72 protein-coding genes and 3 tRNA genes (2 of these 75 only partly in view) are annotated in these 54610 nt (G+C 32.2%); 63 read left to right on the forward strand and 12 right to left on the reverse strand.

The window, feature by feature from the left end; all coding sequences use genetic code 11:
• Window positions 1-1017: the 3' portion of an ATP-binding protein gene (locus PF021_RS00610; RefSeq protein ID WP_271020470.1), read on the forward strand. It extends 633 nt beyond the left edge of the window; the window shows 1017 of its 1650 coding nt (coding positions 634-1650); its start codon lies beyond the left edge, outside the window; the stop codon is at window positions 1015-1017.
• Here the strand turns inward: PF021_RS00610 and PF021_RS00615 are convergent.
• The 4 genes from PF021_RS00615 to PF021_RS00630 form a co-directional block, all read right to left on the reverse strand.
• Window positions 1014-1553 carry a YqiA/YcfP family alpha/beta fold hydrolase gene (locus tag PF021_RS00615; RefSeq protein ID WP_271020471.1) on the reverse strand — a complete coding sequence of 180 codons (540 nt, stop codon included), beginning with the start codon at window positions 1551-1553 and terminating at the stop codon, window positions 1014-1016. The genes PF021_RS00610 and PF021_RS00615 overlap by 4 nt on opposite strands.
• Window positions 1553-2047: a thiol peroxidase gene (gene tpx, locus PF021_RS00620; RefSeq protein ID WP_271020472.1), complete on the reverse strand. Its 495-nt coding sequence runs from the start codon at window positions 2045-2047 to the stop codon at window positions 1553-1555. Before tpx ends, PF021_RS00615 begins: the two co-directional genes overlap by 1 nt.
• A gap of 68 nt (window positions 2048-2115) precedes the next feature.
• Complete coding sequence (gene tsaD, locus PF021_RS00625) at window positions 2116-3111, reverse strand: tRNA (adenosine(37)-N6)-threonylcarbamoyltransferase complex transferase subunit TsaD (RefSeq protein ID WP_271020473.1); 996 nt, start codon at window positions 3109-3111, stop codon at window positions 2116-2118.
• Window positions 3111-3701: a hydrogenase-4 component G gene (locus PF021_RS00630; RefSeq protein ID WP_271020474.1), complete on the reverse strand. Its 591-nt coding sequence runs from the start codon at window positions 3699-3701 to the stop codon at window positions 3111-3113. The genes tsaD and PF021_RS00630 overlap by 1 nt, the downstream gene beginning before the upstream one ends.
• A gap of 62 nt (window positions 3702-3763) precedes the next feature.
• Between PF021_RS00630 and PF021_RS00635 the strand changes: the two genes are divergently transcribed.
• From PF021_RS00635 to PF021_RS00650, 4 genes are all read left to right on the forward strand, one after another.
• Window positions 3764-4834 carry an agmatine deiminase family protein gene (locus tag PF021_RS00635; protein ID WP_271020475.1) on the forward strand — a complete coding sequence of 357 codons (1071 nt, stop codon included), beginning with the start codon at window positions 3764-3766 and terminating at the stop codon, window positions 4832-4834.
• Between the two features lie 63 nt (window positions 4835-4897).
• Window positions 4898-4982 (forward strand) — tRNA-Leu (locus tag PF021_RS00640).
• A gap of 88 nt (window positions 4983-5070) precedes the next feature.
• Window positions 5071-7122, forward strand: coding sequence for a hypothetical protein (locus PF021_RS00645; RefSeq protein ID WP_271020476.1), 2052 nt, complete (start codon window positions 5071-5073; stop codon window positions 7120-7122).
• An 84-nt stretch (window positions 7123-7206) separates the two neighbouring features.
• Window positions 7207-8628 (forward strand): major outer membrane protein, encoded by a 1422-nt coding sequence (locus PF021_RS00650; RefSeq protein WP_271020477.1) that lies wholly within the window; start codon window positions 7207-7209, stop codon window positions 8626-8628.
• Window positions 8629-8653: 25 nt separating this feature from the next.
• Here PF021_RS00650 and PF021_RS00655 read toward each other — a convergent pair whose 3' ends face one another.
• On the reverse strand, window positions 8654-9382 hold the full coding sequence (locus tag PF021_RS00655) for a tRNA (5-methylaminomethyl-2-thiouridine)(34)-methyltransferase MnmD (protein WP_271020478.1): 729 nt from the start codon (window positions 9380-9382) through the stop codon (window positions 8654-8656).
• Window positions 9383-9477: 95 nt separating this feature from the next.
• On the opposite strand from PF021_RS00655, the gene accD reads away from it, so the two are divergent.
• From accD to fumC, 5 genes are read left to right on the forward strand one after another with little or no spacing between them, the layout of a single operon-like run.
• Window positions 9478-10326: an acetyl-CoA carboxylase, carboxyltransferase subunit beta gene (accD, locus tag PF021_RS00660; RefSeq protein WP_271020479.1), complete on the forward strand. Its 849-nt coding sequence runs from the start codon at window positions 9478-9480 to the stop codon at window positions 10324-10326.
• Window positions 10327-10329: 3 nt separating this feature from the next.
• Window positions 10330-10797, forward strand: a complete 468-nt coding sequence (locus PF021_RS00665; RefSeq protein WP_271020480.1) for a 23S rRNA (pseudouridine(1915)-N(3))-methyltransferase RlmH — start codon at window positions 10330-10332, stop codon at window positions 10795-10797.
• 10 nt (window positions 10798-10807) lie between these two features.
• Window positions 10808-11167 carry an RNA polymerase-binding protein DksA gene (gene dksA / locus PF021_RS00670; RefSeq protein WP_271020481.1) on the forward strand — a complete coding sequence of 120 codons (360 nt, stop codon included), beginning with the start codon at window positions 10808-10810 and terminating at the stop codon, window positions 11165-11167.
• A complete protein-coding gene (locus tag PF021_RS00675; RefSeq protein ID WP_271020482.1) occupies window positions 11164-12180 on the forward strand; it encodes a hypothetical protein in 1017 nt (338 codons plus the stop codon). The genes dksA and PF021_RS00675 overlap by 4 nt, the downstream gene beginning before the upstream one ends.
• A 60-nt stretch (window positions 12181-12240) precedes the next feature.
• A complete protein-coding gene (fumC, locus tag PF021_RS00680; RefSeq protein ID WP_271020483.1) occupies window positions 12241-13623 on the forward strand; it encodes a class II fumarate hydratase in 1383 nt (460 codons plus the stop codon).
• An 11-nt stretch (window positions 13624-13634) separates the two neighbouring features.
• Here fumC and PF021_RS00685 read toward each other — a convergent pair whose 3' ends face one another.
• Both PF021_RS00685 and hypB read right to left on the reverse strand, forming a co-directional pair.
• Complete coding sequence (locus PF021_RS00685; RefSeq protein WP_271020484.1) at window positions 13635-13898, reverse strand: HypC/HybG/HupF family hydrogenase formation chaperone; 264 nt, start codon at window positions 13896-13898, stop codon at window positions 13635-13637.
• On the reverse strand, window positions 13876-14556 hold the full coding sequence (gene hypB / locus PF021_RS00690; protein ID WP_271020485.1) for a hydrogenase nickel incorporation protein HypB: 681 nt from the start codon (window positions 14554-14556) through the stop codon (window positions 13876-13878). Before hypB ends, PF021_RS00685 begins: the two co-directional genes overlap by 23 nt.
• An 83-nt stretch (window positions 14557-14639) precedes the next feature.
• On the opposite strand from hypB, the gene ribA reads away from it, so the two are divergent.
• The 3 genes from ribA to PF021_RS00705 are packed head-to-tail and all read left to right on the forward strand — an operon-like array spanning window position 14640 to window position 17621.
• Complete coding sequence (gene ribA / locus PF021_RS00695) at window positions 14640-15221, forward strand: GTP cyclohydrolase II (RefSeq protein ID WP_271020486.1); 582 nt, start codon at window positions 14640-14642, stop codon at window positions 15219-15221.
• Window positions 15218-16438, forward strand: coding sequence for a molybdopterin molybdotransferase MoeA (locus PF021_RS00700; protein WP_271020487.1), 1221 nt, complete (start codon window positions 15218-15220; stop codon window positions 16436-16438). The genes ribA and PF021_RS00700 overlap by 4 nt, the downstream gene beginning before the upstream one ends.
• Window positions 16431-17621: a glycosyltransferase family 8 protein gene (locus tag PF021_RS00705; protein WP_271020488.1), complete on the forward strand. Its 1191-nt coding sequence runs from the start codon at window positions 16431-16433 to the stop codon at window positions 17619-17621. Before PF021_RS00700 ends, PF021_RS00705 begins: the two co-directional genes overlap by 8 nt.
• Before the next feature lie 33 nt (window positions 17622-17654).
• Here the strand turns inward: PF021_RS00705 and PF021_RS00710 are convergent, their stop codons facing one another.
• Window positions 17655-18728, reverse strand: a complete 1074-nt coding sequence (locus PF021_RS00710; protein WP_271020489.1) for an ATP-binding protein — start codon at window positions 18726-18728, stop codon at window positions 17655-17657.
• A gap of 157 nt (window positions 18729-18885) precedes the next feature.
• Here PF021_RS00710 and rpsJ point away from each other — a divergent pair, with 157 nt between their 5' ends.
• The 32 genes from rpsJ to PF021_RS00870 all read left to right on the forward strand — a co-directional run bounded on the left by rpsJ (window position 18886) and on the right by PF021_RS00870 (window position 35157).
• A complete protein-coding gene (gene rpsJ / locus PF021_RS00715; protein WP_271020490.1) occupies window positions 18886-19197 on the forward strand; it encodes a 30S ribosomal protein S10 in 312 nt (103 codons plus the stop codon).
• Between the two features lie 9 nt (window positions 19198-19206).
• The gene (rplC, locus tag PF021_RS00720) at window positions 19207-19785 is read left to right on the forward strand and encodes a 50S ribosomal protein L3 (protein ID WP_271020491.1); all 579 of its coding nucleotides are present in this window, start codon (window positions 19207-19209) and stop codon (window positions 19783-19785) included.
• On the forward strand, window positions 19782-20396 hold the full coding sequence (gene rplD, locus PF021_RS00725) for a 50S ribosomal protein L4 (RefSeq protein ID WP_271020492.1): 615 nt from the start codon (window positions 19782-19784) through the stop codon (window positions 20394-20396). Before rplC ends, rplD begins: the two co-directional genes overlap by 4 nt.
• 2 nt (window positions 20397-20398) lie before the next feature.
• Window positions 20399-20680: a 50S ribosomal protein L23 gene (locus PF021_RS00730; RefSeq protein ID WP_271020493.1), complete on the forward strand. Its 282-nt coding sequence runs from the start codon at window positions 20399-20401 to the stop codon at window positions 20678-20680.
• Between the two features lie 10 nt (window positions 20681-20690).
• The gene (gene rplB / locus PF021_RS00735) at window positions 20691-21518 is read left to right on the forward strand and encodes a 50S ribosomal protein L2 (protein WP_271020494.1); all 828 of its coding nucleotides are present in this window, start codon (window positions 20691-20693) and stop codon (window positions 21516-21518) included.
• 9 nt (window positions 21519-21527) lie between these two features.
• The gene (gene rpsS, locus PF021_RS00740) at window positions 21528-21809 is read left to right on the forward strand and encodes a 30S ribosomal protein S19 (RefSeq protein ID WP_271020495.1); all 282 of its coding nucleotides are present in this window, start codon (window positions 21528-21530) and stop codon (window positions 21807-21809) included.
• 9 nt (window positions 21810-21818) lie between these two features.
• Window positions 21819-22139, forward strand: coding sequence for a 50S ribosomal protein L22 (rplV, locus tag PF021_RS00745; RefSeq protein WP_271020496.1), 321 nt, complete (start codon window positions 21819-21821; stop codon window positions 22137-22139).
• Window positions 22140-22148: 9 nt separating this feature from the next.
• On the forward strand, window positions 22149-22853 hold the full coding sequence (gene rpsC / locus PF021_RS00750) for a 30S ribosomal protein S3 (protein ID WP_271020497.1): 705 nt from the start codon (window positions 22149-22151) through the stop codon (window positions 22851-22853).
• 2 nt (window positions 22854-22855) lie between these two features.
• Window positions 22856-23281 (forward strand): 50S ribosomal protein L16, encoded by a 426-nt coding sequence (rplP, locus tag PF021_RS00755; RefSeq protein WP_271020498.1) that lies wholly within the window; start codon window positions 22856-22858, stop codon window positions 23279-23281.
• Window positions 23268-23459, forward strand: a complete 192-nt coding sequence (gene rpmC / locus PF021_RS00760; RefSeq protein WP_271020499.1) for a 50S ribosomal protein L29 — start codon at window positions 23268-23270, stop codon at window positions 23457-23459. Before rplP ends, rpmC begins: the two co-directional genes overlap by 14 nt.
• Window positions 23459-23728 (forward strand): 30S ribosomal protein S17, encoded by a 270-nt coding sequence (rpsQ, locus tag PF021_RS00765; RefSeq protein WP_271020500.1) that lies wholly within the window; start codon window positions 23459-23461, stop codon window positions 23726-23728. Before rpmC ends, rpsQ begins: the two co-directional genes overlap by 1 nt.
• A complete protein-coding gene (gene rplN, locus PF021_RS00770) occupies window positions 23725-24093 on the forward strand; it encodes a 50S ribosomal protein L14 (RefSeq protein ID WP_271020501.1) in 369 nt (122 codons plus the stop codon). The genes rpsQ and rplN overlap by 4 nt, the downstream gene beginning before the upstream one ends.
• A complete protein-coding gene (rplX, locus tag PF021_RS00775) occupies window positions 24093-24323 on the forward strand; it encodes a 50S ribosomal protein L24 (protein WP_271020502.1) in 231 nt (76 codons plus the stop codon). The genes rplN and rplX overlap by 1 nt, the downstream gene beginning before the upstream one ends.
• A gap of 3 nt (window positions 24324-24326) precedes the next feature.
• The gene (gene rplE, locus PF021_RS00780; RefSeq protein ID WP_271020503.1) at window positions 24327-24881 is read left to right on the forward strand and encodes a 50S ribosomal protein L5; all 555 of its coding nucleotides are present in this window, start codon (window positions 24327-24329) and stop codon (window positions 24879-24881) included.
• Window positions 24874-25059, forward strand: a complete 186-nt coding sequence (locus PF021_RS00785; protein WP_026943278.1) for a type Z 30S ribosomal protein S14 — start codon at window positions 24874-24876, stop codon at window positions 25057-25059. The genes rplE and PF021_RS00785 overlap by 8 nt, the downstream gene beginning before the upstream one ends.
• A gap of 9 nt (window positions 25060-25068) precedes the next feature.
• Window positions 25069-25464, forward strand: coding sequence for a 30S ribosomal protein S8 (gene rpsH, locus PF021_RS00790; protein ID WP_271020504.1), 396 nt, complete (start codon window positions 25069-25071; stop codon window positions 25462-25464).
• Between the two features lie 9 nt (window positions 25465-25473).
• Window positions 25474-26010, forward strand: a complete 537-nt coding sequence (rplF, locus tag PF021_RS00795) for a 50S ribosomal protein L6 (RefSeq protein WP_271020505.1) — start codon at window positions 25474-25476, stop codon at window positions 26008-26010.
• 9 nt (window positions 26011-26019) lie between these two features.
• Window positions 26020-26376 carry a 50S ribosomal protein L18 gene (gene rplR / locus PF021_RS00800; RefSeq protein WP_271020506.1) on the forward strand — a complete coding sequence of 119 codons (357 nt, stop codon included), beginning with the start codon at window positions 26020-26022 and terminating at the stop codon, window positions 26374-26376.
• 8 nt (window positions 26377-26384) lie between these two features.
• The gene (gene rpsE, locus PF021_RS00805) at window positions 26385-26825 is read left to right on the forward strand and encodes a 30S ribosomal protein S5 (RefSeq protein ID WP_271020507.1); all 441 of its coding nucleotides are present in this window, start codon (window positions 26385-26387) and stop codon (window positions 26823-26825) included.
• A gap of 9 nt (window positions 26826-26834) precedes the next feature.
• Window positions 26835-27236, forward strand: coding sequence for a 50S ribosomal protein L15 (gene rplO / locus PF021_RS00810; RefSeq protein ID WP_271020508.1), 402 nt, complete (start codon window positions 26835-26837; stop codon window positions 27234-27236).
• Window positions 27236-28495: a preprotein translocase subunit SecY gene (secY, locus tag PF021_RS00815; RefSeq protein ID WP_271020509.1), complete on the forward strand. Its 1260-nt coding sequence runs from the start codon at window positions 27236-27238 to the stop codon at window positions 28493-28495. The genes rplO and secY overlap by 1 nt, the downstream gene beginning before the upstream one ends.
• 1 nt (window position 28496) lies before the next feature.
• Window positions 28497-29255 (forward strand): type I methionyl aminopeptidase, encoded by a 759-nt coding sequence (gene map, locus PF021_RS00820; protein WP_271020510.1) that lies wholly within the window; start codon window positions 28497-28499, stop codon window positions 29253-29255.
• Between the two features lie 2 nt (window positions 29256-29257).
• A complete protein-coding gene (gene infA / locus PF021_RS00825) occupies window positions 29258-29476 on the forward strand; it encodes a translation initiation factor IF-1 (RefSeq protein WP_006801843.1) in 219 nt (72 codons plus the stop codon).
• Window positions 29477-29627: 151 nt separating this feature from the next.
• Window positions 29628-29741 carry a 50S ribosomal protein L36 gene (gene rpmJ / locus PF021_RS00830; protein WP_005022299.1) on the forward strand — a complete coding sequence of 38 codons (114 nt, stop codon included), beginning with the start codon at window positions 29628-29630 and terminating at the stop codon, window positions 29739-29741.
• Between the two features lie 12 nt (window positions 29742-29753).
• The gene (gene rpsM, locus PF021_RS00835; RefSeq protein ID WP_271020511.1) at window positions 29754-30122 is read left to right on the forward strand and encodes a 30S ribosomal protein S13; all 369 of its coding nucleotides are present in this window, start codon (window positions 29754-29756) and stop codon (window positions 30120-30122) included.
• 9 nt (window positions 30123-30131) lie between these two features.
• On the forward strand, window positions 30132-30524 hold the full coding sequence (gene rpsK / locus PF021_RS00840; RefSeq protein ID WP_271020512.1) for a 30S ribosomal protein S11: 393 nt from the start codon (window positions 30132-30134) through the stop codon (window positions 30522-30524).
• Between the two features lie 9 nt (window positions 30525-30533).
• A complete protein-coding gene (rpsD, locus tag PF021_RS00845) occupies window positions 30534-31160 on the forward strand; it encodes a 30S ribosomal protein S4 (RefSeq protein WP_271020513.1) in 627 nt (208 codons plus the stop codon).
• Between the two features lie 20 nt (window positions 31161-31180).
• Window positions 31181-32170 (forward strand): DNA-directed RNA polymerase subunit alpha, encoded by a 990-nt coding sequence (locus PF021_RS00850; protein WP_271020514.1) that lies wholly within the window; start codon window positions 31181-31183, stop codon window positions 32168-32170.
• A gap of 12 nt (window positions 32171-32182) precedes the next feature.
• On the forward strand, window positions 32183-32533 hold the full coding sequence (gene rplQ, locus PF021_RS00855) for a 50S ribosomal protein L17 (RefSeq protein WP_271020515.1): 351 nt from the start codon (window positions 32183-32185) through the stop codon (window positions 32531-32533).
• Between the two features lie 22 nt (window positions 32534-32555).
• Window positions 32556-33062, forward strand: coding sequence for a ubiquinol-cytochrome c reductase iron-sulfur subunit (gene petA / locus PF021_RS00860; RefSeq protein WP_271020516.1), 507 nt, complete (start codon window positions 32556-32558; stop codon window positions 33060-33062).
• Window positions 33063-33072: 10 nt separating this feature from the next.
• On the forward strand, window positions 33073-34305 hold the full coding sequence (locus PF021_RS00865) for a cytochrome b (RefSeq protein ID WP_271020517.1): 1233 nt from the start codon (window positions 33073-33075) through the stop codon (window positions 34303-34305).
• A gap of 9 nt (window positions 34306-34314) precedes the next feature.
• Entirely contained in the window at window positions 34315-35157 is an 843-nt protein-coding gene (locus tag PF021_RS00870) for a c-type cytochrome (RefSeq protein ID WP_271020518.1), read from the forward strand.
• 20 nt (window positions 35158-35177) lie between these two features.
• Here PF021_RS00870 and hypF read toward each other — a convergent pair whose 3' ends face one another.
• Window positions 35178-37460, reverse strand: a complete 2283-nt coding sequence (gene hypF / locus PF021_RS00875) for a carbamoyltransferase HypF (RefSeq protein ID WP_271020519.1) — start codon at window positions 37458-37460, stop codon at window positions 35178-35180.
• Window positions 37461-37487: 27 nt separating this feature from the next.
• Here hypF and PF021_RS00880 point away from each other — a divergent pair, with 27 nt between their 5' ends.
• From PF021_RS00880 to PF021_RS00890, 3 genes are read left to right on the forward strand one after another with little or no spacing between them, the layout of a single operon-like run.
• Window positions 37488-38111, forward strand: a complete 624-nt coding sequence (locus PF021_RS00880) for a thiamine phosphate synthase (RefSeq protein WP_271020520.1) — start codon at window positions 37488-37490, stop codon at window positions 38109-38111.
• 55 nt (window positions 38112-38166) lie between these two features.
• The gene (locus PF021_RS00885; protein ID WP_271020521.1) at window positions 38167-39672 is read left to right on the forward strand and encodes a Na+/H+ antiporter NhaC family protein; all 1506 of its coding nucleotides are present in this window, start codon (window positions 38167-38169) and stop codon (window positions 39670-39672) included.
• Window positions 39669-39962, forward strand: a complete 294-nt coding sequence (locus PF021_RS00890) for a YciI family protein (RefSeq protein WP_271020522.1) — start codon at window positions 39669-39671, stop codon at window positions 39960-39962. The genes PF021_RS00885 and PF021_RS00890 overlap by 4 nt, the downstream gene beginning before the upstream one ends.
• Here the strand turns inward: PF021_RS00890 and PF021_RS00895 are convergent.
• Window positions 39959-40246 (reverse strand): hypothetical protein, encoded by a 288-nt coding sequence (locus PF021_RS00895; RefSeq protein WP_271020523.1) that lies wholly within the window; start codon window positions 40244-40246, stop codon window positions 39959-39961. The two genes, PF021_RS00890 and PF021_RS00895, sit on opposite strands and share 4 nt — an antisense overlap.
• Window positions 40247-40362: 116 nt before the next feature.
• Here PF021_RS00895 and tatB point away from each other — a divergent pair, with 116 nt between their 5' ends.
• From tatB to PF021_RS00925, 6 genes are read left to right on the forward strand one after another with little or no spacing between them, the layout of a single operon-like run.
• Window positions 40363-40779, forward strand: a complete 417-nt coding sequence (tatB, locus tag PF021_RS00900) for a Sec-independent protein translocase protein TatB (RefSeq protein WP_407081398.1) — start codon at window positions 40363-40365, stop codon at window positions 40777-40779.
• Entirely contained in the window at window positions 40772-41512 is a 741-nt protein-coding gene (tatC, locus tag PF021_RS00905) for a twin-arginine translocase subunit TatC (RefSeq protein WP_271020525.1), read from the forward strand. The genes tatB and tatC overlap by 8 nt, the downstream gene beginning before the upstream one ends.
• The gene (gene queA, locus PF021_RS00910; protein WP_271020526.1) at window positions 41505-42545 is read left to right on the forward strand and encodes a tRNA preQ1(34) S-adenosylmethionine ribosyltransferase-isomerase QueA; all 1041 of its coding nucleotides are present in this window, start codon (window positions 41505-41507) and stop codon (window positions 42543-42545) included. The genes tatC and queA overlap by 8 nt, the downstream gene beginning before the upstream one ends.
• Complete coding sequence (gene rsmG / locus PF021_RS00915) at window positions 42542-43114, forward strand: 16S rRNA (guanine(527)-N(7))-methyltransferase RsmG (protein WP_271020527.1); 573 nt, start codon at window positions 42542-42544, stop codon at window positions 43112-43114. Before queA ends, rsmG begins: the two co-directional genes overlap by 4 nt.
• The gene (locus PF021_RS00920; protein ID WP_271020528.1) at window positions 43099-43320 is read left to right on the forward strand and encodes a PP0621 family protein; all 222 of its coding nucleotides are present in this window, start codon (window positions 43099-43101) and stop codon (window positions 43318-43320) included. Before rsmG ends, PF021_RS00920 begins: the two co-directional genes overlap by 16 nt.
• Before the next feature lie 9 nt (window positions 43321-43329).
• A complete protein-coding gene (locus PF021_RS00925; protein ID WP_271020529.1) occupies window positions 43330-43689 on the forward strand; it encodes a hypothetical protein in 360 nt (119 codons plus the stop codon).
• A gap of 6 nt (window positions 43690-43695) precedes the next feature.
• On the opposite strand, the gene PF021_RS00930 is transcribed toward PF021_RS00925, so the two are convergent.
• Window positions 43696-44076 carry a histidine triad nucleotide-binding protein gene (locus PF021_RS00930; protein WP_271020530.1) on the reverse strand — a complete coding sequence of 127 codons (381 nt, stop codon included), beginning with the start codon at window positions 44074-44076 and terminating at the stop codon, window positions 43696-43698.
• 110 nt (window positions 44077-44186) lie between these two features.
• Here PF021_RS00930 and pheS point away from each other — a divergent pair, with 110 nt between their 5' ends.
• The 8 genes from pheS to PF021_RS00970 all read left to right on the forward strand — a co-directional run bounded on the left by pheS (window position 44187) and on the right by PF021_RS00970 (window position 53605).
• On the forward strand, window positions 44187-45182 hold the full coding sequence (gene pheS, locus PF021_RS00935; protein ID WP_271020531.1) for a phenylalanine--tRNA ligase subunit alpha: 996 nt from the start codon (window positions 44187-44189) through the stop codon (window positions 45180-45182).
• The gene (gene pheT / locus PF021_RS00940) at window positions 45179-47548 is read left to right on the forward strand and encodes a phenylalanine--tRNA ligase subunit beta (protein ID WP_271020532.1); all 2370 of its coding nucleotides are present in this window, start codon (window positions 45179-45181) and stop codon (window positions 47546-47548) included. The genes pheS and pheT overlap by 4 nt, the downstream gene beginning before the upstream one ends.
• Window positions 47545-48834 (forward strand): 3-phosphoshikimate 1-carboxyvinyltransferase, encoded by a 1290-nt coding sequence (gene aroA / locus PF021_RS00945; RefSeq protein WP_271020533.1) that lies wholly within the window; start codon window positions 47545-47547, stop codon window positions 48832-48834. Before pheT ends, aroA begins: the two co-directional genes overlap by 4 nt.
• The gene (locus PF021_RS00950) at window positions 48824-49648 is read left to right on the forward strand and encodes a 4-hydroxy-3-methylbut-2-enyl diphosphate reductase (protein ID WP_271020534.1); all 825 of its coding nucleotides are present in this window, start codon (window positions 48824-48826) and stop codon (window positions 49646-49648) included. The genes aroA and PF021_RS00950 overlap by 11 nt, the downstream gene beginning before the upstream one ends.
• A 67-nt stretch (window positions 49649-49715) precedes the next feature.
• A complete protein-coding gene (locus PF021_RS00955; protein ID WP_271020535.1) occupies window positions 49716-51380 on the forward strand; it encodes a 30S ribosomal protein S1 in 1665 nt (554 codons plus the stop codon).
• Window positions 51381-51388: 8 nt separating this feature from the next.
• A complete protein-coding gene (locus PF021_RS00960; protein WP_271020536.1) occupies window positions 51389-51874 on the forward strand; it encodes a hypothetical protein in 486 nt (161 codons plus the stop codon).
• Between the two features lie 10 nt (window positions 51875-51884).
• Window positions 51885-53468: a phosphoglycerate dehydrogenase gene (gene serA, locus PF021_RS00965; protein ID WP_271020537.1), complete on the forward strand. Its 1584-nt coding sequence runs from the start codon at window positions 51885-51887 to the stop codon at window positions 53466-53468.
• A 50-nt stretch (window positions 53469-53518) separates the two neighbouring features.
• Window positions 53519-53605, forward strand: a tRNA-Leu gene (locus PF021_RS00970).
• A gap of 232 nt (window positions 53606-53837) precedes the next feature.
• On the opposite strand, the gene PF021_RS00975 is transcribed toward PF021_RS00970, so the two are convergent.
• A tRNA-Arg gene (locus tag PF021_RS00975) sits at window positions 53838-53914 on the reverse strand.
• Window positions 53915-53968: 54 nt separating this feature from the next.
• Between PF021_RS00975 and PF021_RS00980 the strand changes: the two genes are divergently transcribed.
• Window positions 53969-54610, forward strand: the 5' portion of a protein-coding gene (locus PF021_RS00980) for a metal ABC transporter solute-binding protein, Zn/Mn family (RefSeq protein ID WP_271020538.1). It continues 174 nt past the right edge of the window; 642 of the gene's 816 nt are visible here — the first part of the coding sequence; the start codon lies at window positions 53969-53971; its stop codon lies beyond the right edge, outside the window.

Consider the following 54610-nt stretch of genomic DNA (forward strand, 5'->3'; position numbering starts at 1 on the left):
AAAGAAATATTGCTATTAATAGAAAATATGAGCGATGGCATTATATGGCTAAATAGACATGGAAATATCCTAAGCGTCAATAAAAGTGTATCTTTATATTTTAGTGATATAGAATCTACTCTTAGTATATATCAGTTATCTGATTGCACATTTTTAAAAATAGCATTAGAAGCATTAGAGGAATTCAAAAAAAACAAACAACAAGAAAATAAAATTTTGCAATTAAAAATTGCACATTATGAATGTGAAGTAGTCTTATCATCGATTATTTCAAAGAATAAGTTTAAAGGAATGGTGATTGTAATACGCAATATAACAGAAAAAAAGATAGCCCAAAAACTTCAAAGAGAATTTAGTGCAAATGTAACACATGAGCTAAAAACTCCCCTTACTTCGATTCTTGCAAGTAGTGAGATGATAAGAAATAAGTTAGTAGCAAAAGAGGATTTAGATAGTTTTGTAGATAGGATTTATTGTGAATCTAGACGACTTTTGTCCATGATTGATGAAATCCTTAAAATATCATTCTTTGATGAAGGGAAGGAAGATAGATTAAAGAAGATTCGTATAAATTTAAAAAATATAGTTGAGAGAGTGAGTGAGAGATTGAGCTTGATTGCAGAAGGTGCCCTAGTGACAATTAAGCTTGATGTTTGTGATTGCCATATTTTTGGCGTTGAAGATTTAATAGAAGATAGTATTTTCAATATATGTCATAACGCAATAAGATATAACAAACCAAATGGAGAAGTGCTAATTACATTGCATAAAGAAAATGACGCAATAAAACTATCCATAAAAGATACAGGAATAGGGATTCCACAAGATAGTCTACCTAGAATCTTTGAGAGATTCTTCTGTGTTGATAAGGGTAGGAGTAAGAAGCTTGGAGGTAGTGGGCTTGGGCTATCGATAGTTGATACTGCACTAAAATATCACAATGCAACAATAGATGTAAAGAGTGAAGTTGGGATTGGAAGTGAGTTTATAATTACTTTTAAAGAAGTCGAATCTTAGGAGTTTGCAAAGCTTCTAATAATTTCTATTTTTGATTGGAAGTTTTCAAATCTATGGCTTCCACCATCTTCAATTATTGTTTTTGAATCTTTGAATCTCTCTTGTGCTTCTTTGTAGTCTAGGATATTATCGCCCTTTTGTAAGAGTAGTAAATAAAGTTCATAGTTTATGTTATTTGTTTTATAATCCTTTAAGCTCTCTACCAAGTCCAAGCTCCAAAAGAAGTGTTGTTTGTTATATGATATAGGTATTGTGCCAATAGCAGGTAGTAGTGTTTTGTAGGCATTTATTACAGGATTTATTAAGACTGATTTTATTTTGTATTTTTCTGCTAGAAATGTAGCATAATATCCACCTAATGAGCTACCTATAATACATTTTATATTGTTGTTTTTTATTATGTTTTCTGCTAGGTTTATGGCTAATTTTGGGACATATGGCAAGTCTGGCAAAATAGAATTAGGAAGGCTAGAGAAGATTATCCTCCCCTTATAGCACATTCCTATACTTCTAAATCCATGCAGGTATAAAAACATTATTTAATAGCACCAAGAGCAGCTTCGTAATTTGGTTCTGTTGTGATTTCTGATACTATTTCTTTATGCACGATTTCTCCATTTGGATTTACCACAAATACCGCTCTACTTAGCAGTCCTTCTAGTGGAGAACCATCAATAATTACACCATATTTCTCACCAAATTCTTTGCTTCTAAAATCACTTAGTGCAACTACATTGCTAATCCCTTCAGTAGAGCAGAATCTTCCTTGTGCAAATGGTAAGTCAAGAGAGATTACAAATACTTCAGCATTGTTTAGAGATGATGCTTTTTCATTGAATTTTCTTGTTTGTGTAGCACATACCCCAGTATCTAATGAAGGCACTACATTTATTATTTGGTATTTTCCACTAGCACCACCTACTGATTTTAAGCTTAAATCACCAGCTACAAGCTCTACTTTAGGTGCTTTTGCTCCAACTTCTATATTTTGTCCTTTTAGATTTACAGAATTTCCTTTAAAAGTAACCATATTTTTTCCTTTTTTAAAAATAGATAAGTTTCAATTTTTAAATAATTTTGCTAAAAGAAAAATTAATTTTAAAAGCTTTGAATCTTTGGAGTTATCTTTATGTCTTTTATATCTACAAAGTCGCCTATAAGATAAGATTCAACTGCCACTCTACCTATCATTGCAGCATTATCAGAACAAAAGCTTAGAGGTGCTAGTAGTAATTGCTTATTATATGAATCTGCTAGGTTTTGAATTTGTTCTCTTAAAGATAGATTTGCACTAGCACCACCTACGATAGCAAAGTGTTGCCATGTATTTGATTGTTTGTTTAATTCAAAAAAGGTTTTGCACTTTTGCACTATGTGAGAAATTGCAACTTTTTGAAATGAGGCACAAATATCGTTAATAAAATTATCATTGATTGTATTTTTTTCTATTTCTAATCTTACGGCATTTTTTAGCCCAGAGAAGCTAAATGCTAGATTATTTTTGTTATTTAATGGTTGTGGGAGGCTGATATTTGCATTGCCCATTTTAGCTCTTAATTCAACTATCGGTCCTCCAGGATATCCTAAAGATAGCATTTTAGCAACTTTGTCAAAACTTTCCCCAAAGCTATCATCAATGCTTTGTGCAATTATTTTTGTTTCATTTAGTCCTTTTGATTCTAGTAGCATGGTATGTCCGCCAGATACAAGCAAGATTCCAAGTGGAAAGATTGAATCTTTTTCTAAAAATAAAGAGTATATATGTCCTTTTAGGTGATTTACTGATATTAGTGGCAAATTTAGTGCATAAGCTAGGCTTTGAGCCATAACCACACCTTCAAGTAAAGTTACGCTAAGACCGGGTTCTGTCGTTACTGCTATTGCCTTTAATTGATTTAAAAATTCTTTGCATTCTTTTAGAATCTGTGGAAGTAATTTTGCGTGTAATCTACTTGCTAGTTCAGGGACTACACCGCCATAGTCTTTATGTGAAGATTCTTGGGATATTTTTTTGTGGAATATTAGCTTTTTGTCTTTTATGCGTGTGATAGCTATCGAGCTATCATCACAACTACTCTCTATGCTTAGAATCATTACGCATTTTGCTCTAGGACATTAGCACCTAGTGAAGAGATTTTTTGGTCTATTTTTTCTAATGCTTTTTGTATCGTCTCTTTGCTTATATCAGGTAGCTCTCCTCCCCATGCCTTCTCTGCCATTTCATAGCCTTTTAGTATGCCTTCTCTGCCTTGTTTTAGCTTTTCTATATCATCTCCAGCACCTGCTAGGACAAAGTCAGCAATCCTATTTGATGTGTTTTTCACACCAAAGAATCCATCTTCGCTTATTAGCTCTTGTGCTTCTTTTTGTGTTAATTGATTAATAGGTTTTCCATTATAACCTATATCGCTTAGTCCAACACCATTTAAAATATCATCTAAAGTTGGCATTGGTTTGCCACTTGCTGTGTTTCCGATTCCACTTTGGATTCCGAAATTTATAGTAATTTGAGTGATGGAGATTTCAAATTGCATAGTATAGCCATTCATTATTGACTTTGCGTCTAAGTTGGAGGCCACCTCTTTTATTTTGTCTGTATTATTGCTATTGAAACTATTTGCTGTGTTAAAGTCTTTTGTATTTGCATTAAAAGTGTTGTTGTTATTTAATGATGTAATTGCCATAACTTCCTCCGTTAATAAATTTATTATAATAATATCGACAATTTTTTAAAAAAGAGTAACTAATGAAAAGATTTTATGCTGAATGGGAATATCAAGATTGTATTTTATTTAGCTTCCCTCATGAAGATTCTGATTGGAGTGCTTATTTAGATGAGGTAAGAGATGTGTATTGCAAGATTATTTACGAGGTTTTGTGTTGTGAGAGTTGTATTTTAATTGTAAAAAATAAAGATGAATCTAGGGAGTATATTAATAATTACTTTGAGATTCATAAGTTAAAAACTGATGTGTTAGATAGATTATATTTAATTGAGATTCCTAGTAATGATACTTGGACTAGAGATTTTGGGGGGATTACAATTTGCAAAGATGATAAAAATATAGTTCTAGATTATGGATTTAATGGTTGGGGGTTAAAATTCCCAGCAAATTATGACAATAACATAACAAGCAAATTAAGCAAATTTGGAATCTTTAACCACAAAATAAAAACCAAAAAGATAATTTTAGAAGGTGGAAGTATAGAGAGCAATGGAGATGGTATAGTTCTTACTAATACACAATGTCTATTAGAGAAAAATAGAAATCCAAGTTATAGCAAAAAGAAGTTAGCAAAGATTCTAAAAAAAGATTTTGGTTTAAAGGATATAATTTGGCTAAATAGTGGATATTTAGCTGGTGATGATACTGATAGCCATATAGATACTCTAGCTAGGTTTATAAATAAAAATACCATAGCATATATTTCATGTGACAATAAAGATGACGAGCATTATGGATCTCTAAAAGCTATGGAAGAGGAATTGTTGTGTATAAAAAAAGATTCCTCATACAAGATTAACTTAATAAAACTTCCTTTTACTTCTGCAAAATATTATAACAATCATAGGTTGCCCGCTACTTATGCGAATTTTTTATTCATAAATGGTGCTCTCTTGTTGCCTATATATAATGATAAAAATGATGAAAACGCCATAAGTATAATGCAAAATGCTCTGCCAAATCACAAGATAATACCAATTGATTGCTCTATTTTGATACGGCAACATGGGAGTTTACACTGCATAAGTATGCAATTTCCAAAAAATACAATAAATTTTAAAAATCTAAAAGAATTTGTTTTTGATTCGTAAAATAATTTTATATTAAGAATTATGAAGTAAAATAACGACTTTATTTTACTTCTGTAACTAAAAGCGGAAATGGCGAAACTGGCAGACGCACCAGACTTAGGATCTGGCGCCGTAAGGCATGGAGGTTCAAGTCCTCTTTTCCGCACCATTCTTTCTTAATTTTAATTGCTTTGCATTTTATGGATAATTTTAAGTCTTATGATATAATGAGCTATCTTTGTATTTTAAGGATAGTTATGGAGCAATCAACAATCAATCTTTTAAGCAGGTATATGCCTATCTTAAAGAGATATCAATCACAATTTTCTTCTTTGAACACCTTACTTGGAAAGACCACTTTGACTGGAAAAATAAGTTCTTTAGATATTGCTGAAAATTTGTTTGATTATATGGAAGAAACACAAGAGAAGTTTGAGAATCTACAAGAAAAGCTGATAAATACTATAATGAATCAAAGTTTTTTAAATAGATATGAAGAAGCACAAACTTCAATGCAAATTGCAAATGATGTACTACGGGATTATTTTCAAAAATCTTTAGAAGATGTATCTGTATTTATTAGTAGTAGGCGTGTTTTTGAGATTTCTTCACGCATAGTGCCAAATGAGTTTGAGACTGCCACAGAACTAATATCATGCATGGAGAACTTCATGTCATCGGCTAGTGGATATAAAGATATACTTTTGTATAGCAACGATGGTAGATTGATACAATCCTTAAAATACAACGCAACACCAAAAACTAGTTGTGTTGATGTTATTAATACAGATTCAATAGAAAGTTATGAGTGCTTTTACAAAAGGGTAGATTTTTACAAACAAGATGGAAGTAATGAATTTTACTTTGTGGCGCCAATACGAATTGCAAGAGAACAAAGTCCACTAGTTGTTATTGTGTTTGTCTTGAATTTAGAAGCAAGATTTAAGGAATTATCAGAGCAGTTTCCTTATCACTTTGCACATTCTAGGCTTTTAGTGGTAGATTCTAAAAATTCTATATTATTATCTGATTCTACAAAGTCATTTTCTGTTGGTCATTCTATTAATTTTATTGTAAATAAAGACTACTCCTTTGCAGAGTATAAATCTAAAGTATATATGGTAGCAAGCAAGAATATAGATAGCAAAATAGACTTTGTATCTCATTGGAGTGTGTGCAGGATAGTGCCTTTGCAGTCTGTATTTGATATAAAAAAAGAAGAAAAGAATGAAATAGAATCTTATTTGCTTGATTTGGAGACTTCACTACTTATTACAGAAGAGCTAGATGAAGTCATAGTTGACAGCGAAAATATAAATGAAGAGCTTGGCGATGTTGTAATAAACGGTGAAATAATCGCATCAAAAAGACATTCTTACGCACTTAATCCTATTTTGAATAATATAAGAATCCTAAGCGAAGAGATGAATGGACTTTGTTTGGAACTTGCTACTTCTATACAAAAGAGTAATTATGAAACTCTATTTAATATAGTTAGATATTATTCTAAGTATTCTATTGTCTCTGTTAATGAATTGCTTGCAGAGAGTTTGTTGTCTACTATGTGGATTACAAATGCAATAGAATTTAGAAACTCTCTAGTAGAGAAGCATGAGACGAATGAAATACAGGCAAATACTATTAATGAACTAGAATCACTATTAGCAAGACTTAAGGATAGTTATAGTTTGTATCATGATGTGTTGCTGTTTGATAAGAATGGTGAGGTGATTGGTAATTCTAATAATGATTCAAGCCATGTCGGAGAAAAGGTAGCCTTAGATAGTCTAAGACATCATTCTGGTTCTTTTGTAGTGTCTAATTTTGAATCTACAAGTCTGTATGGAAATAAAAATACAATTATTATTTATTGTATGATACAAGATAAGCAGGCACTGCTAGGTGGTGTTGCATATGTATTTAATTCTGAATTGCTGCAAGATATGTTATGCAGTATCTTCCATAAAGAATCTCAAATATTCTCTAGCAAAAGTGAAGTATTTAGTGTAGTATTTGATAATACAAAGACTATAATAGCTTCTACGAATAGTGATTTTAGCTTTGAGGTTTATGGTTTAGAAGATATAGATTTGAAAAATTTTAAGAATTTTAGAAAATTTATTCAAGTGGGTAATAAACATTATCTAATTTGTGGAGAAACAAGCAACGAAAATGAAGTATATACCGAGCATACTAAGAAAAAATTATTTTCTTTAGTTTTTGTTGCTGTAAAAGAGGATAAAGTTGATATTATGGAGGTTGAAAACAGGGAAAATATTGTAGGTTTAGTTGATGTTCAAAATAATTAGAAATTTGTTTAACTTCTATTGCTTTTTAGGTAGAAAGTTAATATAATGTTTGGATAATCTTTTAGATTAAATGAAGGAGTTAAAATGAAACTTTTAAAGTTAAGTTTAGTTGCTAGCCTAGCACTAGGTGCTTTATCTACTGCTAGTTTTGCACAACCTTTAGAAGAGGCTATCAAGGGCGTTGATGTAAGTGGTTATCTAAGATATAGATATAATGATGACAGATATGATAATCAAAAAAATGTAGAAGGTGTTAAAGGTGGCAATGCTACACATAGATGGAAGGCTGTAGCTGATTTTAAAACGCCTGTTGTGGATAATGTTGCTTTTAATTTGGGTATTTTATACAACAACGAATCGCAAAATGTAAATCATGGTAAGGGTATATCTGGTGCTCCTGATACCAATGGTAATGCTACTACCATTCCATATTTAGGAAGTGGACTTGGTGCTGGTAAAGATAGTGAGTTTGGTGTTAGAAACTTCTATGCTGTTATCACTCCTGATTCAACTGCTACTACAATTATAGCTGGTAAACAAGTGCTAAATACTCCTGTGACAAATACTAGAGATGATGACAGGGGAACTGGTATCATGGTTTTAAATAGTGATATCCCCAATCTAACTTTAGGTGCTGCAGTGTTTGATTCTTGGAGTATTAATGATGTTCATAATGGTGCTGCTGGAAATGAGACTTCAGTAGATAAAATGCTATATGCTCTAGCAGCTATTTATAACAATGATACTGCATTTGGTAACATAGGAGCTCAAGTTTGGGGATTCCACATTGATGATACTGTTGATAGCTTAATTTTCAGCGAATTATCATGGAAAGGTAACCTATTTAACGCAAAGCTTCAATATGCATTTTCTCAGCTAGCTGATGATGATAAGAGTGTATTTGGTGGTTTATATGGATTTGTTCAAAATGAAGCTGGTGTCAATGTGCCTAATATAGCATCTGATAACGATGTATTAATTGCTGAGGTTGGTGCTGATTTAAGAGCTGACTATTCATTACCGTTTGATGCAAAATTAGGTTATATAACAAACTTCCAAGATGGAACTGCGGTATCTTTAGAAGATGAAGGTGCTTATGTAAGTGTTGGTAAAATATGGTATCAAAATGCTGCAACTGGCTTTAGTTTTAGTGCATTACCGGCTTCAGGTATGAAACAATATGGATACAATAAAACAGCTGATGTAGATATTTTCTATGGTGCTTTAAACTTTGGTTTTTTAGAGGATAGATTCAAAATTGGTTTAGAAGGTGTATTTGGCGAGAACAAAATTGATACACCAGTACTTAATGCTTCAAATGTAGAAAACACAATTAAGTTTAGAGAGATTACTCCTACATTTAGATGGAAACATAGCAAGAATCTAACATTCTCTGGTTATTATGCTATGCTAACTACCGAAGTAGATACAAAGGATGTAAATGGCAACAATAACCCAGATGAAGATAGAAATAGATTAAGACTAGAGGCTAGATACAACTTCTAATCTTTCTTAGAATCCCTTGTGGATTCTAATCATATATTCCAATTAAGCTTTTATTTACTCTTATTTTATTATTTATATCAATTTCTTTAGTATTATCTACATTAAGTGTATTTTTTAACATAATTACCGAATCTTTTATTGTGTCATGTTTAAGCTTGTAGCTTTTAAAACCAGCTAAAAAGGCACTATATAGCATGGAGGAATTTAGAGAATATGTTGTAATTATTGAATCTTTTTTGGTGATTTTATATAGGTCCTTAAAGTATTCATAACTCCAAAGTTTTTTATTTTTTATTGGGCTAAATGCGTCTTGAAAAATTATGTCAAATTTTAAATTATTTTGGACAAAGCGTCTTATGGTATCTCTTGCATCTCCTATGTGAAGAAATACATTTGTTTTTTTATCTTTATAGGAGTGAGTTTTGCATAGGGACTTTAGGATATTTAGGTCAAATGCTTTTGGATATTTGTATGTATATAAATTATCTATTAGGTTTATCTCTGGCGAGTGTATTTCTATTGTTCCTTGATATAGATTTTCTTGTGCATGGTTTAGAAAGCATAGGGTATTGTATCCAAGCCCAAAGCATATATCTAAAATTTTTATATGTTGTTTGTTTTTTATGTGATTAAACGCTGGAATCACATGCTTATACAATGTTTCATTATATGCTCCATCATTGGTTGAGTGGTAGCATTCTTGGAATGTTTCATTAAAAATAGTAAAACTTGAATCTCTAGTTATAATTTCCATGTTGCTTTTATGTTTTAGTGTAATTTAACTCGTAATTCTATAAAATCATATATGCTATTTGCAAGTTATTGAAATTTGCAGTTTTAAGGAATAAAATGGGATTTGCCGACTTTTTTAAAAACTTCAAAAAAGATTCTAGAGCTACACCACAAGAAGCACCAAGTCATTGGGTTAAATGCCCTAGTTGCAGTGCTTTGATGTATTACAAAGAAATAATTGCTCAAATTTATACATGTCCAAAATGTAACTTCCATATGAAAATTAGTTTAGAAGATAGAATCTCTCTTTTGTGTGATGAAGGGACTTTTGTAGAGTATGACAAGGATCTAGCTCCTACAGATCCGCTAGGATTTGTGGATAAAAAGAGTTATAAAAAAAGAATAGAAGAATATGCCAAAAAATCAGGCAGACCTAGTTCTGTGGTTAGTGGTGAGTGCAACATAAATGGTGTTGGAGCACAAATTGTTATATTTAACTTTAATTTTATGGGAGGTTCTTTAGCGTCAGTAGAAGGGGAAAAAATTGTTAGAGCCATAAATAGGGCTGTTACTAAAAGACAGGGATTAGTTATATTTAGCACAAGTGGTGGAGCTAGAATGCAGGAATCTACATATTCTTTAATGCAAATGGCAAAAACATCAGCTGCGTTAAATATTTTACATGAGGAGAGATTGCCTTTTATATCTGTTCTTGGGGATCCTACTCTTGGTGGAGTTAGTGCTTCTTTTGCGTTTTTGGGTGATGTTATTATTGCAGAACCGGGAGCTATGATAGGATTTGCAGGTGCTAGAGTTATCAAGCAAACTATTGGTGCTGATTTACCGGATGGATTCCAAACTGCTGAATTTTTGCTTGAACATGGTCTTATAGATATGATAGTGCAAAGAAAGGATATGAAAAATACTATTTCAAAGTTATTGCAATATTTCAAAGTTGAAGTGTAGTTAGTGGTTAGAGTTTGCGTTTATTATATTGCTAAAAATACAAAAGATTTAAGTGATACTTTGTGCGAAGAACAGATTGGATTGGTTAATTATTTTGGTGTTAAGTTAGGGTTTGTAAATTTAATGTCAAAGGGCATAAAAGAAGCTCAAAGGCAGAATCAAAGCGAATCGCAGGAGATTTACACTAAGGAATTTTTAAAAGTTTTCAGAGAAAAAGACTATAAAATATCACTCTCTCCAAATGGAAAAAAAGTAGATTCAATTAAATTTGCAAATTACCTAAAAGACAAGTCTGATATTTCATTTTTTATAGGTGGTGCTTATGGATTGAGCTATGACTTTATACAAAAATGTGATGAAAACTTATCTTTATCAGATTTAACATTTAGTCATAAAATAGCAAAAATAATACTTAGTGAGCAGATATATAGGGGATTTTGTATTTTGAATAATCACCCATATCATAAATAAAGGATGAGGAATGCGTAAGAGGGAGTTGGATAACTTCAAGAAACTTTTGATGAACAATAGACAAATGATATTGGAAAACAATAAACAACACAAGCTAGATATGGAGTATGCAAACACACAAAAAGGAGATGAAGCAGATTGTGTGGCAATGAGCATTGCACATGTGCTTGATAGTTCTATTTTTGAAAAGCACAAAAAAGAATTAGAACTTATAGATAGAGCATTGGATAAGATAGATGATGGTGATTATGGGATTTGTGAAATGTGCGATGAACCAATATCGCTTCAGAGATTAAAAGCAAAACCACATGCAAAATATTGTATAGTGTGTAGAGAGATTATCGAAAAGAAAGAAAAGGATATGCAGTGAAATTTAAATATTATTTTGGTGCTTCGTTATTTTTCATTATTATTCTTGGGCTTTATGTATATAGTCTAAGTGGATATAGTTATAGCTATAATGTGCCGTTTGTGGATAGTGTAATAACTCTTCCTATTGCAGTTTGGTTTGTGATACCTATTTTTTTGTTTTTCATTGTTGTTGTCTTTTTAGAGATAGGTGGTAGCTTTAGGCTATGGCAAAAGAGACAAGCATATAAAAATGATTATAAATTATTATTAACTCAAATTGAATCTCAAATTTTAAACAAAGAATTTCCGTTAAAGCAACCAAAAATGAACCGCTATAAAGCACTATCTATAATTTTGCATAATTTAACATTTGATATAAAAGATGGTGTTCCATTAAAGAGTGGTGATGAGAGACTAGATGAGCTAATAGCTTTACTTGGTGATGTGAAGCGTGGTGAGTATGTGAATCTAAAAAAATTTAATCCAAATAATGATTCTTCGTTTATTAGACAAAATACATTAAATGAGATTCATATTGATAACAAGTTTGCAATTGAGGTTTTAAAAAAATCAATATATAAAGATGAAATAAAGCTTGAGGCATTCAAAAAACTTCTAGAGACAGAGCCAAATGACGCAAAGAGATTTTTAAATGAAGTTAAGTTTGATAAAAATACAGCTGATTTTGTAATGGAGTTGTGCAAAGCAGGTAAAATTGATCTATCTAATGAAGAGATTGCCAAGATCTGTATGAGTGTAGGTTATAGTAAAGATAACTATGTATCATTGGCACATAAATTAAAAGAAAGATATGAACCACCAGTTTGGGTTGGTATATTTGAATCTTTATCGTCAAAAGATGAAAATGCAGAGTTATCTTATATGTATGTGTTATTAGAGTTAGAAATGATTGATGAGGCAAAAGAAAGATTAAACACACATGCGCAAAACGAGTTTATAAATCTAAGAGCTTATATGGATCTAAAAACTCTTGGCAAAAAATATCCACTTGAGTTATTCTTGAAACTATAAGCAAACTTTATAGTTTTTTTGGTTTAAATATGCCTTATAAACTTTATTAAGGAGTAGGGTATGGAGTATAGAATTGAACATGACACTATGGGAGAGATTAAAGTTCCAAACGATAAATATTGGGGGGCACAGACAGAGAGAAGCTTTGAAAACTTCAAAATAGGCGTTGAAAAAATGCCTAAAGCTTTAATATATGCTTTTGCAAATCTAAAAAGATCATTAGCAGTTGTAAATAATAGTCTTGGAAAATTACCTGATGATAAAAAAGAAGCTATAGTTAAGGCTTGTGATGAAATAATCGCTGGTAAATTTGATGATAATTTCCCTCTTGCAATATGGCAGACAGGTTCAGGGACGCAAAGTAATATGAATCTAAATGAAGTAATTGCAAATCGTGCTACAGAGATTATGGGCGGTGATTTTAGAAAAGAAAAGTTAGTTCATCCAAATGATCATGTAAATATGAGTCAAAGCTCAAATGATACATTCCCAACAGCTATGAGTATAGTATCTGTTGAGCAGGTAGAAAAGAAACTTATACCTGCCATTGATGAGCTAATTGCGACATTCAAAAAGAAAGTAGAAGAATTTAAAAACATAATTAAAATTGGTAGAACTCACTTGCAAGATGCTACACCACTTACTTTGGGGCAAGAATTTAGTGGTTACTTATCTATGCTTGAGCATTCAAAAGTACAGATTTTAGCTACTTTACCAACTTTAAGAGAGTTAGCAATAGGTGGAACTGCAGTTGGAACTGGGCTCAATGCACACCCGCAGTTAAGCGAGAAAGTAAGTGAGGAGCTAACTAGACTTTTGGGTATAAACTTTGTATCAAGCCCAAATAAATTTCACGCACTAACAAGTCATGATGCTATCACAACAACCCATGGTGCTATGAAAGCATTAGCAGCAAATTTAATGAAAATAGCAAATGATATTAGGTGGTTATCAAGTGGTCCTAGATGTGGATTAGGAGAGATAAGAATTCCAGAAAATGAGCCAGGAAGTTCAATTATGCCAGGTAAGGTTAATCCTACACAATGTGAAGCTATTACTATGGTAGCAGTGCAAGTTATGGGGAATGATGCTGCCATTGGATTTGCAGCTAGTCAGGGTAATTTTGAGCTAAATGTATTTAAGCCAGTTATTATTTATAATTTCTTGCAAAGCTTAGATTTATTGGCAGATTCAATGCATTCTTTTAATATCCATTGTGCAGTGGGTATTGAGCCAAACTTAGAAAAAATAGACCATAATCTTCATAACTCATTAATGCTTGTTACAGCATTGAATCCTCATATAGGATATGAAAATGCAGCTAAAGTAGCAAAAAATGCACATAAAAAAGGAATCTCACTTAAAGAAAGTGCAAAAGAATTGGGGCTAATAAGCGAAGAAGATTTTAATAAATATGTAGATCCTAGTAAAATGATAGGTTAGTGGGGATTCCGCTACCTACCTTTTATATCTAGTTCTTGTTCTTCTTCTTGTATTGATTTTATTATCTCTTCATACATTTCTAGTGATAGCTTTGCTTCTTTTTCATCTATCTTGCCCATTACATACCCTATGTGTAATAGCACGAAATCACCAACATTAACTTCTTCTTGCATTAAGTCTAAACTTGCTTCCCTACTTACGCCTAGTGTATCAAGTGTTGCGGTGTTTGTTTCTTTGTTTATTGATATTACTTTAGAAGGTATGGCTAGACACATAGTTTTCTCCTTTTTGTTCTTGTAAAAATTTACAAAACTCTCTAATTGAATCTTTGTTATCTTTTGAGATAAAAAATAAAGGTATATCCTTTTTTATTTTTGCTAAATCGCTTTTTACTTGTTCTATTTTGAAGTTAAAATAGTCTTTTAGGTCATATTTGGAAATTAGCACAGCATCAGCACATAAAAACATAGTTGGATATTTTAAAATCTTATCATCACCTTCTGGAGTGGATAGAAGCACTATATTCATGTTTGCCCCCAAGTCATAACTAGCAGGACAGACTAAATTTCCTACATTTTCTATAAATAAAAACTCTTGTATTTTTTCTATTTTTTGTAGTTGCTCTATGGATTCTTGCACCATTTTTGCTTCTAAATGACATGCATCGCCTGTTGTTATTTGATGTGCATTAATGCCAAATATCTTTAATCTATCAGCATCTCTATTTGTTTGCAAATCTCCCTCTACAACGCTAAAGTTTAGCATTTTGTTTTCTGCTATGCATTCAAGTAGAGTTGTTTTGCCACTTCCAGGTGAGCTCATTAGGTTTATTGTAAATATGTCGTTTGATTTATAAAATTCTCTAAGTTTTGAGGCTTCAATATCGTTTTTTGAAAGTATCCTTGTCGTTACTTCAACTATTTTTTTATCCATTATATGTCCTAATTTTTGGTAAATTTTATCAAAATTAATAAAAAAATGTTATTATCAGCCACTTTATTAATTTAGGATTTATAATGATACAAGTATCTAATGAGGCAAATTTGCCAACAAAATATGGTGATTTTAAGATTCAAAGTTTTAGAGAAACAAAAAAATGTAATGAAAATTCATGCTATGTTGATCATTTGGTGATAAAGAGTAAGAATCTATCTGATAATCCACTAGTTCGTGTGCATTCAGAATGTCTAACTGGAGATGTGTTAGGTAGTTTGAAATGCGATTGTGGTGGCGAGCTTGAAATGGCTTTAAAGATGATAATAGATGATGGAATGGTAATTTACCTTAGACAAGAGGGTCGAGGTATTGGTTTGTTTAATAAGATTAATGCATATGCTTTGCAAGATGAAGGACTAGATACGGTTGAGGCAAACTTGAAGCTTGGTTTTAAAGAAGATGAGAGAGATTATAGTGTTGTAGAAGAGATTTTTAAGTTTTATAAACTAAAAAAAATAAGGCTTCTTACGAATAATCCAAGCAAGATTTCTGTGTTTTCTAATATGATAGAAGTTACAAGAGAGCCTATTATTGTGCAGTGCAACAAACATAATAGTCATTATTTAGAGATAAAAAAAGAAAAAATGGGACATCTTTTATGAGAGAAAAGATAGAGTATGATGAGGCGTTGAATCTTTTAGAAGATTCTAAAGTTGAGATTCTAGGTAGAGAGAGAGTGTTTTTGCATGATGCATTAAATAGAATCTTAGCAGATGACATCTATGCAACTATAAATATGCCACAAGTGCCACTATCTAGTATGGATGGATATGCTATTTCAAGTAAATTTAAAAACCATGCAGAGTTTGTAGTATTAGACGATAATCCTGCTGGTAAGGATATAATTCCTACTATTCCACTAGAATCCCCAATTGCTATTAAGACATTCACTGGTGCAGCTATGCCACATGGAGCTGATATTTTAGTCCCCATTGAAAATGTAGAGGTTATTGGAGACAAGATAAAGATTCTAAAATGCAGTGAAGTTGGAGAATTTATAAGAGATATTGGGACAAATTACAAAAAAGGTGAGAAGCTTCTAAGCAAGGGAACTAGTCTAAATGCAAATTATATTGGGTTGTTGGCAAGTTTGAATTGTGTATTTGTCAATGTGTATGAGAAGCCAAAAGTTGGTATTTTAGTTAGTGGTGATGAGATTTTAGAGCTTGGAGAGCAAAGTAGTTTGGAGAATAGAATCTACAATGCAAATGGGCATTTGCTATATGCAAAAGTAAAGGAATATGGCGGAATCCCAAAGCTATATCCAATACTAAAAGACAATAAAGAGCTAATAGAAGAATCCTTGCAAGATGCACTTAAGAGTTGCGATTTAGTTGTCTCAACAGGTGGAGCTAGTGTTGGGGATTATGACTTTATTAGCAAGATAGCACATGAGAGAAAAGAAGAAGTTATCTTTAAGGGTGTGAAAATCAAGCCCGGTCAGCATGTGCTTTATGCTAGATTCTTTGGTAAGCATTTTTTTGGGCTTCCGGGATTTCCTAATGCAACTTTGGTTACTTTTGAGCTTTTTGTAGTTGAGATTTTGCTTAAAATGTGCGGAAGTACAATGCAAAGGTTAGTACTTAGAGTTCCGCTTGGAGTTGATATAACAAAGAAAGATAAAAGATTAGAGCTTCGTGTGTGTAATGTAGTGGAAAAAGATGGTCAGTTTTGCATTAATTTTGATGGTAAGAAGGATTTTTTGAGTGCTATTTTGAACAATTTTTGTCCGATTACTTCATGTAAGATAGGGCTTGTTGTGTTAAGAGAAGAAGAATATAAAAAAGATTCAGTTGTTGAGGTTATTATGCTTGGATAATTATCATATTGCATTTAATAGTGATGAAAATTATATTCCATATCTATCAGTGCTTATTACTTCAATGGTTTATTCTGCTAATCGTGTAGATAAGCCATTTTGTTTTCATATTCTTATGGATAAATTAAGTGAAAATATAAAAGAAAAACTAGAAACTATGATTTTGGAATTATCAAAAATATATCATTGTAGTTTGGAGATTCATATAATTAGCGATGAAGTATTTGCTAGATATGAAGTGCCAAAGTTAAATGGAAACTATCTAGCTTACTATCGTTTGCTAATAGGTAGTGTGCTAGAAGGGATTCCTAGTGTATTGTATTTAGATGTTGATATGCTGTGTTTGTGTGATATTAGAGAGATTTTTTCATATTTGGAGGTAATGAGAGAAAAAGGGCTTGTGTGTGGGGTTGTTTATGATTATATAAATAATAATAGAAGGCTGGTATCAAAGAATGATGAATTACCTAGTATATGTGGTGATTATGCTAAGACATATTTTAACTCTGGTATGTTACTTGTTGATTTGGATTCTTGGAGAAAGTTGGGCATTGAGCAAGAATCTTTAATGATAGCTAAAAATTATAATCTAAAAGAACATGACCAAAGCATTTTAAATGCTTCTTTATTACATAAGACGCTAAAGCTTCCTTTAAGATACAATCTTTTGGTGTATATGTATATTAATGCAAATACGCTAGAGCACAAAAAGCCAAATATTGCATATACAAAAGAAGAGCTAAGTGAGAGTTTGGCAAATCCATGTATTTTGCACTTTTATACACACCATAAGCCTTGGGTGGATTCAAAGATTTATGTAGATTTGAAGGGTAATTTTTTAGGGCATTATTGGTGGGATATGGCTTGTAAGACACCTATATTTTGTAGTGAATTAGAGAAATTAAGACAAGTAGCAGATGAAAATAAAGTTTTTCAAGTGAGTTTAGGATTCATGTTATATAAATTAACTAGAATCTCTTTCGTGTTTTCACCTATTATTGTGCCTATTGTTACATGTATATATATAATGTTGAACAAAACTATAAACAAACAAATACCAAATAATCTTTATAATATTTCATATGAGATAGGTAAGGCTGGTATTTACGCACACAATAAAAGAAAAAAAGGAAAATATTTCTCACTACCATTTAAGATTTTAAATATGGTTAAAAAATATTAAGAAAAAAGCTAATATTAAAGCTTGAAGCAGTAATTATGTCGGGCTTATATGATGTGTATTTAATTTATTAAATGGGACTACCTCATATGGTGTCCCTAGATTCTCTCCTATAAAACTTTGATTTAGGCTTATTATTATGAATTTTTCACAAAATTCTCTTTCTTTACTTATTTTGTTTAGCTTAGATTCTAGTATATGGTTTTGAATAAATGGCATACATACGATTCCTAGAGAGTATTTTGGTATGTAAAAATCTATTTTATCAGTATAAAAAATTGTGTTTATATCTCCATTTAGATACTCATATAGAATCTCTAAAAAAACCATATTTTCAAAAAGTGCAGAGAAATTTCTATCAAAACTTATAGTGTTTTTTAATGTGAAGTCATAGAAATATAACTTTTTTGCTGCAGAACTATGGTCTAGCTTTTCTAATAAAAATAAAGTTTTGCTATCTTGCAAGAATTTAGTATAGCTATAAAATCTGTCTTTACTGATTTTTCCTTCTTTTTTTAGCTTTGTATATATTTGGTGAGTTGATACTTTAGAGCCTAAATGCAAGATTAGATTTTTCAAAATCCAAAAATTAGATTCGTTATTTGCAAGTGTGTGTAAAAATTCTATTTTTTTATATTCCTTTAGAGATTCTCCTTCTAATAAATTGCCGTATTTTAGATAGTTTGTTAGAGATTCTTCACTGCTGTATTTGTGTATTTTGCTATATTCTTTAAATGTAATTGGTGGCATTTCAATATTGGTAAAATCATGTATATTATGCGGTGTTTGGCTTATTATTATTGTTTTATTTATGTTTGGTATTTTTTGTATTTGATTATTAAATGAATCTAGTATTAATAGTTGTATATCCATTTTATTGCAAAAACTATCCAATTCTTCTATGTCTTTTTGTGGATTGAATTTTGGGTTATTTAAATTTATATACATTTTGTTGTGCTCAAAATTATTGAAGTAATTTAGGATAAAGTCAGTTTTTCCTGTGTTTTTTGCCCCATATAATATGGTTTTATCATGTAGCTTTATGTTTGTTTTTCTATGTATTTTTGATATATTTTTTGGATATTGTTCGAATAACTTTTCTAAAATCATAATACCACCTCTATGTTTGTCGTATTTTATATTCTTCCTTTTAAAAAGGAAATAAAATGTCAAAATGTATTGCAAAATTATAGTTATATGTATATAATTTCAGCTTCCAAAACGATTTTAACATCACTTTGTTGATGAGTTCTTTTAAGGAAAATTCATGGAAAAAATTAGATTAAAATTAAAAGCTTATGATCATAGGGTGCTTGACCGCTCTATCGTGTCTATTGTAGAGGCTGTTAAAAGAACAGGAGCTGAAATAAGAGGTCCTATTCCATTGCCTACAAAAAAGAGAAGATACACAGTTTTGAAATCTCCTCACATCAATAAAGATTCAAGAGAGCAGTTTGAAATTCGTGTTCACACTAGAATCATAGATATCGTTTCTGCTACACCTGAAACCGTAGATAGTCTAACAAAGCTAGATATGGCACCAGAAGTGGATGTAGAAGTGCGTTCAATGGGTCAATAAGGGGTATAGATGGAATTTTTAGTAGAAAAAATTGGAATGAGTAGAACTATTGCTAAGCCTAGCATTCCAGTTACATTATTAAAGGTAAAGCAAGTTAAAGTTTGCGAAGTGTTGGGAAATAATAGAGCTATAGTTTCATATCAACAAGGTAAAACTATAAACAAATCTATCATGGGACAACAAAAGAAATATAGTCTAAGTAAAGAATTTAATAGATTTATGACTATTGATGTTAGTAACACAGAAGCTGGAGACTTGGATCTATCTGGGTTAGAATCTGCCAAGAGAGTTAAGGTATCTTTTAATACCAAAGGTAGAGGATTTAGCGGTGTTATGAAAAGATGGAATTTCCAAGGTGGTCCTGGAGCACATGGTAGTAGATTCCACAGAGCGCCGGGTTCTATAGGTAATCGTGAATGGCCGGGTCGTGTTCAACCGGGTAAGAAAATGGCAGGACATTACGGAAATGAAAAAGTAACAGTTCAAAATGAAATTGTGTCTTTTGATAAAGAGCAAGGTGTATTGGTGTTAAAAGGTTCTGTTCCGGGGTTTAATGGTGCATTTGGCAAGATAAAGGTTGTAAAATGAGTAAAGCTATTATTTTAGATAAAAATTTAAAGAAAAGCGGTGAGATTGACTTACCAGAGAGCTATAAAAGCATAAACTCTCATAACCTATACCTATATGTTAAATCTTTTTTAGCGTCAATTAGAGCTAATAATGCTTTAGCTAAAACTAGAGGTAATGTTAGCGGTGGTGGTAAAAAGCCATGGAGTCAAAAAGGTGGTGGTAGAGCTAGAGCTGGTAGTATAACTTCTCCCGTGTTCGTTGGCGGTGGTGTATCTCATGGTCCTAGCAACAATAGAAACTACAATCTAAAAGTAAATAAAAAGCAAAAAAAACTTGCATTGCAATATGCATTACAAGAAAAAGCAAATAACGGAACTTTATTTGTAGTAGATAAGATTCAAATAGAAAGCGGTAGAACAAAAGATGCTTACTCTATGTTTAAATCATTAGAGCAAAAAAATACATTATTTGTATCAGCATTATTTGATGAAAAAACTTTCTTGTCATTTAGAAATATTAAAGATTGCTATTTGATTGATGGTGCTGAGCTAAATGCGTATTTGGTTGCTACATTTAGATCGGTTGTGATTGAAAAATCGCTTTTTGAATCTATTACTAAAGAGGATTAAGTATGGCAAGTATTACAGACATTAAATCAATAATGTATACAGAAAAATCTCTTCAGCTTCAAGAGCAAAGTGTCTTAGTGGTCCAAACTTCACCAAAGTTAAGCAAGACACAACTAAAAGAGGTTTTTAAAGAATATTTTGGTGTTACTCCACTTTCTATTAACTCTTTAAGACAAAGTGGAAAAGTGAAAAGATTCCGTGGCGTTATCGGCAAGAGAAGCGATTTTAAGAAATTCTATGTGAAGCTTCCAGATGGTGCTAAAATAGAATCTTTGGCAGTGTAAGGGGTGAGTGATGGCAATTAAAACATATAAACCATATACGCCTAGCAGAAGGTTTATGAGCAACCTTAGTTCAGAAAACATAACTGCTAAGCCAAGTGTTAGAAAATTATTAGTAAAGCTTCCTGTTCATGCTGGAAGAAATAACAATGGTAGAATTACAAGCAGACACAAAGAGGGTGGTGCTAAGAAGCTATATAGAATTATAGACTTCAAAAGAAACAAGTATAATATAGAAGGCAAGGTAAGTGCTATAGAATACGATCCATATAGAAACTGCAGAATCGCTCTTATTACTTACAAAGATGGTGAGAAGAGATATATCATTCAGCCTAGCGGACTTAGTGTTGGTGATATGGTTATTGCAGCTGAAGGTGGGCTTGATATTAGACTTGGTTATGCTATGAAGTTAAAGAATATTCCAATAGGAACTGTTGTTCATAATATAGAATTACACCCGGGTCATGGTGGTCAGTTAGCTAGAAGTGCAGGTGCTAGTGCACAACTAATGGGTAGAGAAGGCAAGTATTCAATACTTAGAATGCCAAGTGGTGAGATGAGATACATTTTGGGTGAATGTATGGCTACAATCGGTGTTGTTGGTAATGAGGATTTTGCAAATATTTCTATTGGTAAAGCAGGAAGAAATAGACATAGAGGTATAAGACCTCAAACTAGAGGTTCTGCTATGAACCCTGTAGATCACCCACATGGTGGTGGTGAAGGTAAAACTGGTTCAAGTGGGCACCCTGTTTCTCCTTGGGGTATGCCAGCAAAAGGTTACAAAACAAGAAGAAAGAAAGCAAGCGATAAGCTTATTATTTCAAGAAGAAAAAAATAAGGAATACAAATGGCTAGATCAATTAAAAAAGGTCCTTTTGTAGATGAGCATTTGATGAAGAAAGTTATCAAAGCTAAAGAAACAAAAGACAATAAACCAATTAAAACATGGTCAAGAAGAAGCACAATCATACCTGATATGATTGGAATTACTTTTAATGTTCATAATGGTAGAGCATTTGTTCCTGTGTATGTAACAGAAAACCATGTTGGCTACAAGTTAGGTGAATTTGCACCAACTAGAACTTTTAAGGGACACAAGGGAAGTGTCCAAAAGAAAATAGGTAAGTAAGGGGATAATATGAGTAAAGCATTATTAAGATATATTCGCCTCTCGCCTACTAAAGCTAGACTTATAGCTAGGGAAGTGCAAGGAATGAATGCGGAACTTGCAATAGCTTCGTTAGAGTTTATGCCAAACAAAGCAGCAAGAATCATATCTAAAGTTATTGCATCAGCAGTTGCAAATGGTGGTTATGAGGCTGAAAATGTGGTTATCTCATCTTGTAGAGTGGATGCTGGTCCTGTGCTAAGAAGATTTACTCCAAGAGCTAGAGGTAGAGCTACTCCAATTAGAAAACCAACTTCACATATTTTAGTTGAAGTTACAGAAAAGAAATAAGGATAAGCGATGGGTCAAAAAGTTAATCCAATAGGTCTAAGACTTGGAATCAATAGAAATTGGGAATCTAGATGGTTTCCTTCATTTGCTGATGCACCACAAAATATAGCTGAAGACCACAAAATTAGAAAATTCCTAAAAAAAGAGCTTTACTATGCTGGTGTTAGTGATATTCTAATTGAAAGAACAGCAAAGAAAATAAGAGTAACAGTTGTTGCTGCAAGACCGGGTATTATCATAGGCAAGAAGGGTGCTGATGTAGAAAAGCTAAAAGATTCTTTAAAGAAAATAGTAAATAAAGATATTTTTATTAATATTAAAGAAGTTAAAAAGCCACAAAGTAATGCACAATTAGCTGCTGAGAGTGTAGCTACTCAACTTGAAAGAAGGGTTGCTTTTAGAAGAGCTATGAAAAAAGTTATGCAGGGTGCTATAAAATCTGGTGCTAAGGGAATTAAAGTTAAAGTCTCTGGTAGATTAGCAGGTGCAGAGATGGCTAGAACAGAGTGGTATATGGAGGGCAGAATCCCACTTCATACACTAAGAGCAAAGATAGATTATGGCTTTGCTGAAGCACTTACTACTTATGGAAATATAGGTGTTAAAGTATGGATATTTAAAGGTGAAGTGTTGCAAAAAGGTTTCCATAATGAAAAGCAACATGAAGAATCTGAAGATAAAGCTAGACCAGCTAGAAAAAGAAGGGGGCAATAATTATGTTAATGCCAAAAAGAACAAAATATAGAAAGCAAATGAAAGGCAGAAATAGAGGAAAAGCTTTTCGCGGTAATTCGTTGGCTTTTGGTGAATATGGCATAAAAGCTATTGAACATGGAAGAATCGATTCTCGCCAAATTGAAGCAGCTCGTATTGCTATGACGCGTGCTACAAAAAGAACGGGAATGGTTTGGATTAGAGTATTCCCAGATAAACCACTAACTGCTAAACCTCTTGAAACTCGTATGGGTAAAGGTAAAGGTGCAGTTGATAAGTGGGTTATGAATATTAAGCCGGGAAGAATCATATATGAAATGGGTAGCGTTGATGAGGCACTAGCTAGACATGCTTTATCTCTAGCACAAAGCAAACTCCCTTTTAAAACAAAAATTGTAACTAGAGAGGGCGAAAATGAAATATACTGATATTAATACAAAAAATATAGAAGAGTTAAATAGTCTTTTAAAAGAGAAAGAATCTTTAATGTTTGAATTAAGATTAAAATTAAAAACTATGCAACTTACAAATTCAAGTGAAATAAGAGTGGTTAGAAAAGACATAGCTAGAATCAAAACTGCTCTTAATGAAAAAAGGAGGGCATAATGGCAACTAAAAGTGAGCCACATAAGAGAATAATTGCCGGCAGAGTAGTTGCTAAGTCTGGTGATAAAAGTGTAGCTGTTCTTGTTGAGAGAAGAGTTATACACCCAAAATATAGAAAAATAGTTAAGAGATTCAAAAAGTATATAGTGCATGATGAGAACAATAGCGTTAAAGTTGGTGATGTTATTGAGGCAATCGAGTGTAAGCCAATTTCAAAAAGAAAGGCATTTACATTGCATAATGTTGTATCTGTAGGAGTTGAGCTATGATCCAAAGTTTTACTAGATTAAATGTTGCTGATAATAGTGGTGCAAAAGAAGTTATGTGCATCAAAGTTCTAGGTGGTAGCAAAAGAAGATATGCTACTATTGGAGATGTTATTGTTGTTTCTGTTAAAAAAGCACTTCCAAATGGCAAGGTAAAAAAAGGTCAAGTTGTAAAGGCTGTTGTTGTTAGAACAAAAAAAGAAATCCATAGAGAAGATGGTGCTTTAATTAGGTTTGATGATAATGCAGCAGTTATCCTAGATAGCAAAAAAGAACCTATCGGAACTCGTATTTTTGGACCAGTTGGTAGAGAGATTCGTTATGCTAATTTTATGAAAATAGTTTCACTAGCACCGGAGGTATTGTAATGGTTAAATGCAAAATTAAAAAAGGTGATATGGTAGAAGTTATTACCGGTGATGATAAGGGCAAGAAAGCTAAGGTTTTGCGTGTATTGCCAAAAAATTCTCAAGTTGTTGTTGAGGGTTGCAAGGTAGCAAAAAAAGCAGTAAAACCAAGTGATAAGAATCCAAAAGGTGGTTTTATTAGCAAAGAAATGCCTATTCATATTTCAAATGTTAAAAAAGCGGAGGATTAATAAATGTTTCAACTAAAAGCCGCATATAAAAATGAGATTAGAGCAAAGTTGGCAAAAGAGCTTGATATAAAAAATCCTATGCTATTACCAAAGCTTGATAAGATAGTTATTAGTGTTGGTGCTGGTATGTATGCAAAGGATACTAAAATCATGCAAAACATAGCAGATACGATTTCTTTGATTGCTGGACAAAAGGCAGTTATTACTTCTGCTAAGAAATCTGTTGCAGGTTTTAAAATGAGAGAAGGTATGCCAATTGGTGTTAAGGTTACTCTAAGAGGCAATCAAATGTATAACTTTTTAGAGAAGTTAATTGTTATTGCATTACCTAGAGTTAAAGACTTTAGAGGTATTCCTAGAAATGGGTTTGATGGTAGAGGGAATTATAGTTTTGGTATTAATGAGCAACTTATTTTCCCTGAAGTAGTTTATGATGATATTATGGTAAGTCATGGTATGAATGTAACTTTTGTTACTAGTGCTACAAACGATAAAGATGCGTTTGCTTTACTAGAATCTTTTGGCTTACCTTTTGCAAAAGGAAGAGTAAATGGCTAAGAAATCTATGATTGCTAAAGCGGCTAGAAAGCCTAAATTTAAAGTTAGAGCATATACTAGATGCTCTATTTGTGGAAGACCACATTCTGTTTATAGAGATTTTGGTATTTGCCGTGTTTGTCTTCGAAAAATGGGTAATGAGGGTTTGATACCCGGACTTAGAAAAGCAAGTTGGTAAGGGGAAGAGATGGTAAATGATATTATTGCAGATTCATTAACAAGAATTAGAAATGCAAGCATGAGAAGATTGGACACGACTACTTTGTATTATGCAAAAGTTGTTGTGTCTATTTTAGATGTATTTCAGGCTAAGGGATTCATTGAGGGCTATAAGGTTGTTGAAAAAGATAAAAAGCAATCGATTAATGTTGTTTTAAAATACGATGAAAGAGGTCGTTCAGTTATCAGCGAAATAACTAGAATCTCAAAACCCGGAAGAAGAGTGTATAAGGCTAGAAATGAATTAAAAAGATTCAAAAATGGCTATGGAACAATTGTGGTTAGCACTTCTAAGGGTGTTATCGCAAATGATGAAGCTTATAAAGCCAATGTAGGTGGCGAAGCTTTATGTAGTATTTGGTAGGAGAAGTTTATGTCAAGAGTTGGAAAAAAACCTATTAGCATTCCAAGTGCTGTATCTGTTAGTATAGAAGGAAGCAAAATAGTTTTTAAGAATAGTAAGCTAACAAAAGAGTTGGAGACTTACAATCGTGTTGGTATTGAATTTAAAGATGGCAGTTTAAGCTTTTCTCTAAATGGCAATAGTGCACAAGATAGAGCTTATTGGGGAACTTATAGAGCTTTAGCAAATAATATTGTAATAGGTTTAACAGATGGTTTCACAAAGCAATTAGAGATAAATGGTGTTGGTTATAAAGCTGCTATTAAGGGCAAGGTTTTAGAATTAGCATTAGGTTTTTCTCATCCTATAAATTATGATATTCCAGATGGTGTAGAGATCGTTGTTGATAAGAATCTTATAACAATAAAAGGTTCTGATAAGCAACAAATAGGTCAAATCGCAGCTGAAATTAGAGAGTTTAGACCACCAGAACCATACAAAGGCAAGGGTGTGAAATATGTAGAAGAGCATATTATCCGCAAAGCTGGTAAAACTTCTAAAAAATAAGGATAGGACATGACAAGTAAAATCATTAAACGAAAAAGAAGTTTGAGAATTAAAAGAAAGTTAAGGATTCGCTCTAGAATACATGGTGATTCTATAACCCCTAGATTAAGTATTTTTCGCTCAAATAGATATTTCTACGCACAGGCTATTGACGATGTAAATGGTGTAACTTTAGCTAGTGTTGATGGTAAGAAAATGGGTCTAAAAAACAATAAAGATGATGTAAAGAAAATAGCTTCTTCTCTGGCTGATAGCTTGAAAAAGGCAAAGATTGAAAAGGTTATTTTTGATAGAAATGGATATTTATATCATGGTGTTGTTGCAAGTTTTGCAGATTCGCTTCGCGAAAATGGAATTAGTTTGTAGGGGATAAGATGGAAATTAATAGAGAAGATTTTAAAGAAGTTGTTGTAAATATAGGGCGTGTTACTAAGGTTGTAAAAGGTGGTAGAAGATTTAGATTCAATGCTTTAGTAGTAGTTGGTAATAAAGATGGTCTTGTTGGGTTTGGACTTGGCAAGGCTAAGGAAGTTCCAGATGCTATAAAAAAGGCTATTGATGATGCTTTTAAAAATATTATTAAAATAAATATAAAGGGCACTACAATAGCACATGATGTCCAAGAAAAATACAATTCTAGTATTATTTTATTGAAGCCTGCTAGTGAGGGTACTGGAGTGATTGCAGGTGGTTCTGTAAGACCAGTTTTAGAAATGGCAGGAATCAAAGATATTCTTACAAAATCGCTTGGTTCAAATAATCCTTACAATGTTGTAAGAGCAACAATTGATGCATTGGCTAAAGTAAAAGCATAAGGAGATTTTATGGGTTTAGAGAATTTGGCTCCTGCAAAAGGTAGTGTAAAGAAAATTAAAAGAGTTGGTAGAGGTCAAGGTAGCGGTATGGGAAAAACCTCTACAAGAGGTGGCAAGGGACAAACTGCTAGAACTGGTTCAAAACAAAAAAGAGGTTTTGAAGGTGGTCAGCAACCATTGCAAAGAAGATTGCCTAAAGTTGGTTTTAAAAGCAGGGTTGTAAAACCTTATGTTATTAATGTTGAAACAATAAAGGGTATAGATTCTTTGAGTGAAATAACATTTGAAAGTATAAGAACAATACATAAATTCCCTACTTATACAAACAAGATAAAGTTAATAGGAGCTAATGCTAAAAATCTTGCTTCTAAAATTAAAGATGAGAGAATTAGTACAAGCGGACAAAAATAATGGATAAAACTATTGTTAATAAAATCTTGATTACACTTGGCTTTTTATTGGCTTATAGGGTTTTGGCTTATGTGCCAGTTCCCGGTGTTGATACTGCTGTTATAAAATCATTTTTTGATAGCAATGCTTCAAATGCACTTGGCTTATTTAATATGTTTAGCGGTAATGCTGTTGAGAGACTTAGTGTTATATCATTAGGTATTATGCCATACATTACAGCTTCTATTATAATGGAATTATTAGCAGCTACATTTCCAAATCTCGGAAATATGAAAAAAGAACGAGATGGAATGCAAAAATATACTCAAATAATAAGATATGTTACTATTGTTATAACTCTAATACAGGCAGTTGGTGTATCTATAGGATTGAGAAGTATTGGTGGTGGTGCTAATGGTGCGATAATTATAGATATGAATCTATTTATTGCTATTTCTGCTATATCTATGTTGTGTGGAACAATGTTGCTTATGTGGATTGGAGAACAAATTACGCAAAGAGGCATTGGTAATGGTATAAGCTTAGTTGTATTTGGTGGTATTATATCTGGTCTTCCTAGTGCTATTTTTGGAACATTTAATCTAGTAAATACAAATCAAATTAGTTGGGTTGTTCTTTTGTTTATATTTGCGATAATTTTGGTAACAGTGCTATGTATCATTTATGTGGAACTTGGGGAAAGAAGAATACCAGTATCTTATTCAAGAAAAGTAGTTATGCAAAATCAAGATAAAAGAATTATGAATTACATTCCAATTAAAATGAATCTTAGTGGAGTTATACCTCCTATTTTTGCTTCTGCTGTGTTGATGTTTCCTAGTACAATTTTGCAGTCTTCAACCAATAGTATAGTTTTAAAGATAGCTGATTATTTAAATCCAAATAGTTACTCATATAATATTTTGATGTTTTTGTTTGTTATGTTTTTTGCTTACTTTTATGCTTCAATTGCATTTAACCCAAAAGATATTTCCGAAAATCTAAAGAAACAAGGTGGATTCATACCGGGGATTCGACCGGGTGAAGGCACAATGAATTTCTTAACAGATGTTGCGAACAAATTAACATTATGGGGTGCTATATATTTGGGGCTTATAGCTACTTTACCTTGGATTTTGGTTAAAGCCTCTGGTGTGCCTTTCTATTTTGGAGGGACTGCAGTTTTGATTGTTGTTCAAGTAGCAGTTGATACAATGCGTAAAATAGAGGCTCAAATGTATATGAATAAATACAAAACTTTAAGTGCAGTAGGTTTGTAGTATGGCAATTGCAATACGCAAACCTAATGAAATAGAATCCATAAGAAAAGCTAGTAAAATAGTTGCTAAAACACTAAATCATATAAAAGCTCAACTCACTCCGGGACTTACTTTAAAAGAAATAGATTCTATTGGTGAAGACTTTATTAGAAAATGTGGTGGAAGACCAGCTTTTAAGGGGTTATACGGCTTTAGTGGTTCTGTTTGCACATCGGTTAATGAAGTGATTATTCATGGGATTCCAAATGATTATGAGCTTAGAGATGGTGATATAGTTGGACTTGACATAGGTGTTGAGCTAGATGGTTGGTTTGGCGATGCAGCTATTACTTGTGGGGTAGGAAATATTTCACAAGAAGATTCAAAGCTTATTGCTTGTGCTAAAGATGCACTATATTTTGCAATTAGCCAAATTAAGCCGGGTATGCACTTTAAAGAGCTAAGTGAATTAATTGAGCATTTTATTTTGGATTATGGATATGTGCCTTTGTTTGGTTTTTGCGGACACGGGATAGGTAGGAAGCCACATGAAGCACCAGAGATTCCAAACTATCTTGAAGGAACTAAGGCAAAACAGGGAGATAAAATAAAAAATGGCATGGTATTTTGTATAGAGCCTATGATATGCCAGAAACAAAGTGAACCAGTTGTGCTAGATGATGAGTGGAGTGTTGTTTCTAAAGATGGTTTAAGAGGTAGTCATTATGAACATACCATAGCAGTGATTAATGGCAAAGCAGAAATTTTATCAAAGGAATAAATTTGGCTAAAGATGATGTAATAGAAGTTGATGGTATTGTAAAAGAAGCGTTGCCTAATGCCACATTTAGGGTGGAATTAGAAAATGGGCATATTATTTTATGTCATATAGCAGGTAGAATGCGAATGCATTATATAAAGATTCTACAAGGTGATAAGGTAAAAATAGAGCTAACTCCTTATAGCTTGGATAAAGGTAGAATTACCTTTAGATATAAGTAATTTTTAATAAGATTTTAAATATAATATTTGGTTTTTTATTTTAAATTTTCATAGTCGTTTGGGTGATGAATGAGCCTTTGGAGGACTATAAACTCAATGTCTAGTTTTAGAAAGCTATTTTTAGCGATTCAATAACACATTAGGAGTAAGTATGAAAGTTAGACCTTCCGTTAAAAAAATGTGTGATAAATGTAAGGTTATCAAGAGAAAAGGCGTGATTCGAGTTATATGCGAGAATCCAAAACATAAACAAAGACAAGGATAAAAAGGAAAGATAATGGCGAGAATTGCTGGTGTTGATTTACCCAAAAAGAAAAGAATAGAATATGCTTTGACCTATATTTATGGTATAGGATTAAAGACTTCAAGAGATATATTAAAAGCTGTAAATATTTCTTGTGATAAAAGGGTTCAAGACCTTGGTGAAGATGAAGTTTCTGTAATTGCAAAAGAAATTCAAACACACCATATCGTAGAGGGTGATTTACGCAAAAAAGTTACAATGGATATTAAATCTCTTATGGATTTAGGTAACTATCGTGGATTAAGACATAGAAAAGGATTGCCTGTTCGTGGTCAAACTACTAAAAATAATGCTAGAACACGAAAAGGTAAGAGAAAAACTGTTGGTAGTGCATCAAAATAAGGGGTTTATATGGCAAAAAGACAAACTAATAAAAAAAGAATTGTTAAAAAGAATATAGCTAGAGGCATCATTCATATTTCTGCCGCTTTTAACAACACATGCGTAACAATTACAGATGAAATGGGAAATGTTATTTGCTGGAGCACAGCTGGTGCGTTAGGCTTTAAAGGTAGTAAAAAATCTACTCCATATGCAGCTCAACAAGCAGTCGAAGATGCAGTATCTAAAGCAAAAGAGCATGGTATAAAAGAGCTTGGAGTTAAAATACAAGGTCCAGGTAGTGGTAGAGAGACAGCTGTTAAGAGTATTGGAAGTATCGAGGGTATTAAAGTGTTGTGGTTTAAAGATGTAACACCATTACCTCATAATGGTTGTCGTGCTCCAAAAAGAAGAAGAGTGTAAGGAGAAAAAATGGCAAGATATAGAGGTCCTGTTGAAAAAATTGAAAGAAGATTTGGTGTAAATCTAGCTTTAAAAGGTGAAAGAAGATTAGCTGGTAAAAGTGCTTTAGATAAGCGTCCTTATGGTCCCGGACAACATGGTCAAAGAAGAGGAAAAATTTCAGAATATGGGATTCAGCTTAGAGAAAAGCAAAAAGCAAGAATGATGTATGGTATTTCTGAAAAGCAATTCCGTGCGATATTTGTTGAGGCTAATAGGCTTGAGGGTAATACTGGTGAAAATCTAATCAAACTAATTGAGAGAAGATTGGATAATGTAGTGTATAGAATGGGATTTGCTACTACTAGAAGATTTGCTAGACAATTAGTTGTGCATGGACATATATTGGTTGATGGCAAGAGATTAGATATACCATCAGCAAGAATTAATGTTGGACAAAAAATTGAAGTATTTGAAAAAACTAAAAAGAATCCACAAATCCAAAGAGCAATAGAGCTAACAAAACAAACAGGTATAGTTCCATGGGTTGATGTTGATCAAAATGGTGTGTTTGGTATTTTTACTAGATTGCCAGAAAGAGAAGAGGTTGTTATACCTATTGAAGAGAGGCTCATTGTTGAGTTATACTCTAAATAATAGTTTATAAGGTAGTAGTTATGAAAAGTATTAAAACTTCACCTCATACTCCAACAAGCATTAAGGTTGAAGAAACAGGAAACAATAGTATACAGATATCTGCATATCCATTTGAAGCTGGATATGCAATTACATTGGCTCATCCTTTAAGGCGCCTTTTGTTGGGTAGTTCTGTTGGTTTTGCACCTATTGCACTTCACATAGATGGTGTTTCACATGAGTTTGATTCTGTGCGAGGAATGGTGGAAGATGTATCTCATTTTATTGTAAATTTGAAATCGATAAGATTCAAAATTAAAGACGATAGTGAATTTGTTAGCGTTGATTATAGTTTTAAAGGACCTAAAGCTATCAGTGGTGCTGATTTGTCGAATGATTTGGTTGAAATCGTTACGCCAGATATGCATCTAGCTACAATAAACGATGATGCTTCTCTTAACTTTTCTATTATAATTAGAAAAGGTATAGGTTATGTTCCTAGCGAAGAGATAAGACATGATGTAGCAGAAGGCTTTATGCCACTTGATGCTTATTTTACACCTGTTACAAATGTTACTTATGTTACAGAAAATATACTCTTAGAAGATGATCCAAATTATGAGAAAGTCATTTTTAACATACAAACAGATGGTCAAATTGACCCATTAACTGCTTTTAAAAATGCATTAAATGTTATGCATAAACAAATGTCTATATTTAATACTGAACTAAGCATAGAGATTCCTAGCATTGCTTCTAGTAATGATGAAATACCAGAAAGTAAAATTATGTTGCAAACTATTGAAAGTTTAAATTTCAGTGCTAGATGTTTTAATTGTTTAGATCGTTCTGGTATTAAATATTTAGGTGAGTTAGTCTTGTTAGATGAAGAACAGATTAAAAACATAAAGAATTTAGGTAAGAAATCATTAGATGAAATTACAGCCAAGCTAGAAGAGTTGGGCTATCCTGTTGATAAAGAAATTTCTAAAGATTTACTTGCATTCCTTAAGAAAAAATTTTCAAATTAATAAAGGATAAACATGAGACATAGACATGGATACAGAAAGCTTGGTAGAACATCTTCTCACAGAAAAGCTTTGCTGAAGAACTTATCAATTGCTCTAATTGAAAGAGAGAAGATTGAAACTACTTTGCCAAAAGCAAAAGAATTGCAATCTTATTTTGAAAAATTAATTACTAGAGCTAGAAAAGGCGATAGTATGGCACATAGAATAATATTTTCTCACTTGCAAGATAAGGTTGCTGTAAAGAAAATGGTTACAGAAATAGCACCTAGATATGCAAGTAGAAATGGTGGTTATACGAAGATTATAAAAACTAGGCTTAGGGTTGGCGACGCCGCTGAGATGGCAATTATAGAGCTCGTATAATATAAAATTTAAGGAGGTAGTCATGGGAGAGAAAGAAGTTAGTCGTAGAGATTTCCTTGGTATGACTTTAGGAGGTGTAGCAGCAGTTGGAGTTGGCGCCTCTCTTGTTGCTATGAAATCTTCTTGGGATCCATTACCTAGCGTTGTTTCGGCTGGTTTTACTACGGTTGATTTGAGTAGTATGCAAGATGGGGAGTATAGACAGGTTGAATACAGAGGTAACCCTGTGTATATTATTAAAAAAACTGCAGAAATGAAAAAGTGTGAAGATAGAGATGTAGTGGTTGGAAATGCTGATTATAGTGTTGGGATTCAAATTTGCACCCACTTAGGCTGTATTCCTTCATATAGTGCTGACACAACTGAATTTCATTGTGCTTGTCATGGTGGAAAGTTTGATGCATGTGGTAAAAATACCTTCGGTCCCCCGCCAACACCAATGACTATACCGCCATTTAAGATAGATGGTCAAAAGTTAGTTCTAGGAGAAGAGGGTCCTGAGTATTTAAAGTTGGTTAATAAAGCATAGGGGGTTATAGATGGCAGAAATACGAAAAGCAGATGGAATTGTTGATTGGCTTGATCAAAGAATAGCTATAAGACCTCTAATGAAGGTTTTAATGACTGAATATTGGATACCAAAGAATATTAATTTTCTTTGGGCTATGGGCGTTGTATTGGTTGTTTTATTTACATTGCTAGTTGTATCTGGTTTGTTCTTGCTTATGTATTATAAGCCAGATACAAAACTTGCTTTTGATAGTGTAAATTACACAATTATGCAAGAGGTAGAATATGGGTGGTTATGGAGACATTTACACGCAGTTAGTGCTTCTGTTTGTTTTTTAATTATTTATATCCATATGTTTGTTGGCATTTATTATGGTTCATATAAGAAGGGTAGGGAGATGATATGGATAACAGGTATGCTGTTATTTGTTCTTTTCTCTGCAGAGGCATTTAGTGGATATATGCTTCCTTGGGGTCAGATGAGCTATTGGGCGGCAGCTGTTATTACAAACTTATTTAGTGCTATTCCAGTTATAGGACCTGATTTGGTTATATGGATTAGAGGTAACTTTATAGTCTCTGATGCTACTTTGACTAGGTTTTTTATGTTGCATGTTGTGCTGTTACCTGTAATTATTATTGCAGTTATAGTTATGCACTTTTATACATTAAGAATTCCTCATGTTAATAACGCATATGGTGAAGAGATAGACTTTGAAAAAGAAGCAGAAAAATTCAAAGCAGGTAATAAAAAAGAATCTAAAGTTATTCCTTTTTGGCCTATGTTCTTATCAAAAGACTTCTTTGTAGCTAGTTTCTTTTTGGCTATTTTGTTTTATTTAACATGTTATCACTATAGTTTTGCACTAGATCCTATTAACTTTGATCCAGCAGATCACTTAAAAACACCACCGCATATTTATCCTGAATGGTATTTCTTGTGGAGCTATGAAGTATTAAGAGGATTCTTCTTTAGTGCAGATTTGGGTCTAATAGCATTTGGTATAGCAAATGTTATTTTTGTTCTATTGCCTTGGTTAGATAGAAGCAATGTAGTTGCACCTGCACACAAGAGACCAGCATTTATGGTTTGGTATTGGGTTTTGATTGCCGATATGATTGTTTTAACTATATGGGGTAAATTACCACCAACTGGTGTTAATGCGTATATTGGATTTGTGGCTTCAATTTTATTTTTATTCTTATTGCTTGTTGCACTTCCTGTAATTACTAAGTTAGAAGCAAAAAAGAATGGTCAATAGGGGAGTAGCATGAAAGAATTTGTAGCATTAATAGTAGTTGTATTTGTTACGGGAGTTATCTATTGGGGTGTTGAGCCATTTGCTCATAGTCAAATGAATCCAAAAGTTGAACCAGCAGATTATACATTTGCTGATTTGCAACCTATAGATACAGCAAAGGGAAATATTGGTAATGGTAAAGAATTGGTGGTTGCTAATTGTATAGCATGTCATTCAATTAATAAGGAAGGTTTGGAATCACCATTTGCACCAGAAGACGCTTTAAGTGCTTATGGTGTTGTTCCGCCTGATTTATCTTCGGCTGGTTTTATTTATGAGACTAATTTTCTTGCAAATGCTATTAAAAATATAGCAGTAGCAACAAAGCAAACTCACAAGTTTGATGGTAATCACCCTATGCCTGCGTATGATTGGATGAGCGATCAAGAAATAGCAGATATTGTGGCTTATTTGGTAAGTATAGCACCTGCTAGTATGACTAACAAAGAAGTGTTTATTGATTCTTGTGGTAGATGTCATGATGTTAGATATGATAAGTGGCAAGCAAATGGTGGCTTAAAAACTTATTTAGGTGCTAAGGTGCCTGATTTATCCATGATGATTAGAAGTAGAAATATGGATTATTTGCATACATTCATTAATGATCCTCAAAAACGACTTGCAGGAACTGCTATGCCGCGTGTAGGTTTGACAGAGAGTGCAGAGATTCAAGTTGTAAAATATATGGAAGAAGTTGGTGATAGTAAAAAGGCAGAAAGAGAATCTCTTGGTTGGAAGATGGTTTTATTTATGCTTGTTATGGGTGTGATTGCATACTTGTGGAAACGCAAAGTTTGGCATGATGCACATTAATCTTTAGAGGGCAATTTCCTCTAAAGATTCATTTTATTCTTTAAATTCATATAATATGCTTGACCTACGCTAATACCGCCATCGTTGCATGGTATTTTTTTGTTTATATAGATATTTTTGTTTGTTTGCTGTATTAGATTTGTTAGTAGTTTATTTTGAAAACAACCACCGCTAATAGCTATACATTCATACTCATTTGCATATAACTTTGAAATTTCATTAATGATATTTACAAGTGTGATATGGAATTTTTTTGCTATATCGTTTATAGATTCTTTGTTGTGTATGTCTTTTATTATTTCTAGTAATATTTCTTTTATTGAGATTGTTTGATTATTTATTTTAAAGCTATAACCATGCGTAATATTTGAAGTTTCTGCCAAACTTTCTAGTATCATTCCGCATTCACCTTCATAGCTTTGTTTGTCTACTGCATTACACAATATAGCTACCATATCAAAAAGTCTTCCAATGGAGTTGCATCGTGGCATTTTGCCACTTTTGTGTTGTTTGTAGAAAATATCTATTGCATTCTCTCCAAACTCATCTTTTAGGCTATCGATAAGTTTATGTTGAATCTGAAATACTTGATTTCCAAATGCTAAAAACAATCCTTCAAGCCCCAATCTTCTAATGTCTTTAATGGCTTTTTCTCCACCTAATAAATAGAAGTTTTCAAAAAAGGCAATTCTTCTAAATTTTAGAGGTTGTTTGGGGTCATATAATAAGAATTCTCCACCCCATATATTGCCATCTAGTCCATATCCTGTGCCATCAAATATGATTCCTAGCGTTTTTTTATTTATTTTGTTTTCTGCGATATTTGATAGTAAATGTGCGAAGTGATGTTGTATGGTGTGTAAGTTAGAGTTTTCTGTTACTAACTTTTTATTTGAATACAAAGGGTGCATGTCGGCTATAAATTCATTTATATTTGCATTATATTGCTTTGTAAATAGTCTTATTGTCTCTTTGGCGTTATTTAGTGATTCTATGTTGTATAGATCACCTAAATGTGGGCTTAGCATTGTTTTATTGTTGATATTTATGCAAAATGTATTTTTTTGTTCTGCTCCTAGTGCTATGAAGTTTTGTTCTTTATTTAGTGTGTTTATTGTGTTATTAAACCCTCTAGCTCTCCTTAGAATCTGCATTTGATTGTTGATTGCTCTAACTAGGCTATCATCAATTGGATTTATTATATCTCTATTATATGTTAGGGCATAGTCGCATACATGTTGTAATTTTTTATAAATATTTTTGAAATCTTTGATAATAGGCTCTCCACTTATATTAGCACTTGTAAAGATTAGTGGAACTTGAATCTGACTACATAATAAATGATGTATTGGCGTGTAGGGAAGTATGATTCCTAGTTTATTTAAGTTTGGTGCTATTAGATGTAGTGGTATATTATGTGATTTATTTATATCACACAATACTATTGGTGCTTGTGGAGATAGCAATAACTCTTCTTCTTGTTTGCTTATTTTTGCTAGAAGTTTTGCCATGCTTATGTCTTTACACATAATGGCAAATGGTTTTGTTGGTCTTTTTTTTCTTGCTCTTAGATTCTTTATTGCTTTATTGTTTGTTGCATCACATACTAGAGTGTATCCACCAAGTCCTTTTAGGGCTATTATATGTCCATTATTTATTGCATTTATAGCATTTTGGAGTGGATTTATACTTTCTATATTTAGGCTTGAATCTAAATTGTTATAATCAAAAATTTCCGTAAAAATAAGCCTTGGACCACATTTTTTACAACAATTAATTTGAGAGTGGAATCTTCTGTTGTTTATATCATTGTATTCTTCTTTGCAATCATCACACATAGCAAATATATCCATAGCAGTATTATCTCTATCATATGGGAGTTCTTTTATTATGCTATATCTGCCACCACAATTTGTGCAACTCGTAAATGGATATAAATATCTTTTGTTTTGTTTGTCAAATAATTCTTCTTTGCAATCATCACACATTGCAATATCAGGTGCAATATCCGCTGTTTTTGTATCTTTGTTATCGCTTTTTTCTATTTGGAAGTTTTTATAGAGTGTATGAGACATTATAGTTTTGGTGTTTATACTCTCTATTTGTGCGGCTTGTGGTGGGTTATTAAAAGAATCTAAAAAAGATTCTATATTTTCTTTACTGCCTTGTGCTAGTATATATACGCCTTTGTTGGTATTTTTTACAAACCCATTTATATTATTATTTATAGCACTTTTATATACAAATGGTCTAAAGCCAACGCCTTGAACTATGCCTACTATTAAAACTTCTAATGTTATCATTTAGGTATTTTAACATAAAGGAATATTGTGAAAAACCTACATGGAATATATGCTATTAGCGATGAGAAACTAACCCCATATGCAATAATTAAAGAGCAATTATTAAGTGCTTGCGATGATATTGTGTGCTTTCAGCTTAGAGATAAGAGTAGTGATGATTTATCTTTAGAATCGTGGTGTGTAGAGCTTGGCGATATTTGTGCTAGTTTTGGTGTGAATTTTATTATAAATGATAGAGTTGAGTTGGCAATTAAGATGAAAAGTAATGGATTACATGTGGGGACTAAAGATAATGGAGAATTATATTCTTTAGATGAGCTAAAGTGCATTAGAGATAGGTTTCATGGAATCTTGGGTGTATCATGCTATGGAGATATAAACTTAGCTTTACAAGCAAAAAGCATAGGGGCTAATTATGTGGCATTTGGTGCATGTTTTAAATCTCAAACAAAGCAAAATGTACAACAAATAAATTTGGATATTTTTAATAAGATAGAAGGCATTAGCACATGTGCTATAGGTGGTATTTGTGCAAATAATGCAGGAATGTTAAAGAAAGCTTCCATGATAGCATCTATTAGTTATATTTGGAATGGAGATATTAAAGAAAATTTGCATAAATTGCGTAATTCTTGGGAAGAGAATGGTTGATTTTGCTTTATTGTATAATTTCAAACTTAATTACTAATGTTATAAAAGGTTTATAATGTATGTTGATTCTGCTTTAAGTTTGGTTGTGCCTTTAGTGGTTATTTTATTGGTATTAATTACAAGACAAGTTGTTTTATCGTTATTTGTCGGTATTGTGTTGGCTGGATTTATGCTAAAAGATTCATTTTTTGAATCTTTAGAGTATGTTTATAGTTCCATTTCATCAGTGTTTTATAGTGATGGTGAAGTTTCAGTTTCGTCTTTGTATGTGTTTTTGTTTTTGGTTTTGCTTGGTATTTTGACACAAATTATGCAAAGCTCTGGTGGTATGAAAGCCTTTGTGATATGGGCTAGAGAGAGGGTTAATAGCCCAAAGGGTTCGGAGTTTTTAGCCTTTATTGCTGGGATTGTTATTTTTATAGATGATTATTTTAATGCATTAACGGTTGGACAAATAGCAAGACCCCTAAATGACGCAAATCACTCGACAAGAGAGAGGTTAGCTTATATTATAGATTCAACTTCTGCACCTATTTGTATTTTAATGCCAATTTCTAGTTGGGGTGCTTATATTTTAGGTATCACAAGCGGTCTTATTGAAGGAGAATCCGGTTTTAGTGTTTTGGTTTCTAGTATTTGGGGGAATTATTATGCTTGGTTTGCTTTATTAGCTGTGTTTTTAACAATATATTGGCAGATTAATTTATCTGTTATGAGGAATAATCAAAATGTAGGAATCGATTCTGCAGATGAGCTAAAGTATAGCGATAGATGTGGGAATATATGGATGCTTATTATCCCTATTTTTTCTCTTATTGTGTTTGTTGGATTTTTTATATTTTTTACTGGATATAAAGCTACAAATAGCCTAAATCCTATTGACATGCTATCAAGTGCAGAGACTGGTTTTTCTTTGTTTTTTGGTGGATTATGTGCATTGGTTATATCAATTTTTGTATCTTATAAAAATATAGAATTAAAAGACTATTTTCATATTGTAAAAGATGGATTTATCTCAATGCTTCCTGCGATTTTAATATTGATTCTTGCATGGAGTATAGGACCTGTTATTAAAAATGATTTGCAAACTGGAGTTTATTTGGCAAATATTAGTAAAGATTATCTAGCAACAAGTCAATTATCAATAGAGTTAATAGTGCCAGTTATTTTGTTTTTGATTTCTGGGTTTATTGCATTATGCACAGGGACTAGCTGGGGGACATTTGCTATTATGCTTCCTATTGGAGCTGCAATTGCTATACAAAACGATGTAAATATCACTCTTAGTATATCTGCTGTATTAGCTGGTGCTGTATATGGAGATCATGCATCACCAATATCAGATACTACTATACTCTCTGCAACTGGTGCTGGCTGTTCTGTGCAAAGTCATTTTATAACACAATTGCCATATGCTACTACTACTGCCTTTGTTTCTGTGATCAGCTTTGGCGTAGCTGGGTATTTTAATTCATTACTTTTAGGTTATATTGTTGGAATTGTTGGAATTGTTGGAATCTTTTGGTTTTATAAAAGCTTCTTAAGTAAAGGACTAGCATGAATTTATTTGTGATTTTAATTACATATACTAGTAGTTTAGATGAAATAAATGAGATTCTACCAACTCATAGAGAATATCTAAAGAAGCATTATGAAAGAGGGATTTTATTGGCAAGTGGTCCTAGAAAACCAAAAGTTGGTGGGATTATAATAGGTAAATTCCAAAGTAAAGATGATGCTTTGGAATTTGTTAGCAAAGATCCATACAATCTAGCAAAAATTGCAAGTTATGAAATACTAGAATTTAATGCCGTATTGCATTCTAGTATTTTAGATGATTTTTTAGGTTAATATCCAATTCCTCTTTCTATTTTGGAGGCTTGTTCAAATAGATCTTCTTCTAAATAGTGCCATTCTAGTTCAGCAGGTATAGAAGTGTCATATACTTGCCCTCTTGGCTTTTTGTTTATTCCATTTTTGCTTATACCATCTATTTTGCCGTTATTTAAAAAATAATATGTAGCACCAGCACCAAGACCAGCACCAAGCAAAAATGCATCTGTCTTTGGTGATATACATCCACTAAGGCTAATAGCTATGATTGTTGATAGTATAATCTTGCATGTGTTATTCATATAACTTCCTTGTTTATTAATTTTAAGGCTTAAAAAGCACAATTTATTCCAAAATTAGATAAAATCACTAAATTTTAATTTTCAACAATGCAAAAAGGCATATTATCGTGTTTGGAATGGGATTTTTTGAGATTTTAATGGTGGCTGTTATTGCTATTATATTTTTAGGTCCAGAAAAGCTACCAAAAGCTTTAGTAGATGTTGCAAAATTTATAAAAGCAGCAAAAAAAACAATGGACGAAGCAAAAGATAGCTTAGATAGAGAAGTGAATTTAAGTAAGATAAAAGAGGAAGCCCTAGCTTATAAAAATAGCATAACACAAGGTTTAAGTGATGTAAAAAATAACATTACAAAGGATATTTCTTTTGATAGTTTAGAATTAGATGATATAAGAGAGGAAGTTCCGGTAAAAACGCAACACACACATAGTGCAAAAGATAATAGCATAGCAGTAAAACCAGATTCAAATAAAACAACACTAACTTTTAAAAACAATGAGAAAAATGAAAAATCGGAGATAGGGAATGCTTGAGGATTTAAAGCCACATATACATGATTTGCGAAAATGCCTAATTAATATAACAATAGCATTGCTTGTTGCTTGTTGTGTTTGTTTTTACTTTTGGGAAATTATTTTAAATTGGATGGTAGCCCCACTTAGTGCAGCATTGCCAAAGGGGCAAGAGAGTGTGATTTTTACTCAAGTTGGAGAGGCATTTTTTACAGCTATTAAAGTAGCATTTTTTGGTGGGTTTATAGTCTCTTTACCTGTGATTTTTTGGCAACTTTGGAGCTTTGTAGCACCGGGATTATACGATAATGAGAAGAGATTTGTAGTTCCATTTGTTATATTTGGGACATTCTTTTTTGTAAGTGGTTGTGCATTTGCTTATTATGTGGCTTTTCCAATAGGGTTTTCGTATTTAATAAATTTTGGTAGTCAACTTTTTACTGCTTTGCCTAGTATTGGGGATTATGTTAGTTTTTTTGCAAAGCTAATGGTAGGATTTGGTATCTCATTTGAATTGCCTGTTATTACATTTTTCTTAGCAAAAATAGGGCTTGTTACTGATAAAACGCTAAGAGAATATTTTAAATATGCAATTGTGTTTATTTTTGTCTTAGCAGCGATTCTTACGCCACCTGATGTTCTGTCTCAATTTTTAATGGCAATACCTCTTACTTTATTATATGGATTATCTATTTTTATTGCTAAAGTTGTTAATCCTTACAAAGAGGAAAAAGAAGAATTAGAAGATGAATGATTTATTGCTATCAAGCTATGATTATAACTTACCACAAGAGTTAATAGCGCATAGCCCAATAGAGCCAAAGGAAAATGCTAAATTACTTGTTTACAATAGAAAAGATAAGTCAATTACACATACTACTTTTGCGTCATTTATTGATTTTGTGCCTAAAGATTCTACTTTGATATTTAATGATACAAAGGTGATAAAAGCTCGAATCTATGGAAATAAAATACATAAAGATTCTGCAAATGGTGCAAAAATTGAAGCTTTGTTCCATAGGGCTATTAGCGAGAGCGTATTTTTATTGCAATTTAGAGGTAGGCTTAAAGTTGGTAGTATTGTCAAGTTTGATAATGGAGTGTTTGCAAAGATTCTAAAAGATTGCGGAGGAGGATTTAAAGAAGCTTCTTTTAGTAGGGATTATAATTTTTTATCTTGTATGAATGAAGGTGAGTTTTTAGAGTTTTTAGAATATTGTGGCGTAGTGCCACTTCCGCCTTATATTAAGTCAGATTCTAATAATAAAGAAGTCGAATATAACTCGATATTTGCTAGAAATCTTGGTGCTATTGCAGCTCCTACTGCTTCATTGCATTTTAGTAAAGAATCTTTTGCAACATTGCAAAATATTTTCAAACATGCTTTTGTTACGCTTCATGTCGGGGCTGGGACTTATCTTGGTGTTTGTAGTGAGAATATTTTAGAGCATAAAATGCATAAAGAAAGATTCTTTATCCCACAAAAGACTATAGATATTTTAAAAGATTCAAAGCATATAACAACAATAGGGACGACAGCTACTAGGGTTGTTGAATCTTATTTTAGAGATGGTATTACAAGTGGAGAGTGTGATTTATTTTTGAATCCAAAAAATAAACCAATAAAGACAAATGCTATTCTTACAAATTTTCACCTACCTAAGACAACTTTGCTTATGCTTGTCTCTAGTTTTGTAGGACTTAGTGAGCTAAAAAGAATCTATAAAGAAGCAATAGACAATAAATATAGATTCTATTCTTATGGTGATGGAATGCTTGTGCTATGAATATGGAAAAATATATACAAATACTTCAAAAATGGAATAAAATCCATAGTTTAAGCGGCGCAAACAGCAAAGAAAGGATTGAAAAAAATATTCAATATTCTCTATATCCACTAACGCTAGATTCTTTAAAGATAAAAGATAAAACATGCATTTTGGATATAGGAAGTGGTAATGGATTCCCAGCAGTCCCACTTGGAATCTCTCTTAATATAACTACTATTTTGTGCGAACCAAATGTAAAAAAGGCTGCATTTTTGCAGAATCTAAAAGCAGAGTTGGAGTTGGATAATTTTTATATTTTTAGGAAAAAAGTTGAAGAACTTTCATTAAGTGAGATTGTTGCACAAACCAATAAAGAGCCTGATTTGATAACTTCAAGGGCGACATTTGAGGTTAAAGAACTATTAAATAAATGTATTCATTTGTTAAATAGAGATTCTTTATTATTGCTTTTTAAAGGTTCTAGTGTGCAAGATGAGCTATCTAAAATTAAGCTAAAATACGAAATTTTTAATAATGGGTTATTAAATTATATTGCAATTAAAGGTGCAGAATGCAGTGGCTTGTAGTTATTTTATTAATTGTTGGTGTGTATTATTTTTTTATTAGAAAAAGTAGCACAAATAAAATTTTCACAAAAACAAAAGAAAATAAAAAAAATATAGAAGAGATGTGCTTTGAATGCAAGAGATGTGGGACATTTGTCTCATCAAGCGAATCTATAATCAAAGATGGCGAATATTATTGCTCTAAAGAATGTGCGAATTTAAAATAAAGAGGCTTTATGATAATTTTAAATCATAGTTTAATTTCACCTATAAAAATAATCTATATTGATTCTACAAATGATATATCAAGCACGATTCCAAGTGATTTTTTGATTGTAAGGAATCTTGAAATTGCAAAATTTTGTAGTGAAAATAATGTCCCTTATTCAAGTGAAGTATCAACCATTTTAGAATCTTTATTATTGGTTAATTTGGGGGCTAAGTTTTTAATATGTGATTCTTTGGAGTTTGCTATTGAGTTGCAAAAATTAGCTGAATCTTATTTGTTTGATTGCAAGGTGTTATTAAAGATACAAAATGAAAATGAAATAGAGCATATAGCAAGGCATGGAATTGATGGGGTGATTTTTAGCTAAAGAAGCTTACATGCTTCTTTTTGCTTCTTCTAATCTTTCTTTTTCAGAGATATTTGGTGCTAGACTATCCCATTTTAGTTTTGCACCACCTAGTATATGAAAATGTAAATATGGTATTTCTTGCCCACCATCTAAACCTATGTTGCTTATTATTCTATATCCTGTTTTATCAAGTCCTAATATTTTTGCTACTTCTTGTATGAAAGGTGTTGCAAGAGACATTGTATTGCTATCTACTTCTTGGAAGTCTTTTGCGAATTTTTTTGGTATGACTAAGACATGTATTGGTGCTTTTGGAGAAATATCGTGAAATGCTAGAAAATTACTATCTTCATGGACTTTGTTACATGGTAAGTCACCATTTATTATCTTTTCAAAAACAGTCATTTCAAATCCTTAAATTTTAATATTTTTGCATTTTACACTTATTTATTAAGTAAAGTAAATATTTTTTTTATTACAATCCTAAAAAAGATTCTAAATATTAGGGATATATTTTGAAAGAGCAAATAAAGAAGATACAGCAGACAAATGCACTTGCAGAGCTAGAAGAGATTCGTATCGCACTTCTTGGCAAGAAGGGAATTTTAACTGCTAGGTTTGCAGAGTTAAAAACTTGCAATGCAGAAGAAAAAAAGACGCTAGCACAAGAATTAAACACTCTAAAGCAAGAGGTAGAGAAAAATTTAGCAATACAAAAAGAAGTTTTGGAATTAAAAGAACTAGAATCTAGGCTAAAAGCAGAAAAAATAGATGTCTCTTTGTTTAATACAGCAAATACTAAAGGTGCAAATCACCCAGTAATGCTTATGCTTGATAGAATTGTGGAGTATTTTTTAAGCATGAATTTTTCGCTTAATATGGGTCCTTTGGTTGAAGATGATTTTCACAACTTTGAAGCACTAAATCTCCCTAAATATCACCCTGCAAGAGATATGCAAGATACATTTTACTTCAATGATGGAAAGCTACTTAGAACACATACTTCTCCTGTGCAAATCCGCACAATGCAACAACAAAAGCCACCAATTAGAATGATAGCACCGGGCAGTGTGTTTAGATGTGATTATGATATTACTCATACTCCTATGTTTCACCAAGTTGAAGGATTAGTGGTAGAAAATGGTAAAGATAGCATTAGTTTTGCGAATTTGAAGTTTATACTAGAGGACTTTTTGAAATTTATGTTTGGAGATGTTAAAGTTAGATTCCGTTCTAGCTTTTTTCCATTTACAGAACCTAGTGCAGAGGTTGATATGAGTTGTATTTTCTGCGGTGGTAGTGGTTGTAGGGTGTGTTCTCATACTGGTTGGTTAGAAGTGTTAGGTTGTGGTAGTGTCGATGTTAATGTATTTAATGCTGTGAGATATGAAAATGTAAGCGGATATGCCTTTGGTTTAGGTGTTGAGAGATTTGCTATGCTTTATTATGGTGTGCCTGATTTAAGGGCGTTTTTTGAGAGTAATTTAAAGGTATTGGAGCAATTTAGATGATTTTTACTAGAAGTATTTTAAATGAAGTTTTGTTCCTAGAAAATAGTGGCGAAGAACTTTGCAGAATCCTAAATAACATAGGTTTAGAAGTAGAAAGTTTTAAGAGAGTTTCTGCACCAAGCAAAGTTGTTGTAGGTAAGATATTAGAATGCCAAAAACACCCAGATGCAACAAAGCTAAATATATGCCAAGTTGCTATTTCTACTAATGGTGATGATTATGAGATAAGACAAATTGTATGTGGTGCAAAAAATGCACGAGAAGGGATTTATGTAGCAGTAGCACTAGAAGGGGCAGTGCTGCCTAGCATTACTATAAAGAAAGCAAAATTAAGAGGTGTAGATAGTTGCGGAATGCTTTGTTCGACTAGTGAACTTGGATTTCCTGGTTTGTATGATGGAATAGTTGAGTTAGATTCAAGCATTGGAGAGTTGGTAATTGGTAAAGAATTAAGTGAATATCCAATTTTTTGCGATGAGGTATATGAAATATCAATCACTCCAAATCGTGGAGACTGCATGAATTTGCTTGGTATTGCTAGGGATTTATCTGCAGCCTTTGGTGTGGAGATGAAAAAAATACAAAAGATCAACATACCTGATAGTTCGCCCGGCATTGGTAGAGTATTGCAAGTAGTATCTGATGAAAAGATAGATAGTTCTGTTTTATATAGGGCATTTGAAGCGGAATTACGCCCTACAAATCTAAAGAATTCTCTATTTTTAGCTTATAATGAATCTTTGTGTTCTAATTATTTAAAAAATGCTCTAAATTTCACTACTTTGTATAGTGGTGTCATTATGAATGCATATCCTCAAAAATTTTGTCATCTTGGAGATGTAAATCAAGAAAAAATTACATTGCATGTCAAAAAAGATGAAAAAGGTTTTGATAGTGTGTATTTTAATGATTTAAAGCTTTCTACCATTGGGGTTAATAATTATATAAGTTGCAATAATGATAGTCTTGGAAATGAGTTTATAATTGTTGAGGCAAGCTATATACCGCCTTATATTGTGGCATCTAATGTATGTGATAATAAACCAAAAGATTTAGATGCACATATTTTTCAGAGAACTTCAAGGGGTAGCAATCCAAACTTATTGCTTGGTTTAGATATTCTATGTGATATGATAATTTGCGATTGTAGTGATCAAAATTGTGTAATATATAAAGATACGCAAGAAATCATAACTTATACGGAAAATGAAAGTATCGCAATTGATATAAATCTAGTGGGCAAAATAATAGGCAAAGAAGTCGAAAAAACAGAAATTATAAATATATTAAAAGCTTTAGAATTTGAAGTGGAAATATCATCTGATGATACATTCTTGCTTGTTAAAGCACCTCTTTTTAGGCATGATATAAATAATTTAGCAGACATTAGTGAAGAGATAATACGATTTATAGGCATAGATAATGTAATTAGTAAGCCTTGCTTAATAGTGCAGAACAATCAAAGTACAGATTGGTCGCATATATATAAATTTCGTAGGAATCTTGCCAAGGCTGCTATTTATTCTGGGTTTAATGAAACGATACATTTTGTGTTTTTCAATAAAGAAAAATTGGAGAGTTATGGTTTTGAGACATTAAAAGAAGAGCTTGATTTAACGAATCCTATCACAAATGATTTAAACACATTGCGTTCTACTCTTTTATGCGGACTTTTGGATTCTGTGCTTTTAAATAAAAATAATGGATTTACTGGTATATCGTTATTTGAGCTTGGCAGTGCATATACAAAAGATAGAGAAGAAAAGATTTTGCTTAGCTTTGTGCAAAGCGGGTTTGTAAATAAGGAACACTTTCCTATAACAAAAGGTTATAAGGGGGATTTCTTTACTTTTGCTAATAGAATCTCAAATGTTATAGGAGAATTTGAGCTTGTAGAATGTAGCAGCAGTATTTCACTCTTTCACCCTGGACAATGTGCAAAGGTGATTCAAGATGGCAAAGAAGTAGGAGTTATCTCAACACTACACCCAAAAGTGGCTAATGCACTTGGGTTAGATACTACATATTTGTGTGAAATAGAGATCTCTAAACTTGAATCTAAAATCCCAAGTGTGAAGAAGTATTCTAAGTTTCAAAAAACAACTAGAGATTTAAGTGTGGTTATAAACAAGGAAGTGCCTTATTTTAAGATTAGGGATTCTATCTTATCTCTAAATATACAAGAGATTTTAAAATTTTATCCACTTGATATATATAATGATGAAAAACTTGGAGAAAACAATAGCTTGACTATTAGGTTTGAGCTTCAATCAATGGATAAGACTCTAGAAGATAAAGATATAGTTAGTATTACTGATAGGATTTTGGAAGCTTTAAAAAATACTTTTAACATAGAGTTAAGATGAATCTAAAAATTCATAAATGTGAAAAATTCTCCATCATATGTGACAATATAGCCTCTGATAAATCAATATCTCATAGAGTGGCTATATTTTCTCTGCTTAGCAATAAACCATCTTTTGTTAGGAATTATTTGCAAGGTGATGATACTTTGCATACTCTACAAATTGCACAAATGTTGGGCTTAAATGTTGCAGAATATGATGGAGGATTGATACTAACACCGCCAGATAAAATACAAGAGCCATGTGATGTGCTAGATTGCGGTAATGCTGGGACTGCAATTAGATTGTATATGGGATTGTTGAGTTCTCAAAAGGGAATGTTTGTGTTAAGTGGTGATCGATATTTAAATAAGCGACCAATGAAGCGGATAATCTCACCGCTTAAAAGTATAGGAGCAACCATATATGGCAGGGAGGATAATAACTATGCACCTATTGTTATACATGGTGGGCACTTAGAATCTTTTAACTATACCAGTGAAATTTCAAGTGCTCAAGTAAAGTCTGCAATGATATTAGCAGCACTATTTGCAAAAGATTCTTGTATTTATTCTGAATATGAGCTAAGCAGGGATCATACAGAGAGGATGCTTGTAGGTATGGGTGCAGAGATAGAAAACATGGATAATAACACAATAAAAATAAATCCATTAAAAGAAAAGTTAAAACCAATTGAAATTGAAATTCCTTCCGATCCTTCTAGTGCATTTTTCTTTGCAGTCGCAGTATCTATAATACCAGATTCAAGATGTATTTTAAAAAATGTCTTGCTTAACAAAACTAGAATTGAAGCATTTAAGGCTCTAGAGAAAATGGGTGTGATTATAAACTACAAAGAAACATCAAATATATACGATAGCATAGGTGATATTGAAATAATATCTCCAAGTGAGCTTTGTGCGGTTGATATTAGGGATAATATTTCATGGCTTATTGATGAGATTCCAGCATTAGCAGTTGCACTATCATGTGCTAATGGCACAAGTAGTGTAAGAAATGCAAAAGAACTTAGAGTAAAAGAGAGCGATAGAATAAGTTCTATTGTTAATAATCTTAAAAAATGTGGCATTGAAGTAGAAGAGTTAGAAGATGGTTTTGTAATTACAGGTGGGATTCCAAGGTATGCTAAAGTAGATAGTTTTGGTGATCATAGGATTGCTATGAGCTTTGCTATTTTGGGCTTAAAATGTGGCATTGATATAGAAGATAGTGATTGTATTAGTGTATCATTTCCGAATTTTGTAGAAATTTTAAAGCAAATTACAAGGATAGAGTGTGAAGGTTAAATTGGCAAATAATTATGGGTTTTGTTTTGGAGTTAGGAGAGCAATCAAACTTGCAGAATCTAAAAAAAATGGAATTACTTTAGGACCTTTGATACATAATTCAAAGGAGATAAATAGGTTAAAAGAGAATTTCAATGTAGTTGTTAATGAAAATATAGAAGAAATAAAAGAAAATGCAGAAGTAATAATAAGGACGCATGGAATCCCAAAGCAAGACTTAGAAAAACTAAAACAAAAGACACAAAATATAACTGATGCTACATGTCCATTTGTAACAAAGCCACAAGAAATATGCGAAAAAATGAGTAAAGAAGGATATCAAATAATAATTTTTGGAGATAAGACTCACCCTGAAGTAAAGGGGGTTATGAGTTATTGTCATACAACCCCAATAGTAATTGAAGATATAGAATCTCTAAAAGAAATAAAGCTACAAGAAAAGGTAGCACTAATATCACAAACCACAAAAAATGTGGAGCTATTTTCACAAATTGCTATTTTTTTAATTAAGCAATGTTCGGAATGCAGGATATTTAATACCATTTGTAATGCTACTTTTGATAATCAAGATTCAGCTAGAAAATTAGCAAAAGAAGTTGATATTATGATAATTGTTGGAGGTAAAGATTCTTCAAATACCAAGCAACTTTATAATATTTCAAAAGAATATTGTGATGATTGTTATTTAATTGAAGATTATAGTGAGCTTGATAAAGAGTGGTTTGTTGGCAAGATATTATGTGGTGTTACTGCTGGTGCTTCAACACCAAATTGGATAATTGATAAAGTGGTAAAAACAATAGAAATTTATTAAGTTTTTATACTTTTAAAAGGTTGGATTAAATACAATGGAAAATTATTTTCTTAAAAAAGGGTAAAAGATGGCTACGATAGATGAGTTTGAAAATTATGCAGGAGAAGAAGACTTTGCTTCCATGCTAGAGCAGTTTGAAAAAAAAGAAAGTCAAAGGGTTTCAGAAGGACAAATTGTAGCCATTGAAAATGACAATGTGGTTGTTGCGGTTTCTGGTGAGAAAAAAGAGGGAAATATTTCTATAGATGAGATTAAAGATGCGAATGGCAATTTATTATTTAAGGTTGGAGATTCACTGCCTATAGTAATTACTGGTAAACGAAATGAACAACCTATAATATCACACAAAAAAGCACTATCAAAACAAAAAATAAAAGAATACATAAAAACGCTAGGTGATGATTACAAAGATAAAATTATTGAGGGTGTTATTGTAAAGAAAAATAAGGGTGGATTCATAGTTGAAAGTGATGGTATAGAGTTTTTTATGCCTAAATTTGCAGCAGCACTAAAAGATGTAAATAAGGTTGAAGGTAAGCATATAAGAGCATGTATTATAAATGTAAAAGATGAAGATGATAGTATAGTAATATCAAGAAAGAGACTATTTGAAATTGAAAACTCTGTAAAAAAAGAAAAAATAGACAAAATCATGCAACAAGAAGGGCTAATTGAGGGCAAGGTAAAGAAGATAACAAGCTTTGGTGTATTTGTGGATTTAGATGGTGTTGAAGGATTGGTGCATTATACAGAGATTAGCTATAAAGGTCCTGTAAATCCTGCTAAGCTATACAAAGAGGGAGATAGTGTATTAGTTAAAGTAATCTCTTATGATAAAGCAAAAAATAGACTAGCTCTTTCAATTAAGGGTGCAACTGATGATCCATGGAAAGAAATCGAAAATGAGCTTGAAGTAGGAGATGCAATCAAAGTTACTGTTAGCAATATAGAACCATATGGTGTGTTTGTTGATGTAGGTAATGATATAGAAGGATTCTTGCATATATCTGAAATTTCGTGGAATAAAAATATCCAAAGTCCAGATGCATTCCTAAAAGTAGGACAAGAAATAGATGTAGAGGTAATTGAGATAGATACAAACTCAAGAAAACTTAGAGTATCTTTGAAAAAATTACTAGATAAACCTTTTGAACAATTTGCTAAAAAATATAAGCAAGGAGATATACTAAAGGGAAGTGTGGCTACTTTGACTGATTTTGGTGCATTTATCAAGTTAGACGGAATAGATGGCCTACTTCATAATGAAGATGCATATTGGAATAAAAATGAAAAATGCAAAGATTTAATGAAAGTTGGCGATGAAGTTGAGGTTAAAATAGTAAAAATCGACAAAGATAAAGAAAGAATCTCGCTTACAAGAAAGGGGTTGATTGCTTCTCCTGCTGATGATTTTGCTAAAAAATACTCTGTTGATAGCCAAGTAAGTGGTGTTGTTAGGGATATAAAAGATTTTGGTGTGTTTATAAAGGTTGATGGTGATATTGATGCTTTAATTAGAAATGAGGATCTATATCCGCTAAAGAAAGATGAGATAAAAGTCGGTGATGAGATTAATGGCGTTATCTCAATGATTGATACAAATAATAATAAAATAAGAGTATCTGTTAAAAGGCTTGAGAAGCAAAAAGAAAGAAACAATCTAAAAAGTTTCAATGATAATACTGATGATAAGATGACACTAGGGGATATAATTAAAGGTCAAATCAAGTAGGATTTAGTGTGCAAATAAGAGTATTAGTTGCTATTTTTACGATTTTTACATTTATTATGTTGTTCGTTTTAATACGCAATTACTCTGATGCAATGAATCTGTACACAATACCAGATGTAATGCCTTATAACCTCCTTGATGATAATTCTACAGATTCTGTTGTTTCTAGTGGTGCTAGTTGGATTGAAAAGCTTAGTATGCAAAGTGATGTAGCTTATATTTATCCTGCTTCTGAAATGCAAGTTAGGTTATTATCTGATGCAAATATACAAAAAGAAGGTAGCAGTATTTTTAGGGTATCTGTGGGTGTTATTGATGATTATCAGTTTTTTTGTATAAATCAGGTGTTTATGTCGCACAAGATTCAGTATTCTTATTATAAGGTTGGTGATAATATTTGGCTTGTTGTCTCTACTAAAGATGAAAAATATCTAAAACAAGTCTTAGATGAACTTGCTAGATATGAAATTAGCTATACGATGACAAAATCATAGAGGAGGATTTATGTCAAAATTTAATATTGTTGTTTGTGATCATATACATAAAAGTGGCTTAGATATATTAGAAAAAGATGCTGATGTTAATTATATAAATTTTGCTTCTTTACCAAAAGATGAGTTATTATCAAAGCTTGGTGAGGCTGAAGTTGTCATTACTAGAAGTTCTACTGATGTTGATGTGAAGTTTTTAGAATCCGCACCAAAGCTTAGAGCTATAGTGCGTGCTGGTGTTGGTGTAGATAATGTTGATATAGAAGGTTCTAGTAAGCAAGGTGTTGTTGTTATGAATGTGCCAACTGCAAATACGATTGCTGCTGTTGAGCTTACTTGTGCCCATATTTTAAGTGCTGTTAGAAATTTCCCATGTGCTAATTCTCAGCTAAAATATGACAGAAAGTGGAAGAGGGAAGATTGGTATGGGACCGAACTTAAGGGTAAGAAGCTAGGAATTATTGGATTTGGTAACATAGGAAGTAGAGTTGGGATTCGTATGAAAGCCTTTGAAATGGAAGTTATAGCTTATGACCCATATATTAATCCTACTAAAGCTACTGATTGTGGAATCGCATATACAAGGGACTTTGATGATATTTTAAAATGCGATATCATAACAATTCACACTCCAAAAAACAAAGAAACAATCAATATGATAAACGCTGATAATATCGATAAATTAAAAGATGGCGTGATATTGATTAATTGTGCTAGAGGTGGGTTGTATAATGAGAATGCCATAGATTCTGCATTAAAAAGCGGAAAAGTAAGATGGGCTGGTATTGATGTATTTACAAAAGAGCCAGCAACTTCCAATAAACTTTTAGATAATAAAAATATATATGTAACTCCGCATATTGGTGCAAATACACTAGAATCACAAGAAAAAATAGCCATAGAAGCGGCAACTGCAGCCATAGAGGCAGCGCGTGGGTCTAGCTTTCCAAATGCACTTAATTTGCCTATTAAAGAAAATGAGATCCCAAGCTTTATGAAGGCATATTTAGAGCTTGTGCAAAAAATTGCCTTCTTTGCTATACAAATGAATAAAGATGAGATTCGTTCAATTACCCTTGAGGCACAGGGTGAGATTAAAGAATATTTAGAAACTTTATCTACATTTGCATTAGTTGGGATATTAAACGCAACAATAGGCGATAAGGTAAATTATGTAAATGCACCTTATGTGGCTAAAGAGAGAGGTATAGAAGTAAAGTTAGTTGGCACAGATTCTAAAGGTGCATATAGAAACAAAGTAAGAATCACAATTCTTACTCAAAATGGCGAGTTTAGCGTTGCTGGTGCTGTGTTTAATGAGATGTTGCCAAAGATTGTTGAGATTAATAATTTCATGCTTGATGTTACTCCAAAGGGCAGAATGATATTATTTAGAAATGATGATACGCCCGGAGTTATAGGTGAAGTAGGAACCATACTTGCAAAGCATAATATTAATATATCAGACTTTAGGCTTGGTAGATATGATAAAGAGGCGTTAGCGGTTATCTTAGTAGATGATGATGTTAATAAAGAAGTGCTAGATGAGCTGTCTTTAATTAAAGCGTGTCGTGCTATAAAATACGCTATTTTATAGTATTTTTAAGTGAAAATTTTACAAATTATTGTATAATTTTCACTTCTTTTGCCGGGGTGGTGAAATTGGTAGACGCGCCAGACTCAAAATCTGGTGGGGGCAACCCCGTGTCGGTTCGATTCCGACCCTCGGCACCACTTTTGTTTTTGAGCTTTCAATATTACAATTCTTTTATAAAGTTTGTTGGAATTTGTGAAATAAACTATCTTGACTGCTGTTTGGTGAATTTTTGTGTTTGGTTGGATTCGAATGGCATACTGGATGTATGTTTGTATATATGAAGTATGTGTTTTTAGGATTTTTATTATTACTTTGTTGGATTTTATAGCTATATTTATTGTCTTTTTAAATCCTTATTGGTATTATTTATGGTACGCCCAGAGGGAGTCGAACCCCCAACCCTCAGATCCGAAGTCTGATGCTCTATCCAATTGAGCTATGGACGCAAGAGAAAAGCTAGAATCCTAGCCAAAATACTTTTAATAACAAATAAAGGAATTATGATGCGGTATGTGCTTGTATTTTTAATTTTTGTTTTTAGTATGTTTGCAAAGCCTGTAATTGTGGTTAGTATCCCAATGCAAAAGGAATTTATAGAATCTATTACAAATGACTATGAGGTTGTATCATTGATAAATGGAGGAATAGATCCTCATACATTTGAGCCAAAGATTTCTGATATGAAGCTAATTGGTGATGCTGTGGCTTATTTTGCTATTGGTATTGAGTTTGAGGAGAAATATTTGGATAAATTTAAAGCACAAAATAAGAATCTTAAAATATATAACAATGATAAAAATATCGAAAAAATATATTCTAATCATAACCATGATGGACATGATCATAGTCAGTGGAATAAGCATGTATGGCTATCGTTAAAGAATGCAAAAATAATAGCAAACAATATATATGAATCTTTGCAAGATATAAATAGTGTAAATTACGATTCAAGCTATGAATCTCTAATAGAGAAAATAGATAGTTATGATTTAAAAATACAAAATTTGCTAAAAGATTCAAAAGTCAAGGAATTTGTGGTGTTCCACCCTATGCTTACATATTTTGCAAGGGATTATGGTTTGATAGAAATATCAATAGAAGTTGATGGTAAAAGTCCTAGAATATCAGAAATGATGTCTGTT

The organism is Helicobacter ibis (assembly GCF_027859255.1).
In the GTDB taxonomy this organism is placed as follows: Bacteria; Campylobacterota; Campylobacteria; order Campylobacterales; family Helicobacteraceae; genus Helicobacter_D; species Helicobacter_D ibis.

Excerpts from the sequence above, each read along its gene's own strand:
- PF021_RS00615 (WP_271020471.1), bottom strand. The coding sequence starts at position 1,553 with ATGTTTTTATACCTGCATGGATTTAGAAGTATAGGAATGTGCTATAAG.
- tpx (WP_271020472.1), bottom strand. The coding sequence starts at position 2,047 with ATGGTTACTTTTAAAGGAAATTCTGTAAATCTAAAAGGACAAAATATA.
- tsaD (WP_271020473.1), bottom strand. The coding sequence starts at position 3,111 with ATGATTCTAAGCATAGAGAGTAGTTGTGATGATAGCTCGATAGCTATC.
- PF021_RS00630 (WP_271020474.1), bottom strand. The coding sequence starts at position 3,701 with ATGGCAATTACATCATTAAATAACAACAACACTTTTAATGCAAATACA.
- PF021_RS00635 (WP_271020475.1), top strand. The coding sequence starts at position 3,764 with ATGAAAAGATTTTATGCTGAATGGGAATATCAAGATTGTATTTTATTT.
- PF021_RS00645 (WP_271020476.1), top strand. The coding sequence starts at position 5,071 with ATGGAGCAATCAACAATCAATCTTTTAAGCAGGTATATGCCTATCTTA.
- PF021_RS00650 (WP_271020477.1), top strand. The coding sequence starts at position 7,207 with ATGAAACTTTTAAAGTTAAGTTTAGTTGCTAGCCTAGCACTAGGTGCT.
- PF021_RS00655 (WP_271020478.1), bottom strand. The coding sequence starts at position 9,382 with ATGGAAATTATAACTAGAGATTCAAGTTTTACTATTTTTAATGAAACA.
- accD (WP_271020479.1), top strand. The coding sequence starts at position 9,478 with ATGGGATTTGCCGACTTTTTTAAAAACTTCAAAAAAGATTCTAGAGCT.
- dksA (WP_271020481.1), top strand. The coding sequence starts at position 10,808 with ATGCGTAAGAGGGAGTTGGATAACTTCAAGAAACTTTTGATGAACAAT.
- fumC (WP_271020483.1), top strand. The coding sequence starts at position 12,241 with ATGGAGTATAGAATTGAACATGACACTATGGGAGAGATTAAAGTTCCA.
- PF021_RS00685 (WP_271020484.1), bottom strand. The coding sequence starts at position 13,898 with ATGTGTCTAGCCATACCTTCTAAAGTAATATCAATAAACAAAGAAACA.
- hypB (WP_271020485.1), bottom strand. The coding sequence starts at position 14,556 with ATGGATAAAAAAATAGTTGAAGTAACGACAAGGATACTTTCAAAAAAC.
- ribA (WP_271020486.1), top strand. The coding sequence starts at position 14,640 with ATGATACAAGTATCTAATGAGGCAAATTTGCCAACAAAATATGGTGAT.
- PF021_RS00700 (WP_271020487.1), top strand. The coding sequence starts at position 15,218 with ATGAGAGAAAAGATAGAGTATGATGAGGCGTTGAATCTTTTAGAAGAT.
- PF021_RS00710 (WP_271020489.1), bottom strand. The coding sequence starts at position 18,728 with ATGATTTTAGAAAAGTTATTCGAACAATATCCAAAAAATATATCAAAA.
- rpsJ (WP_271020490.1), top strand. The coding sequence starts at position 18,886 with ATGGAAAAAATTAGATTAAAATTAAAAGCTTATGATCATAGGGTGCTT.
- rplC (WP_271020491.1), top strand. The coding sequence starts at position 19,207 with ATGGAATTTTTAGTAGAAAAAATTGGAATGAGTAGAACTATTGCTAAG.
- rplD (WP_271020492.1), top strand. The coding sequence starts at position 19,782 with ATGAGTAAAGCTATTATTTTAGATAAAAATTTAAAGAAAAGCGGTGAG.
- PF021_RS00730 (WP_271020493.1), top strand. The coding sequence starts at position 20,399 with ATGGCAAGTATTACAGACATTAAATCAATAATGTATACAGAAAAATCT.
- rplB (WP_271020494.1), top strand. The coding sequence starts at position 20,691 with ATGGCAATTAAAACATATAAACCATATACGCCTAGCAGAAGGTTTATG.
- rpsS (WP_271020495.1), top strand. The coding sequence starts at position 21,528 with ATGGCTAGATCAATTAAAAAAGGTCCTTTTGTAGATGAGCATTTGATG.
- rplV (WP_271020496.1), top strand. The coding sequence starts at position 21,819 with ATGAGTAAAGCATTATTAAGATATATTCGCCTCTCGCCTACTAAAGCT.
- rpsC (WP_271020497.1), top strand. The coding sequence starts at position 22,149 with ATGGGTCAAAAAGTTAATCCAATAGGTCTAAGACTTGGAATCAATAGA.
- rplP (WP_271020498.1), top strand. The coding sequence starts at position 22,856 with ATGTTAATGCCAAAAAGAACAAAATATAGAAAGCAAATGAAAGGCAGA.
- rpmC (WP_271020499.1), top strand. The coding sequence starts at position 23,268 with ATGAAATATACTGATATTAATACAAAAAATATAGAAGAGTTAAATAGT.
- rpsQ (WP_271020500.1), top strand. The coding sequence starts at position 23,459 with ATGGCAACTAAAAGTGAGCCACATAAGAGAATAATTGCCGGCAGAGTA.
- rplN (WP_271020501.1), top strand. The coding sequence starts at position 23,725 with ATGATCCAAAGTTTTACTAGATTAAATGTTGCTGATAATAGTGGTGCA.
- rplX (WP_271020502.1), top strand. The coding sequence starts at position 24,093 with ATGGTTAAATGCAAAATTAAAAAAGGTGATATGGTAGAAGTTATTACC.
- rplE (WP_271020503.1), top strand. The coding sequence starts at position 24,327 with ATGTTTCAACTAAAAGCCGCATATAAAAATGAGATTAGAGCAAAGTTG.
- PF021_RS00785 (WP_026943278.1), top strand. The coding sequence starts at position 24,874 with ATGGCTAAGAAATCTATGATTGCTAAAGCGGCTAGAAAGCCTAAATTT.
- rpsH (WP_271020504.1), top strand. The coding sequence starts at position 25,069 with ATGGTAAATGATATTATTGCAGATTCATTAACAAGAATTAGAAATGCA.
- rplF (WP_271020505.1), top strand. The coding sequence starts at position 25,474 with ATGTCAAGAGTTGGAAAAAAACCTATTAGCATTCCAAGTGCTGTATCT.
- rplR (WP_271020506.1), top strand. The coding sequence starts at position 26,020 with ATGACAAGTAAAATCATTAAACGAAAAAGAAGTTTGAGAATTAAAAGA.
- rpsE (WP_271020507.1), top strand. The coding sequence starts at position 26,385 with ATGGAAATTAATAGAGAAGATTTTAAAGAAGTTGTTGTAAATATAGGG.
- rplO (WP_271020508.1), top strand. The coding sequence starts at position 26,835 with ATGGGTTTAGAGAATTTGGCTCCTGCAAAAGGTAGTGTAAAGAAAATT.
- secY (WP_271020509.1), top strand. The coding sequence starts at position 27,236 with ATGGATAAAACTATTGTTAATAAAATCTTGATTACACTTGGCTTTTTA.
- map (WP_271020510.1), top strand. The coding sequence starts at position 28,497 with ATGGCAATTGCAATACGCAAACCTAATGAAATAGAATCCATAAGAAAA.
- rpmJ (WP_005022299.1), top strand. The coding sequence starts at position 29,628 with ATGAAAGTTAGACCTTCCGTTAAAAAAATGTGTGATAAATGTAAGGTT.
- rpsM (WP_271020511.1), top strand. The coding sequence starts at position 29,754 with ATGGCGAGAATTGCTGGTGTTGATTTACCCAAAAAGAAAAGAATAGAA.
- rpsK (WP_271020512.1), top strand. The coding sequence starts at position 30,132 with ATGGCAAAAAGACAAACTAATAAAAAAAGAATTGTTAAAAAGAATATA.
- rpsD (WP_271020513.1), top strand. The coding sequence starts at position 30,534 with ATGGCAAGATATAGAGGTCCTGTTGAAAAAATTGAAAGAAGATTTGGT.
- PF021_RS00850 (WP_271020514.1), top strand. The coding sequence starts at position 31,181 with ATGAAAAGTATTAAAACTTCACCTCATACTCCAACAAGCATTAAGGTT.
- rplQ (WP_271020515.1), top strand. The coding sequence starts at position 32,183 with ATGAGACATAGACATGGATACAGAAAGCTTGGTAGAACATCTTCTCAC.
- petA (WP_271020516.1), top strand. The coding sequence starts at position 32,556 with ATGGGAGAGAAAGAAGTTAGTCGTAGAGATTTCCTTGGTATGACTTTA.
- PF021_RS00865 (WP_271020517.1), top strand. The coding sequence starts at position 33,073 with ATGGCAGAAATACGAAAAGCAGATGGAATTGTTGATTGGCTTGATCAA.
- PF021_RS00870 (WP_271020518.1), top strand. The coding sequence starts at position 34,315 with ATGAAAGAATTTGTAGCATTAATAGTAGTTGTATTTGTTACGGGAGTT.
- hypF (WP_271020519.1), bottom strand. The coding sequence starts at position 37,460 with ATGATAACATTAGAAGTTTTAATAGTAGGCATAGTTCAAGGCGTTGGC.
- PF021_RS00885 (WP_271020521.1), top strand. The coding sequence starts at position 38,167 with ATGTATGTTGATTCTGCTTTAAGTTTGGTTGTGCCTTTAGTGGTTATT.
- PF021_RS00890 (WP_271020522.1), top strand. The coding sequence starts at position 39,669 with ATGAATTTATTTGTGATTTTAATTACATATACTAGTAGTTTAGATGAA.
- PF021_RS00895 (WP_271020523.1), bottom strand. The coding sequence starts at position 40,246 with ATGAATAACACATGCAAGATTATACTATCAACAATCATAGCTATTAGC.
- tatB (WP_407081398.1), top strand. The coding sequence starts at position 40,363 with ATGGGATTTTTTGAGATTTTAATGGTGGCTGTTATTGCTATTATATTT.
- tatC (WP_271020525.1), top strand. The coding sequence starts at position 40,772 with ATGCTTGAGGATTTAAAGCCACATATACATGATTTGCGAAAATGCCTA.
- queA (WP_271020526.1), top strand. The coding sequence starts at position 41,505 with ATGAATGATTTATTGCTATCAAGCTATGATTATAACTTACCACAAGAG.
- rsmG (WP_271020527.1), top strand. The coding sequence starts at position 42,542 with ATGAATATGGAAAAATATATACAAATACTTCAAAAATGGAATAAAATC.
- PF021_RS00920 (WP_271020528.1), top strand. The coding sequence starts at position 43,099 with ATGCAGTGGCTTGTAGTTATTTTATTAATTGTTGGTGTGTATTATTTT.
- PF021_RS00925 (WP_271020529.1), top strand. The coding sequence starts at position 43,330 with ATGATAATTTTAAATCATAGTTTAATTTCACCTATAAAAATAATCTAT.
- PF021_RS00930 (WP_271020530.1), bottom strand. The coding sequence starts at position 44,076 with ATGACTGTTTTTGAAAAGATAATAAATGGTGACTTACCATGTAACAAA.
- pheT (WP_271020532.1), top strand. The coding sequence starts at position 45,179 with ATGATTTTTACTAGAAGTATTTTAAATGAAGTTTTGTTCCTAGAAAAT.
- aroA (WP_271020533.1), top strand. The coding sequence starts at position 47,545 with ATGAATCTAAAAATTCATAAATGTGAAAAATTCTCCATCATATGTGAC.
- PF021_RS00955 (WP_271020535.1), top strand. The coding sequence starts at position 49,716 with ATGGCTACGATAGATGAGTTTGAAAATTATGCAGGAGAAGAAGACTTT.
- serA (WP_271020537.1), top strand. The coding sequence starts at position 51,885 with ATGTCAAAATTTAATATTGTTGTTTGTGATCATATACATAAAAGTGGC.